The organism is Virgibacillus sp. JSM 102003 (assembly GCF_041949995.1).
Classification (GTDB): Bacteria; Bacillota; Bacilli; order Bacillales; family Amphibacillaceae; genus Lentibacillus.
This window is the reverse complement of sequence record NZ_JBHFQH010000008.1, coordinates 115,344-173,014: the sequence shown is the minus strand read 5'-3', so window position 1 is coordinate 173,014 and position 57,671 is coordinate 115,344. Positions and strand designations below refer to the sequence as shown.

Here is a 57,671-nt window from a genome sequence, read left to right as displayed (position 1 = left end):
AATAAGTATTTAAAAGGTCAGCATCTTATGACAGATGCTGCCCTTTTTCTATATCTTCATTTAAATACATCCTATATTGCACCCGTTTTTCTGCGCCGGATCCCGAAAAGTTTTCTAATATAACATCGCTATTCAACAAAGCACTCTTTTTCGTATACAAATAGTACCGATAACTGCTCCAGCGGTAGGATTCAGCAGTATGTACCATACCCGCTTTAACAGGGTTTAAATGAATGTACCTACTAATCTCAAGCATATCCTCGTTTGAATAAATAATCTTATCAAAATAACGTTTTTCAAATACGTGACCCGTTATACCATTCTTCGTATTATAATAATCGGCATAACGCTTGTTAAGAAGTGACATAACTTTGGAGACAGGCTGTTCTTGAGAGCGTAACTGAAGATGAAAATGATTAGTCATGAGGCAATATGCAGCAAGCTCAAATGGGGCTCGCTTATTGACTTCCCGGAGCATGTGAAGAAAATCTTTAAAATCACCTTTATCTTTAAAAAGTGCATCCCGCCGATTACCACGACAAACAACGTGATAAAAAGATTCGGGTACCCAAAGACGTGGTTTTCGCACTAAAAAACACCTCACTTTTCTATTCTTATTTAAGATAATTGATATAACTCGAAATAGCAAAATCGTAAAAAAGGCTGGGTTGTCCCTAAAAATAGGATTTCAACCAACAGAGTCGTAAAATAATACAATTCTCTCGTTGCATCCCGGCAAAATCGAGCTAATTACTACTTACAAATTTGAAAATCACCCAAATTTGCACTTCGTCATAAATTGACAAAAACCGGGGAGTGACAGGCACCTCCACTTCACCCTACAACTTTGACTTATCAATAGGTATAAGAATTTAATATCACTTTTCTAAGTTTAAATAATTTATTTTTATCAATAGGAAGCATACTATAGTAAGTGAAGAAGGGGAAAACATCTCTTGCTTCACGATCCACCCTTTGTGGCCACAGGGGTATTCATTTTCATCAATATATTTGGAGGTGACTCACATGTCAAAACAAGAAAGTACAATGGTTGAACAGCTTGCAGATTGGACACATGAAATTAAATGGGATGACCTTTCTGAAGAAGCAATTGCAGCTCTAAAAGGGCGCATGCTTGACTCGATCGGCTGTGCAATAGGGTCGCTTGAGGGTGAACCTGTTAAAGCGATCCGCAAAATGACAGAAGATCTGGGTGGAGAACCACTCGTCACATTAATCGGTGGTGGAAAAACGACCCCTGATTATGCAACATTCCATAACGGGGCTACTATTCGCTACCTGGATTTCAACGACTCTTATTTAGCTAATGATGAGACCGGTCATCCATCAGATAATATAGCACCAGTCCTCGCAGCTGCAGAATATGCTGATGCCCACGGTCGTGACTTTCTAACAGCACTGGCCATTGCCTACCAGGTTCAATGCCGTCTGTCGGATGTCGCACCAGTAAGAAATCAAGGGTTTGATCATACCGTTCAGGGTGAGTATGGCGCAGCTGCCGGAGCCGCGCGAGCTATGGGGCTTAATAGTAAACAGATTGCAAATGCGATTGCGATTGCAGGTACCGGCTACAATTCACTTCGTGTAACAAGAACTGGTGAACTTTCGAACTGGAAAGGTCTTGCTTACCCAAACACTGCGATGGGAGCAGTTCACGCAACATTGCTTGCAAACTATGGCATCACAGGTCCTCGAGAAGTTTTCGAAGGCAATAAAGGATTGATGGATTCAATTGCAGGCCAATTTGAAATAGATTGGGCAAAAGAGGATCTTGAACGCGTGACCGATACAATCATAAAGCGCTACAACGCAGAAATACATTCACAGTCATCCATTGAAGGAATTCTTGAATTGCGTGACCGTGAAAATATTGCACCCCATGATATAAAAGAAATTCGGCTCACCACCTTTGACGTTGCCTACAACATTATCGGTGGCGGAGAAGAAGGCAGCAAGAAAATGATCCGCTATAAGGAAGAAGCTGATCACTCGCTACCATATATGCTATCTGCAGCATATCTGGATGGTAACGTCATGCCCGAACAGTATGAAGCGGACCGCATAAATCAGGATGATATCCAGCAACTTCTGCAAAAAGTGCATGTTAAGCCAAGCAAAGAATTTAGTGAACGTTTCCCAGATGAAATGGCGTGCAGGATTGAAATCGAAACAAATGATGGTCGTAGTTTTGACATCGAAAAGCGTGACTATCAAGGTTTCAAAACGCAACCCGCCAGCTGGGAAGTGCTAATGGAAAAATATAATGTATTGACTCAAAAAATTGACAGTAATCTGGCTGCCGAAATCGCCAATACAATAAGAAATCTTGAAAACGTCAAAATTAGTGAACTAACTGTATTACTTGGTCAAGTTAAAATCAGGGAGGATGTATCATTATGAGTAATCAAAGAGCATTTCAAGGAATTCGCATGAACAGCCGTCAGGAAAAGCCACGCACACGAGGAATAACTGAAATCCGTGGACCATACTATTCCGTTATGGGCAAAAATTATCTCCAGGATATTTTAGAAACAATGGGTGACTATGTTGATTCATTAAAGTTTGCAGGCGGGGCTTTCACATTATATCCCGAAGATAAACTTCGTGAACTACTCGATTTGGCACATGATTATGGTGTGAAAGTATCAACTGGTGGATTTATGGAAACAGTCGTAACACAAGGTCCTGAAGCAATCGATCACTATATAAGTGAATGTAAACGTGTCGGCTTTGACATTATCGAAATTTCCACAGGTTTTATTACAATGCCAACGGATGATATTGTCCGACTTGTTGAAAAAGTACAAAACGCCGGATTACTCGCCAAACCGGAAATCGGTGTACAATTCGGTGCTGGTGGTACAAATACTGTTGAACAAAATGAGGCTGAAGGGATAACAGATCCAGCACAAGCTATTGAAGTAGGTAAAAGATGCTTAGAGGCCGGAGCTTATATGCTGATGATTGAATCAGAAGGTATTACAGAAAGTGTTCGCACATGGCGTACCGAAGTCGCAACTCAGTTCGCACGTGAACTCGGTACTGAGAAAGTTATGTTCGAAGCAGCAGATCCGGATGTATTTGAATGGTATATTAAAAACTACGGCCCGGAAATTAACGTCTTCGTTGACCACAGCCAGATTGTACAGCTTGAGACATTACGCCGTGGCACATGGGGAACAAAAGACTTATGGGGCCGCGTGGTTACCCTAGGTGAATAATAACTTAAAACGAAATCGGAAATAGCCGGGCATACTACCCCGGCTATATTTTTTTAGCAGATAAGTATAACTACTTTCTTACTCCAGAAGTGCAACTAAAGCCATTCGTCCAAAGGCTTGACGAAGTTTTCTAACAAAACTTGACCTGCGACAATTAATAAGTTTAGGAACTGCCATATAATTAACGTAAGTAATAAAAAATACAACGGGAAGTGGACAGTATGAAGATAACTGCATTTATCATCATCATTGTATTGACCGCATTGACTGCTTTTGCTATGCAGTTTGATGGAAGTACACAACGTCTTTCGGAAACGTTAAATGTGAACCCCGACGCTGTCACCAAAATATCACTATCCCCACCAACTGAAAGCAACTATAACAGTACTACTGATGACGACAAGATAGATGAATTTATCCATTACATCGAGCAGTTAAATTATAATAAAATTAGAGGAAATGAACCATCCTATTTGCCTATGACAGCTAGTATGATTTATTTATACGAAAATAATCAAGTGGACTTTATCGTTTCATTTGAGGACAAAGTCATGATAAGCCAGCAAGTTTTTGAGGTCAAAAATGGAGAAATTAGCCATACTTTTATAACAGACTATTATAAATCACTGGATTAAACTTTAAAAACCAGGTGAATTAATTGAAAGTAATTCTCATTAGGACGTATAATACAGTTAGCATCAGATAAAAAGGAGATGAACTCTATGGCTAGAATTTTAGTTATATATGCAAGTTTGACCGGCAGCACAGAAATAATGGCAGAAGGAATCGTGGAGCATATTAAAGATGACCATGATGTTGTCGTCAAAACGTTTGACTTCGACCCAATCGAAGCAAAGGAAATGGAGAATTTTGATGGAATATTGATTGGCTCTTATTCATGGGATGACGATATCCCATTTGAAGTAGAAGGATTTCATGATGATATGGATGAAGTTGATTTAACGGGGAAACTCGTGGGTGTATTTGGCTCATGTGATTCCTATTACGATATATATGGTCCCGCACTTGATACAATGGCTATGAAAGCAGAGAAACAAAATGCCACGGTCTTTGAGGAAAAATTAAAAATCGAGCTTGAACCCGATCCTGATGACATCAAGCATTGCCAACGTTTTGCCGATGAATTTTTAAAAGAAATAATGAAGTAAATACATAAGCCCTTAGTTATTATCTAAGGGCTTTGACTATATCCTATAAACTTAGTCAACCTGTACGCCTGTTTGATCAATTTGTAATGCGGCAATCGTGTAATCTGACAGTGTTGCTTCCATCTGTTCACGAATGTAAGCTCCCTTTCCTTTAGGTACAAAGGAAATCATCGTTGGCCCCGCTCCGCTTATCACTGTTCCATAGGCACCCATGGCTTTTGCTTCCCGCCTTATATTTTCGTAGTTCGGAATAAGTTCTGCACGATATGGCTCGTGAAACAGATCATTTTCCATCATCTTACCAGCAACATGATAATCCCCAGACAATAGCGCGGCAATCATTACGTTACTAACGGCACTTGCAGTAGTGGCTTTTTTTCTGGAAAAACTATCTGGAAGTATATTTCGCGCAGTTTCAGTCTTCAGTTCACTATCAGGTATACAGACAACAACATCTAAATCAAGTGAAGGTAGCCGGACATATTCAACTTGATTATTCCGCGTTGTAGCAGTAACGACAACCCCGCCAAATAAGGAAGCCGCAATATTGTCCGGGTGTCCTTCGATATCAGTCCCATATTGCAGCTTTTGTTCACCTGTCAATGACAGATCACATAGCTGATTGGCTAATTCAATTCCAGCAAGTACTGCAGATGCACTGCTTCCAAGTCCTCGTGCTAACGGAATTTCGCTAGCTACAATTACTTTACATCCTGGCAATGCTTTTTGATGGCGATCTGCTGTTTGCTTGGCAATTTGAAAGATGAAGTGATCCGTATAGTTTGTGAAATAAGGGAGAAAATGGGATTTGTGCTCAAACTCCCATTCCTCCTGTTCTATTACTTCCAATGTCAAAAAGCGGTTTAATGCAAGGCCTGCTGAATCAAATCCTGGTCCTAAATTTGCAGAACTTGCTGGAATAGAGACCTTAAACTGTTTCAAGGTCTGTCACCATATCAGTGATATAAGCCGTAACTTTTTCTGCATCATTTGGAAGTGACACGGGATCGACCGTTACCTGTTCAATTGCTGTTTGTGGATCCTTTAGACCGTTACCCGTTAGCACAGCCGCAACCTTGCTTCCTTGTTTGATATTCCCTTCCTTACACTGCTGAATCACTCCTGCAATCGATGCACAGGATCCAGGCTCTGCAAAAATACCTTCCTTTTTTGCCAGTAGTTGAAATGCTTTTTTTATTTCATTGTCAGTTACCATGCCAATTTTTCCATCAGATTCATCTCTTGCAGCAATCGCCATATCCCAGCTCGCCGGATTCCCAATGCGAATTGCTGTTGCCACTGTCTCTGGATTTGGGATGATTTTATTCTTTACTATAGCTGCGGCTCCCTCAGCTTCAAACCCAAACATTCTCGGAAGGCCTGTTTGCTTCTCTTCATTATATTCTTTAAAGCCTCTCCAGTAAGCACTAATATTCCCAGCATTACCAACTGGAATAGCCAGGATATCAGGTGCCTCGCCCAGCAGTTCACAGACCTCAAATGCAGCTGTCTTTTGCCCTTCAAGACGATAAGGGTTCACCGAATTCACAAGTGTAACAGGGGCGTTTTCACTTAGTTTACGCACCATTTTTAATGCATCATCAAAGTTACCATCAATTTCAACAATCTCAGCACCATACATTTTGGCCTGTGCAAGTTTTCCAAGTGCTACTTTTCCCTTTGGAATCACAATAATTGCGCGTATACCTGCTCTTGCAGCATAAGCTGCTGCTGAGGCTGATGTGTTTCCGGTTGAAGCACAGATGACGGATTTACTTCCTTCTTCAACTGCCTTTGCAACTGCCATCACCATACCACGGTCTTTAAAAGAACCAGTAGGATTCGCTCCTTCCACTTTGCCATACAGTTCCACTCCTAATAATTCTGATAGGTGTGGAAAATGGATTAACGGTGTATTGCCTTCATGAAGTGTCAAGGCTGGTGTTTTTTTGGTTACAGGTAAATAGCTTTGGTAATGGTCAATTATTCCTTGCCAGCTCATTGGTCATAGCCCCCTTCAATACGGAAGTAGCTTTTTACTTCCTCGACAACATCGACTTTCGCTAATTTTTCCAGCGCTTGATTGATTTTTTTCAACGTCGTTTGATGTGTTACAACGATAACCTCAGCAAGACCGTTCTCCTTATCATTTTTGACTGGATCCTGCAAAATCCGTTCAAAACTTATATCCAGTTCATTAAACAAGGATGAGATTTCCGTAAATGTTCCGCTCCGATCCTGCACATGTATTCTGAAATAATACTGTCCAAAGCGCTGTTCAGGTGATTTTAGCACCTTGTCATAACGAGGTGTCACTACCTGTTGTCCAGTTACACCGAGCAGCATATTTTTAATCACAGCAGTCACATCTGACATTACAGCTGTTGCGGTCGGTAAACTTCCTGCTCCCGGACCATAAAACATTGTCTCACCAACAGCTTTTCCGTTAACATAAACGGCATTGTACTCATTTTTCACTGCTGCCAGCGGATGACTCTCAGGCAAAAATGTTGGCTGTACACTTACTTCAACCTGTTTATCCTGAAAATCTGCAAAGCCGATCAGCTTCATCTTAAGGCCAAGCTGTCTCCCAAACTGAAGATCCTCTAAGTCCAGACCCTCTATCCCATCAACCTCCACATCCGCTAGATCGACTGATGTTGAAAAGGCAAGTCGGGCAAGGATAGCCATTTTTCGAGCAGCGTCGAGTCCACCTACATCACCCGTAGGATCAGCCTCAGCAAAGCCTAGCTCCTGGGCTTCTTTTAATGCATCTTCATAGGCTACTCCCTCGTCGTCCATTTTCGTTAAAATATAATTTGTAGTCCCGTTTACAATTCCCATCACTTTTTCAATTCGGTCTGATGCGAGTCCATCAACTATACCACCGATAATAGGAATTCCTCCTGCTACACTGGCTTCATAATACAGATCACATCCGTTTTGTTTTGCCGCATGCTGCAGCTCTGGACCATGTAATGCCATTAAATCTTTATTAGCAGTTACCACGTGCTTTTTAGCTTCAAACGCTCTTAAAATATGTTCACGCGCTTCATCTATACCACCCATCACCTCTATGATGATGTCAATTTCAGGGTCAGCCAGCACTGTTTCTGGATTTGTCGTTAGGTTTCCAGCGTTCACTTGGACATCACGATCTTTTGCCAAGTCACAAACCAAAATACTTTTGACAGTAACCCCGCGCCCCAACTGGTGAACAATTTCTTCCTGATGCCCTTCAATAATTTGCACCACACCAGAGCCAACTGTTCCTAATCCTAATAGTCCTACTGCTATATTCTTTTCCATACACTCACCTCATTTTTATTTTGTTACAACGGATTCTAACGGCTGACTTAATTGAAATGTATCATGCAGTAAATTTACTGTCTTAGCAAGATCCATATCGTGAATTAATATGCCAATCGTTGTATGACTAGCTGCTGATTGGATGATTTGAATACCCTTTTCAGCAAGTTTTTCTGCTATTTCAGAAGTAGCAGGTACTTTTGGAAGGCCATTTCCAACCACGCATACCTTCGCGCAATTTTCGATTATTTGCGGCTTGCAATCCAAGTTCTTCAGGAGACCTATTACCGCCTGTTTATTAACGTTTAAAATGGTAAACAGTATTTCAGTTTGGGATGTGTCTGAAAAGTCAACAGAAATCCCTGCTTCTGACATTTTCTTAAAAACATTAGCACGATGCTCTTCTTTTTCAACCGCTATCTTAAAATGGATTAACCCTGACTTATGCGCAATTCCGGTAATTGATTGATCTGGTCCTGAATTGGTAACCAATGTTCCACTCTCTATTGCATAAGTTGAACGTACATGTAATGAAATACTTGCCTCTTCAGCAATTTCTACAGCTCTTGGATGAATTACTTTTGCCCCTTGATTTGCTAAATTGAAGCAATCCGAATAGGTTACATTTTTTAAAGGTCTTGCGGATTCAGCTACTCTCGGATCTGCTGTCATGATTCCATTAACATCTGTGAAAATTTCAACACCTTCAGCATTTAACGCTACCCCTAGTACTGCTGCAGTCGTGTCACTGCCACCCCTGCCAATCGTCGTAATCTCTCCATCAGTTGTTTGCCCCTGAAAACCTGCAACGACTACAACATCAAAGTGATTTAGATCTTTTTCCAAGCGGGTCGTATCTACACTCTTAATCTGTGCTTGTGTAAATTCTGCTGTTGTCGTGATGCCAGCCTGGCCGCCAGTGAGTGCAGTAGAATTAATATGATTTTTTTGCAGTTCATTTGATAATACAATACTGGCAATTGTTTCCCCGCAGGACATTAACAAATCCATTTCACGTTCGCTTTGAAGAGGTACAGATTCACCTGCAAGACTAAGCAATGTATCTGTAGCATAAGGGTCAGGACTGCGCCCCAATGCTGACACAACCACCACCAGTTTATGCTGTCTTTCAACTGCATATTTAATATGTGAAATCACTTTAGAAATGCTCTCTTGTGATTGTAATGAGGTACCTCCAAACTTCTGAACTAAAACAGTCATCTCAACCCTCCCTAAATTACTTTACTTTTCAGATTGTCCTTCCCGCAATTGCACTGGATCCCCTCCAGGACAAAATTAAAAAAGACCCTTCTCTTCCCATAATCCTGCATAATTTCAGAATTAATGGGGAGAAAAGAGTCTACTTTTCACGGTTCCACCCAGGTTTATAGCAATCTCGCGACTACTACCTTGTGAAGCTGCCTAACAGCCCGTTTTGATAACAGGTGCATATGATTGCACCTGACCAAGTCTAATAGGAGAATCCGTTCAACTTAGCACTCGGAGATGGTATCAGAACACGTTGTACTTCCAGGCTTCCAGCAACCCCGGATCTCTGCGAATACAACTTACATGTTCCTTCGTTCTCGTCAATGAGTTAATTTTTATTCTTTTATAAGATGTGGATTTTACTTATTGAATATTTGATATTGCCGATAATCATATAACGTTTTACGCAGTTGGTCAACAGCTTTTTCTAAATTTTTAATATCTTTTCTAAAAAAAGTAATTGTATGCGCTTGCAGTAGCTGAGTTAAAAGGAAAGTCATTCAATATTACAATACTATTACATTGCTAATTGTGTACCAGCAAAGAACCCATTAATTTATATATTGACAAAAATCGGGCAATCCCAGACACCGAAAAGAATTCAATCACATTGTTGCGGGTTTGGTATATTTTAATGTAAGGATAATGATATACTGATTTAGAAAAATATCACACTAGGAGGTTCCCACATAATGAGCAGCTTCCCAATTTTCGATGGGCATAACGATACACTTTTGAGTCTTCATTTACCTGAAGAAGCGAAAGAACGATCATTTTTCAAAGAGAGTAACATTGGACATATCGATTTTCCCCGCGCTAAAAAAGGTAATTTCGGTGGCGGATTTTTTGCAGTCTGGACACCAAATGACGGCTATGAAGTTAACCCTGAAGACCATGTAACATCAGATGGATACGACATACCACTTCCACCACCAATTAAACATAAAAAAGCATTATCTAACACAAATACGTTTGCTGCTGGCTTATTTCGACTCGAGAACGAATCGGATGGAAAGTTCAAAGTAGTTCGCAATGCAACTGAACTGGCACATTGCCTTAAAAACGATATCATGGCGGCTGTGCTTCATATAGAAGGCGCTGCAGCCATTGATACAAATTTTGATACACTGCATGTGTTATATAATGCTGGACTGCGTTCACTTGGAATTGTATGGAGCAGACCAAATGTCTACGGTGAAGGTGTTCCTTTCCGCTACCCATCCTCCCCTGACATTGGGGATGGACTTACTGAAGCCGGCAAGCTGCTTGTTCGTGAATGTAACAAACTTGGCATCATGGTCGACACTACACACTTGAATGAAAAGGGGTTTTGGGATGTTGCTCAAATTTCAGATGCACCTATCGTAGCAACACATTCCAATGTACATGCACTCTGTCCAATATCACGTAATCTGACAGACAAGCAGTTAGAAGCTATTGCAAAATCAAATGGGGTTGTTGGCATCAATTATGCGGTGAACATGCTTCGTGAAGACGGAGGAACTGATACGAATATTTCGCTGGATTTGATTGTTCGTCATGTCAGCTATATAGCTGAAAAGTTCGGTATAGACCACGTCGCACTCGGATCTGACTTTGATGGCACAACCGTACCTGATGAACTAAAAGATGTTACTGGTTTACCGAAACTTGTCGAACGACTTAAAGCACATGGATTTAACGATAATGAATTACAAAAAATCACCCATGAAAACTGGGTCCGGGTACTAAGCGAAACGTGGAAGTAGGTAAGCGGGGGTGCCTGTCACTTCCCGGTTTTTGTCAAACTTTGTCGTACACACAAATATCTACCAAAACAAAGCAGCCATCATGTAATAACGGCTGCTTTCTACCTTACTTATTAAATATCCCTAATCTACCAATACGTTCTACCGCTTCCTCCAGTCGTGCTTCGGAATCAAGCAATCCTACACGCACGTACCCTTCTCCCTTTGACCCAAAACCATTTCCTGGAGCAACAACCACATGTGCTTTTTCCAGCAATAAATCAGCGAATTCTTCTGAGGTGTAACCAGACGGAACAGGTAGCCAGGCAAAAAAAGTACCTTTTGGCGCATCCGCTTCCCAGCCGATTCTATCCAATGCAGCAAGGAAGCGCTCACGACGATTTGCATATGTATCAACCAAGTATTGCGCTGCGGTCTGATCACCAGTCAATGCTTCTGCAGCAGCTTCCTGTACTGCTCCAAATAAACTGACGTACATGTGATCCTGCACAAGATTAATGCTCTTGATAACAGACGGATTCCCTACAGCAAAAGCAACTCGCCATCCAGCCATGCTATAGGCTTTTGATAACGTATATATCTCAACCCCAACATCTTTTGCACCAGCTGATTGCAGAAAACTAACTGGCTTCTGCTCTTCAAATCCAATTGTCGCATAGGCAAAATCATGCACAACACAAAAATCATGCTCATTTGCAAGTTCAATCGTTTCATCAAAAAATTCTTTACTTGCAGTTGCTGCAGTCGGATTGTTCGGGTAGTTTAAAAACATCAGCTTCGCCCGTTCAAGATCAACCTGACTAATCTCGCTGTAATCTGGCAAAAACCCATTCTCCCTGAGCAGTGGCATGAATGCTGTGTCAGCATCAGCCATTGCCGTTCCTGACATGTAATCCGGATACCCTGGGTCAGGAAGCAATGCCAAGTCACCCGGATTTAAGAGACACTGACTCAATTCCACAAGCCCTGTTTTTGCCCCAAACAAAATAGCTACTTCTGTTTTAGGATCTACCGTTACACCATACTCATTTTGGTAAAAGGCTGCTACAGAGTCTTTTAAATACTGGAATCCTTGAAACGGTGTGTACTTATGATTTCTCGGTTTTTCTGCAGCCTCCTGCAATGCTGCCACTATATGTTCAGGCGTCGGCAAGTCCGGGTTTCCCTGTCCCATGACAATAACATCATGACCTTGTTCCTTGATGGATTGCGTCTTTTTCACCAGCTTCGCAAAAAACTGTTCAGGCAACCGCTTCAGCATATCTGATTGTTCAAATTCCCTCACATGAACCACTCCCCCAATCCCAGTTTAAGTTTTATCGTAACGATGTTTCCCGGGATTGTAAAGGGAGCCCACAATAAATCTAGGAAGCAAATATCCTTTGTTCTCCCGCTAATTTTTGAATCATCGGAAGCATTCCAATATCCAAATTACCACCACTAACGACTACACCTAAATTTCTGGAACGAATTTTGTCATGATATTTAAACAGTGCTGCCAGTGACGCAGCCCCTGCCCCTTCCATTAACGTTTTATTACGTTCCAGCATATAAACAATCGCTGAGGCAATTTCTTCGTCACACACTGTTACAATATCATCAACATATTTTCGGATAACTGGTAATGTTTGTGTTCCCGGTTGTTTCACTGCAATACCCTCTGCAATGGTTTGAACAGATGTAAGTTTTTCAGTCACATTACGATAAAAACTTTTATGCATCGCAGCTGCTCCACTTGCCTGCACTCCGATTACTTTGATATTGCGATTGATATGTTTTGCAGCTGTCGCGATACCGCTGATTAATCCGCCACCACCGATTGGCACCAAAATCGTGTCAATCCTATCTTCCTGACGCAGCATTTCCATCGCAATAGTCCCTTGCCCTGCCATAACGTCATAATCATCAAATGGATGTATATATGCTGCTCCAGTTTCTGCTTTTCTTTCTAATGAAGCTTCGAATGCCTCTTGGAATGACTCACCAACAAGAACAACCTCTGCTCCATATGCTTTTGTGGCATTGATTTTTGCAAGTGGTGTTCCTTCCGCCATAAAAATTGTCGTATCCACTCCCAGTTTAGCTCCTGCATAAGCTACACCTTGTGCATGATTTCCTGCCGATGCAGTAACCACGCCATTTTGTAATTGTTCCTTTGGAAGCTGCATTAGTTTAAAGGTTGCCCCTCTAAATTTGAACGCACCTGTTTTCTGCTGATTTTCCATTTTAAAATATACGTTTTTCCCGACCATTTGATTGGTGGTAGACGAGGTTAGTAACGGTGTGCGATGGACAAATGGCTCAAGCCTCTTCCATGCATTGTAAACCGTTTCGCCAGTTAAGAAATTCCCAAGATTTACACTCCTTTTTATTATAAAACTATTTTTATTATTTAATGCCGCGAAGGAAATATATTCGCTTTCACCACTTCGAGTACCAAGTGACATATACGGTATCTCGCATATTCCAACTGCTGGTTTAAATGGTCAAATTCTTGTTTTTATTTATCACTATATACGTTAAATAATTTTAAGGCTAAAGTAAACAAAATCCAGCGTAGGAAATACACGGAGACTCCTGCGGGTCACCGGCTAAAACCGGTCACGTCCTGTGACCAACGCCGGTATTAGAACGTCCTGTTCGTCAAAGCAACAGCTGAAGATCCCGCAGGAAGCGGTTTTTACTTCCGAGGAAGCTGAAGCGTTGCCCTAGGTGCGCGAAGTGTATTTCCGAAGCGGTATATTATGTCACAGTCTACAGATTTTTGTAAAATAGCAACATTCTTTTAGAAAACAACCAAGGATATAATCACACTATCTGCCCTCAAACGCAGTAATTTTAGCTTCATGATGCAACGTAAGAGCAATATCGTCCCAGCCATTTAACAGCTTTTCTTTATTGTAATTATCAATTGAAAATGGAACAGTTCGTTTATCATCAACAATCTGCTGATTCACTAAATCCACTTGCAAATAAAGTGCTGATTCTTCCGCTTGTTTCATCCATTCACTTACCTGTTCTTCATCCATTTGTACTGGAATAATCCCATTCTTTAAGGCATTATTATAAAAAATATCGGCAAAACTGGGGGCGATAATTACCCGAAACCCATAATCCAACAACGCCCACGGAGCATGCTCTCGTGATGATCCGCACCCAAAGTTTTCACCGCCCAGCAAGATAGAGGCATCCGCATATGCATTCTGATTCAGAATAAAATCGGACCGTTGCTTACCATCATCATCAAACCGCCAGTGATAAAATAAAAATTGCCCGAAGCCGGTTCGTTCGACACGTTTCAGAAATTGTTTTGGGATAATCTGATCTGTATCAACATTTGTACGATTTAATGGAAATACCTTCCCAGTATGCTTTTGAATTGCTTCCATAATTGCTCACCCCCTATTGCAGTGCCCCTGCATATTGTCGTACATCCACAAAATGTCCTTCAATCGCAGCAACAGTCGCCATTTCCGGACTGACCAAATGAGTCCTGGCTCCATTTCCTTGCCTACCCTCAAAATTACGGTTTGACGTTGATGCACATCTTCCACCAGGAGGAACAATATCATCATTCATTGCGAGACACATACTGCAGCCAGCCTCTCGCCATTCAAACCCGGCTTCCTTGAAAATAAGATCAAGTCCCTCTTCTTCCGCTTGCCATTTAACTTTAAATGACCCTGGAACAACAATCGCTCTAACTTTTGGATTCACTTTCCTGCCTTGAATAACGGATGCAGCTTTTTTCAAATCACCCAATCGTGAATTGGTACAGGAACCGATGAACACATGATCAATCTCTATTGAAGTGATTGGCTGATTTTCCTGCAATCCCATATACGCTAATGCCCGTTCCAAATCCTCTTTATGCTCAGCATCGTCTACTGACGGAGTTGAACCATTAACAGGTACACACATACCAGGATTTGTTCCCCAGGTTACTTGCGGTTCAACTTCAGCCGCCTTAATTGTTACGGTCTGATCATAAGCAGCACCTTCATCAGTAGCGATATCTAACCACTCATCAGCAAACTGATCAAATTCCTTTCCTTCAGGCACATGAGCTCTCCCACGCAGGAATTCAACAGTTTTTTCATCCGGACTAATCAACCCAGCTCTTGCTCCTGCCTCAATCGACATATTACAAACAGTCATCCGGCCTTCCATAGACAGGTTTCGAACGGCCTCTCCGGTATACTCGATTACATATCCTGTGCCAAACCGAACGCCATATTTTCCGATAATCGCTAAAATTAAATCCTTCGCTGTCACACCTGGACCTAGATCACCATCCACATGGACATTTAGCGTCTTTGGTTTTTCCTGCCATATTGTTTGTGTTGCCAAAACATGCTCGACTTCACTTGTTCCAATCCCAAACGCTAATGAACCAAAAGCACCATGTGTAGAGGTATGGCTATCCCCACAAACAATCGTTTTCCCCGGCTGTGTCAATCCAAGTTCCGGACCAATTACATGGACAATCCCCTGATCTGGATGGTACATATCTGCAAGGGTAATACCAAAGTCCATGCAGTTCTTTTTTAACGTTTCCATCTGTTTCACCGAAATTTCATCTTTCATGACATCACGGTTTTTCGTTGGCACATTATGATCCATCGTTGCATAAGTCAGATCCGGACGACGTACTTTGCGGTCAGCCAGCCTTAATCCTTCAAACGCTTGTGGCGAAGTAACTTCATGAACAAGATGCAGATCAATATACATAAGACTTGGTTTACCTTTTTCATCATGTACAACATGTTTATTCCAAATTTTTTCTACAATTGTTTCAGGTTTCCCCATTCGGAATACCTCCTCTCCCTTTAAAAATATGAACTGCAAATACTGTCTGAAACACTTTTAGTCGTGATATTTTCAATAACCGCCTCAGTCATCTCAGCGGTACCAACAAGCTTTCCGCCTTCTCTGTTCAAATCAGCTGTATGATAGCCTTCGTTCAATGTATCATTCACTGCTGATTCAATCTCGGCAGCCTCCTCTTCCATGTTAAAAGAATGGCGAAGCATCATAGCTGCTGACAAAATCATTCCTATTGGATTGGCCATCCCGCGTCCTGCAATATCAGGTGCAGAACCATGAACTGGCTCGTAAAGACCTACACCATCTGAACGTACACTTGCTGATGGAAGCATCCCTAGCGAACCGGTTAATACGGACGCCTCATCACTTAAAATATCGCCAAATAAATTCTCTGTAACCATGACGTCAAACTGATCAGGACTTGTAACAAGCTTCATTGCTGCTGCGTCTACAAGCAGATGATTCACTGTTACATCCGGGTACTGCTCTCGCTTTTCCTCAACAATTTCCCGCCATAGACGGCTTGATTCCAATACATTTGCTTTATCCACTGAAGTTAAATGCTTTCGTCGCTTTCGTGCACTTTGGAATGCTTTATCAACAATCCGTTCGATTTCATAACGCTGGTAATATAGTGTATCAACAGCCGCCTGCCCATTTTCCCGCCGTTCACTAGGCTGCCCAAAATATAGACCACCTGTTAACTCACGAATGATTAAAATATCACTTCCACTGATAACTTCCTGTTTCAGTGGAGAAACATGTTCTAGTGCCGGAAAACTCTTGATTGGCCGCAAATTTGCAAACAATCCCAATTGCTTTCTGATTCCAAGTAATCCTTTTTCAGGCCGCTTAGTTGCCGGGAGATTATCCCACTTCTTTCCCCCAACAGAACCTAGTAATACAGCTTCAGCCTGCTGGCAAGCCTTCACCGTATCATCAGGTAGCGGGTTGCCATAGCGGTCAATCGCATCTCCACCTATGGCATGTTCATGAAAAGCAAAACGGTGGCCGTATTCGGTCGCAACCGTATTCAGGACTAACTTCGCTGACTCCATCACTTCTTTACCAATACCATCTCCTGGCAGCAAAACAACCTGTTTATTCATTTAATATCCTCCTTTTACAGCCTCTTCTTTCGGCTTTGATATATGATATTGAATCATGTAGCGGTTCACCGCATTTAAAAATGCATTTGCTGACGCCTCAACAACATCCTGTGCTGTTCCACGTCCATTCATTGATTCTCCATTTACCAAAAGCTGCACATGTGATTCAGCAAGCGCATCTTTTCCACGTCCGACTGAGTTCAGTTGATAGTCAACTAATTGTAATTCCTGTTCAATTAAGCTATCCAATGTGTTATAAAGTGCTTCAACGCTTCCCTGACCTGTACGAGCTTCCTGAACCTTATTCCCTTCAGGTGTCGTCAATGATACTGTTGCTGTAGGGATATTTGCTGTACCATATTGCACCTGGAACATTTCCATTTGATACTTAGCTGCGCCGGATTGATCTGTTTGAATTTCCATTAAAATGGTAAAAATGTCATCTTCGGTAACTTCTTTTTTGCGATCAGTCAGTTGTTTAAACTGGTAGAATGCCTTTTTCAAGTTCTCCTCAGCAAGCTCAAATCCTAGTGACTTAACTTTATCCTGAAACGCGTGACGTCCGGAATGTTTTCCAAGGAAAAGTGTATTTGACTGCACTCCGACCATTTCCGGTGTAATAATTTCGTAGGTTTCCTTGTTTTTTAAGACGCCGTCCTGGTGGATACCTGCTTCATGTGAAAATGCGTTGCGACCGACAACCGCTTTATTTGCCTGGACGAACATCCCCGATAACTTCGCGATAAGATCACTCGTACGCTTTATCTCGTTCAGTTTCAGTCCTGTTGTATATGGATAATGATCCGAGCGTATTTCGAATGCTACAGCCAATTCCTCTAATGATGCATTACCAGCGCGTTCACCTATACCGTTTATCGTTCCTTCTACCTGGGTAGCACCATTTTCTACAGCAGAGATTGAATTGGCAACCGCCATGCCCAAATCATTATGGCAGTGACAGGACAAATCAACCTGATCAATATTAGGAACTGTTTCTTTAATAAATTGGAATAGCTCCCCATATTCCTTTGGCGTCGTGTACCCGACAGTATCCGGCAAATTAATTACTGTAGCACCAGCATCAATCACTTGCTCAATTATCTGTGAAAGGAAATTCCAGTCTGACCGAGAAGCATCTTCAGCTGACCACTCCACTTGCGGAAACTTTTCCCTTGCATATGTGACGATGTCCACCGCAGTTTCAATCACTTGCTCAGGTGTTTGTTTCAGCTTGTAAGTCATGTGAATTGGTGATGTTGCCAAAAAGATATGAAGGCACGGTTCCTCTGCATATTTCAGCGCCTCCCATGCCGTGTCGACATCTGATTTTACTGCTCTTGCAAGTCCTGTAACCGATGTTCCTTTGATAGTTTCAGCAATTGCTTTTACCGCTTCAAAGTCACCCTGAGAAGAAGCAGGAAAACCTGCCTCCATCCGATCAACACCCAATTTTTCAAGCTGTCTGGCAATTTCCAGCTTCTCAAGTTTATTCAAATTTACTCCCGGTGATTGTTCGCCGTCTCTCAAAGTCGTATCAAAAATTTTAATTTGTGACATGCACATTCACATCCTTTTGTTTTTCTTTTGTTGCTTGTAATGGCTGTTTTACAAAAGGCATTAAATCACGGAGCTCCTTTCCAACTTTTTCAATCGGATGCTGGTTTTCCAACGCATTGATTGCATAGAATTGAGGGCGGTTTGCCTTATTTTCCAATATCCATCCTTTAGCAAACTCACCTGATTGAACTTCAGAAAGTACTTCCTTCATGCGGGCTTTTGTTTCATCGTTGATGACTTTTGGCCCTGAAACAAAATCACCCCATTGTGCTGTATCAGATACCGAGTAACGCATGTTTTCAAGTCCGCCTTCATACAACAGATCCACAATCAGTTTCACTTCATGCATACATTCAAAATAGGCAACTTCAGGCTGATACCCTGATTCCGTCAACGTTTCAAACCCTGATTTGATTAAGTTTGTAAGCCCGCCGCAAAGTACTGCCTGCTCACCAAACAAATCCGTCTCAGTCTCTTCCTGAAATGACGTTTCAAGAACCCCTGCTCTTGCTGCACCAATTCCTTGAGAATAGGCTAGTGAAAGCTCCTTGGCATTACCTGTAACATCCTGGAAAACACCATACAATGCTGGTACTCCAGCACCACCCTCATACGTCCGGCGAACCAGATGTCCCGGCCCTTTTGGAGCAACAAGGAAAACATCTACATCTGATGGTGGGACAATTTGATTAAAGTGAATATTAAATCCGTGTGCGAATGCCATTGCATTTCCTGCCTGCAAGTTTGGCTTAATACTTTCTTCGTAAACCTCCGGCTGATGCTCATCTGGCAGCAGCACCATTACAACGTCTGCAGCCTTAACCGCATCAGCAACTGAATAAACTTTAAACCCGTCTGCTTCCGCTTTTTGCTGTGATTTCCCTGGTCTAAGTCCAACCACAACGTCATACCCGCTCTCGCTAAGGTTTAATGCATGTGCATGCCCTTGTGATCCGTAACCTACCACTGCGATTTTCTTTTCCTGCAATACCTGCTTATCGATTTCTTTTTCATAATATACTTTTGCCATTTGAAACATCCTCCTTAAAATTTATAGTTTTACTACACTGGAAACGAATTGATTTCGGTTACCTGCTGCGGCTGCTGTCCTCTTAAGAATGCAGTTACACCAGTTTTAGAAAGCTCTTTAATTCCATATGGCCGTAACAATGAAATTAACGCTTCAACCTTATCAGGCTTACCTGTCACCTGAATCGTCAGGCTTTCCCGGGAAACATCAATGATGGATGCCCGAAACGGTGTAATTACTCCTTGGATTTCAGCACGTAATTGGCCGCTTCCTTTCACCTTTATCAATGCTAACTCCCTTGCAACAATTGCCTTTTCTGTAATATCCGATACCTTCAAAACATCAATTTGTTTGTTGAGCTGTTTGGTCAGCTGCTCCAGTTTCTGGTGATCACCAACCTCGACAACAAAAGTCATTTTCGATATGCCTTCTGTTTCGGATGCACCAACGGAAATACTTTCGATGTTAAATTGCCGCTTATGCATCATCCCGGTTACCCGATTTAGCACGCCTCCACGATTCTGAACCGTCGCACTTATGATTCGTCTCATTTTGTCACCCCTACCATTTCATGAATCCCTTTACCTGGGGCAATCATCGGATACACATTCGATAATTGTACAACCCGGCAATCAACAACAACCGGACCTTCATATTCAAAAACTTCCTGCAATACTTCTTCTACATTCGCTTCCTTGTCGACCTTCATTCCGCGAATTCCATAGCTTTCTGCTAGTTTTACAAAGTCAGGATTTGATGAAAAAACTGATTCAGAATAGCGCTCCTCATAAAAGCTTTCCTGCCACTGTCTTACCATTCCAAGCGCCTCATTATTTACAATGATCACTTTAACAGGCAAGTGTTGTTCTTTTATCACCGACAGTTCCTGGAAGGTCATTTGAAATCCGCCATCACCTACTAACGCAACAACAAGGTCCTTTGGTGCGCCAAGCTGTGCACCAATTGCAGCCGGAAATCCAAATCCCATTGTTCCAAGACCTCCGGATGTCACCCAACGATTCGGTTTTTCCATTTTATAAAACTGAGCTGCCCACATTTGATGCTGTCCAACGTCAGTCGTAACAATTGCTTTTCCTGAGGATTGTGTATATACCTGCTCTATCAGCCATTGTGGCGATATTTCTTTATCTGACTGTTCATACCACAAAGGATAATCTGATTTATTTTCCTGCAGCTTTTTCAGCCAGGGTTCATGATTCATTGATGATACCGCCTTTTCCAGCAACATTTTCAGCGCTTCATCCGCATCAGCTACAACAGGAATATCCGTCTTAATATTCTTGCCGATCTCAGCAGGGTCAATATCAATATGAGCAACCTTGGCACTCGGTGCAAAATGCTTCAAATTTCCAGTTAAGCGGTCATCAAACCTTGCACCAATGTTAATTAATAAGTCACTTTCGTAAATTGCCATATTCGCAGCGTACGTTCCGTGCATTCCGCCCATACCCAGCGATAGCGTCTCTGATCCTGGGTATGTTCCTAGACCTAGTAATGTTGTTACTACCGGAAGCTGATGTTTTTCTGCAAATTGCTTTAAATTCTCCGACGCATTTGCAAATTGAACACCTGCCCCGGCGAGAATAACCGGTTTTTCCGCCCGACTAAGCGCATCAGCTAATTTAACAATTTGTAACGGGTTAGGCTGTTTGGTTGGCTGGTATCCAGGTAAATGGAAATCACTGGAAAACGTCTCCGTCGTTACAGCCGCAGATACATCTTTTGGAATATCAATTACAACAGGCCCCGGTCTTCCTGAAGCAGCAATATAAAAAGCTTCTTTTACGACCCTGGGTATCTCAGATACATGTTTTACCTGATAATTGTATTTGGTAATTGGAGTCGTAATTCCCAACACATCCGACTCCTGAAAAGCATCCGTTCCAATCACACTGCTTGCCACTTGCCCGGTAAATACGACCAATGGTAATGAATCCATCATTGCATCCGTAATACCAGTTATCAGATTTGTTGCTCCCGGTCCTGAAGTTGCCATCACAATGCCTGGTTTACCCGTAACCCTTGCATACCCTTCAGCCGCATGAACCGATCCCTGCTCATGCCGTGACAGCACATGCTGAAAAGGTGCTTGACTACGGTACAACGCATCATAAATTGGCAGTACCGCCCCGCCAGGATAGCCGAAAATTGTATCGGCACCTGCCTCTACAAGAGCATTCATCAACACATCAGCCCCGGTCATCTTTTCTGTTGCACTGACCATTTCAGGTTTCGCCTCCACTTTCACTATTGCATGCCTCCTTAAATTATTTAATATTAGACTTATCGCCAGATTTTTTTGGCGAAAGTCTTTATTGCACTTGCTTAACTACTAAAAAAAGACCCTTCTTTCCCCACACACCTGCCTATAAGCAGAATGAATGGGGAGAAAAGAGTCTCTTTTCACGGTACCACCCAAGTTTACAGCATCCTCACGAATCCTGCCTCACTAAGCTGTCAACCAGCCTTTTTTGATAACAGGTATACCCGTGTATACCTGACAGAATCTAATGGGGAGCTTCATTTGCTACCCTTTCAATTCTGCACTCAGGGACGATGTCAGAACAACATGTAATTCCGGGCTTACAGCAACCCCGGCTCTCTGTAAAAACATGGGCCATGTTCCTTTATTCCCATCATCGAGTTGATGATATTATTTGTATCTGAAAATTTTATATTGTCGATAATCTTATACCGTTTCACAGTAAAGGTCAACCACTTTTTTAAAATTTTTTGATACTTTTGATTAATCAAATAAGTTGAATGCGTTTACATTATGATTGCGACAAGAAAATCGTGAATATATTACATTTGCATTACAGTAAAAAAAGGGTGGATTGTCCAATAGGGAAGCTGAAGATTTTTCGATATTAAGTTGAAGTTCCCGATATCTGGCTGAAGATTGCCATATCTAGTCCAAGTTCTTTAGACTCTTAAAAATTCTAAAAAAATAACCCCGGTTATCCGGGGCGTCTGACAACTATTTAAAATCAGTTACTGCTCCCTTTGAGGAACAGGAAACCGTGTGAGCATATTTACCTAATACACCTTTTTTGTACATAGGTGGAGCCGTCCATTCATCCTTGCGACGCTGCAACTCATCTTCAGAAATCTCAAATGAAATCTCCTTTTTCTCAGAATCAATTGTAACAAGATCATTTTCCTGTAAAAGTGCTACTGGACCACCATCTTGTGCTTCTGGCGCAATATGACCTACCACAAGGCCATGGGTACCACCGGAGAATCTGCCGTCGGTTAACAATGCCACCTTTTCACCAAGTCCCTTCCCAACAAGCAAACTTGAAATCGACAGCATCTCAGGCATACCAGGACCACCTTTAGGACCGACATAGCGGATGACTACAACATCACCTTCAGCAATCTTATTCTCACTAATTGCTGCCGAAGCCTCGTTCTCCGTATTAAACACACGTGCCGGGCCGGTATGACGACTGACTTTTACACCAGATACTTTCGCCACTGCACCGCGTGGGGCTAAATTACCTTTTAGAACAATCAAGGGACCATCCGCACGCTTAGGATTATCAAATGGCATAATTACTTTCTGATCATCGTGCAATGGAGGTGCCACAGCTAAATTTTCAGCAACTGTTTTTCCAGTTACTGTAAGACAATCCCCATGCAAGTACCCTTCCTCATGAAGAAGCTTCATGACAGCCTGCACACCACCAGCATTGTGCAGGTCCTGCATGACATATTTGCCACTCGGCTTCATATCAGCAAGATGCGGAACTTTTTCCTGCATTCTGTTAAAGTCATCAATGCTTAAATCAACATCAATCGCATGAGCCATCGCCAACAGATGAAGAATAGCATTCGTTGATCCGCCCAGTGCCATAACAACCGTTATTGCATTCTCAAATGCTTCTTTTGTCATAATATCTTTTGGATAAATACTTTTTTCCAGTAATTGATAGACAGCTTCACCCGCAGCAGCACAATCATCTGCTTTTTCCTTTGATTCAGCAGGATTCGACGAACTTCCAGGCAAGCTCATGCCCATTGCTTCCACAGCTGACGCCATTGTGTTTGCAGTATACATACCGCCACAGGCACCAGCACCAGGACATGCATTACACTCAATCGCTTTTAATTCCTGATCATCAATATCCCCGTTGTTATGTTTGCCTACTCCTTCAAATACCGACACGATGTCAATATCTTTTCCACCGTGGGAACCAGGAGAAATTGTTCCACCATATACGAAAACAGACGGTACCTCACTATTAGCAATCCCAATCATACAACCTGGAATATTCTTATCACAGGCACCAATGGCCACCAGTCCATCCAAACTTTCCGCACCAGTAACTGTCTCGATAGAATCAGCAATAAGATCCCGGCTTGGAAGTGAATAACGCATACCACTCGTACCCATGGAAATACCGTCAGAAACTGTTATCGTGTTAAACATGAGTGGAACACCGCCAGCTTCTTTTGCACCTTTCTTGGAACTAACCGCCAAATCATTCAGGTGGATGTTACAGGGCGTTACCTCGCTCCACGTACTTGCAACACCAATCATTGGCTTTTTAAAATCCTCATCTGTAACACCAACTGCACGAAGCATCGCACGGTTCGGTGCTCTCAAAAAGCTATCACTGAAAACATTACTCTTGATCCGTAAGTCTTTTCCCATAACCAGCCCCACCTTTCTTTTGTAAAACAATTCTAATAATTTAATATAAAATTCTACCACTAACAGTTGAAATTGAAAAGGTATTTTTTTAGGATGGTAATTTACGAATAGAGTCAATTCCTATTCAGAAGCTAGTGAGCCTTAACTTAACTTTTCATAGATTTCCTTCGCCGTGATCAAATCGAAAATACCTATACCAACTGACTTAAACAATAGCGTTTTGTCCGAAATCTTTTCCGGATGATGCTGTTCCTCAATCATTTTTTTCAGTGACAACGTATTGTTTTCATTCGCCCCAAAGTGTTTCGCCCGAATCATATCCCCTGATTCGTGGAATGCACTATATGCATCGACATAAAATTCATCTACAGCAGATAGGAAAGAATCAGGAAGCTCCTGCATAGAAGGCTTGAAAGACCCTACCGCCACAACTAGTTTCCCCCTCCAAACCGATGGGTCCAAATCAGGTAATACGGGCGTTTGCGATGTTGTCGTTGTGATAACAATATCTGAATTTATGATTAGTTGGGGTAATTTTGCCTCGCGTACAGTTTGGTCAGGAAACTCTTTTTCTGCTTTTGAAATAAAGTCATGTAACTTTTTATTGCTGCGATTATAGACATATACTGTATCAATTTTACGCACTGCACATGCAGATTGCAGGTGGCTCCACCCTTGAGTACCCGTTCCAATAATTCCAATCGAGGAGGCATGCTGATCTGATAAATATTTCATCCCCAGTCCACCAAGTGCCCCAGTACGTAATGCAGTTATTGGCATTGCATCAAACGTCATCAGGGGTTCAAGAGTTTTACGATTATAAAGCACCATTAACCCATGTATCGTCGGCTTCTCTAAGTTCGTATTGTTGGGTGCAACACCTACTAGTTTTGTTGCATAGTAATCCCCATAAAACGCCGGCATCAATAACGCAGTGTTTTCTTCATCATCAATATGCATCCGATCAGGGATTATTTCATCGCTAGATTTATCCTGCAAATAATAGTTTTCGATGGAGTCTATTACATCTCTCATCGATATTGCATTGTTAATTTCCTTACTTGATAGGATTTTTATATAGATACCTCCCTTTATACAGTACATTTTCCGTTTATTTTATCACAAAATTCAAATTAATATAGATAATTATTAATTGAGAATAGTACTTCAGGGTTTCTCCTTTTACTTTGAAGTGCTTTCTCTCACTATCACAATCGTACCTCACATCAAAAAAGTGGCATGAAAAAAATTATTTTTTCTAGAAGATGACACTTTTTTCGTTTCGGATTCGATTGTAGTGGTAATAGAACTACTTGTTTAATTTAGATATTCCAATCAGGCAAAATCCGCTTAAATCTGGAAAATAACAGGTGCCACCCATTTTAATCTGAAGCCATGTATTCGGTCTACTTCCTAATGGTAACATATGCATCGGTACTACTAGTTCTTGCTGCAATTCTTCCAGTAAAATAACAGCCTGATTACCATCTTCAATTCGGTCCAATACTCCAGTTGTAATCAATTCTGAATTGAAGTTAGAGTTCAGGTCAGATGTAAACAATGACAACAAAAACAGTACCATCAGATAATGCTTCCAGACAATATTCATGAGCTGGCTCCTTGTTTCATTTTTTAACTATTATGACAAGATAGATCGTAATTTGCACATTACGAAAATTGAAAAACTGAAGCAGCTATCTAAGATAAAATTTAAATTTGGACTTAGAAAGATTTAATTTTTCACATACAAAACTCAGTTCAAAATTCAATTATGGTCATTTTGTATATAGATTTTCCCCAATAGCTCTGATACGCTTAAGAGAAAGCAACAGTTAGGCAATTGGGGGGGAACTGAAGTGGCCAAAAAATTCTTAATTATAATGATTTTAGCTGTTCTGGTAGCATGCGGACAAAATCCTGACCAAGGTTCAACTGATCAGCAAACAGTCACAAACCATTCGGAATCAGTAAAAGAATCATTACAGGATAAGGATAAGAAGAAACCGAAAGAGCAGGATTCAAACCAAAACGAAACCGATGAAACTACCAACTCAAAATCAGATGAAAAACCTGCATTAACCGATTTAAAAGTTCACTACATCGATGTTGGACAAGCTGACGCCACCCTTTTTCAATATAAGAGTAATGGTGAACAATACACTATATTGTTTGATACAGGAGATTGGCAAGGTAATGAAGTGCCTAATTACCTGTCAGCACAAGGAGTCTCTGCTATCGACGTACTCATTGTCAGTCACGCTGATGCTGATCACTCCGGGCAACTGGCAGAAGTCATGAATACATTTGATGTTGGTGAGGTTTGGATGTCTGGAAATGAAAGCTCATCACAAACATTCCAACAAGGCATGAAGGCTGTTCTGGCAAGTGACGCGGATTACGATGAGCCAAGAACCGGAGACACATTCGAAATTGGCTCGATGGACATTACCGTTCTCCATCCAGGCAGCATTACGGGTAACACAAACGAAGAATCTATTTCCGCAAAATTCACATATGGTGACATGAGTTTTCTGTTCACTGGCGATGCTGATCGTGATGGCGAGATGAAAATGATAAACAGCGGGAATAGTGTGAATGCTGACTTTTTACAATTAGGACATCACGGGTCTAATACATCCAGCGATCCAGCTTTTATTGATGCGGTAAGTCCGGAAGTAGCCATTTATAGCGCAGGCGCTGATAATCAATACGGCCACCCGCATGCTGAGGTGGTTTCACTTATCCAAAATGCTGGAATCAAGTTATATGGTACGGATGTTCATGGGACGATTGTTGTAACAACGGACGGAAGCGACTATACCGTTCAGACAAAAGATGACGGAACAATCAGCCCAAGCAGCAGTGGTTCCTCAGATAACTCATCCAATAATGATACAAGTGATCAATCAACTAACACAGAAAAATCGCCAGCAACTGGTGATTGTATCAATATCAACAAAGCATCGTCTGAAAAATTACAGGAAATTATCCATATCGGCCCGGCACGTTCAGAGGACTTAATTAAATTGAGACCATTTCAATCAGTAAGGGATTTAACAGATGTTAATGGAATCGGACCATCGCGGATCAGCGATATCAAAAGCCAAGGCTTGGCCTGTACAGGGGGATAAATATGAAAGGGATACTTGATCGATTTGAAGACTCTAATAAAGCCGTTATTCTCATGGAGGAAACCAAGGAAGAAGTAGTCATTCCTGTTGAGCAATTACCAGAAGGCAGCAGTAAAAACACCTATTTCAACATGAAAAAAGTGGATGATAAGTACCAGATTGTTTCGATTGATGAAGCAACAACCCAAAAGGAAGCTGAAACATCATCTGATTTAATGGCTAAGTTACGTGCCAAAAGCAAGGGAAGCAAGTTTAAGAAGAAGTAAAATTTTAAAAGCCGAAATCCAATTAGGTGGGATTTCGGCCTTTAGTTTATATAACCGAGAAGTGGTGCAGGTACCACTCTACAATTCCCCCGTAATTTCATAATTAGGCAATATCAGTACTTCTACGCGTCTGTTTTTTGCCCGATTTTGATCATTAGTATTAGGTACAAGAGGTTTATGTTCACCAAACCCTTTTGCACTAAATGTTTTGGGATCAAGTCTATCATTCTCTAATATTAGGCGCATAAAGTTAACTGCCCGCATGACACTTAAATCCCAATTCGATGAATACTCACTAGTACGAATTGGCCGGTCGTCTGTATGACCACTGACTATTATTTGGTGTGGCGGATCTGTATACAGAAATGTTGAAATGGCACTTGCAATTCCCCTGCCTTCTTCCCTCACCACAGCGCTTCCTGAATCAAATGTTACATCATTGATGATCGTTATTAATAACCCTTCACCATTCAGCTTGGTTCCTAATTTTTCGGAAAGGTTATTTTCGTTTATATATTTATTAATTCTCTTTTGGAGTAATTTCAATTTATTTAACTCTTGTTCACTGTTACTTAATTTTTTCTCTTCCTCAGGTTTTTCAGTCTCCTCTTCATCTTCTTCCACATCTTGAGGCATCTCTATTGTACTATTGCTTTCTTTTAGTATCCCTTCCCCACCTGAAAACTCACTTTTAAACACGCGGGATAGCTCTTCATATTTCTTTGCATCCAGTTCACTCATCGCAAACAATACTATAAATAATGCCAGGAGCAGTGTTAATAAATCCGCATAAGGAAGTAACCAGGATTCACTCATATGATTTTCATCATTCTTCTTCTTTCTCTTCATCTGATCCCTCCTGGTCTAATTTCAACAACTCTTTTGGAGATAAATAGGAACTAAGTTTATCCCGAATCAATTGCGGAGATTCACCATTTGTTATGGATAATACACCTTCAATCATTATTTGTTTCATTAGCACCTCTTTTTTTGATTTCTCTTTAAGTTTGTTTGCGAAAGGGTGCCACAATACATAACCAGAAAAAATACCAAACAAAGTAGCTATAAAAGCGGATGATATAGCATGTCCCAGAGCTTCCATGTCATTCATATCCCCTAAAGCAGCAATTAATCCGACAACGGCCCCTAATACACCAAGCGTTGGTGCATATGTACCAGCTTGTGAAAATACGGAGACTCCTTTTTCATGTCTTTCTTCCATTGCATCAATCTTTTCTAACATAAGTTCTCTAATAAACTCTGTTGATTGTCCATCAACAGCTAACTGGATGCCTGATGATAAGAAGCTGTCATTCAGTTGATCTATTTTGGCCTCAAGTGTAAGTATTCCTTCTTTTCTGGTAAGCTCTGCCCATTCAGTAAATGTATCAACCGTTTGTTTTATATCATTCTGTTTATCTTCCCTAAAAAGGATGACAAAAAGTCTCGGTACTTTTTTAATTGTTTCCATTGGAAAAGCGATACAAACAGAAGCCATTGTTCCAAAAAATATAATAATAAACGCTGCGGGGTTAATTAATGCTGCTGGACTAACACCTTTTAGTGTCATGCCTACCCCAATAGCTAAAAATCCGATAATAATACCAATAATTGACGTCTTATCCATCGATATGTACCTCCTTAAAGACAGGGAGTAACTAGTAGTTCCCTGCTTTTCATATAATTAAAAATAGCCTACCAAAAATGATAGACTTAATTAGTTTAACTACTAATTTTTTTCATCCTTTTTCGGTAACCCGGCGATCATAGTACATAAGACCTTAGACCCGTGGCTCTGCGTCCTTACCTTTCAATAAGTTTGCCATTCTCGCAAGTTATTCAACTTTTAATGTATTCTTTTAGAAGTTTCATACTAATTATATCGTTCAAAAACCCGGAAAGTTGAATATGTAGATGGAAGAAAAAATATTTCGAAAATGTAATCTGCATGTGAGGAAAATTTGACTTGGGGCTGAATCGGTGCTGCTATGTGAGTCAAGTCCTTTTTATTGTGTAAAATTCCATAATACAAGTTTACAGCCACTTTATAGTATTTAGTTGAATTTGTTTTGGTAGGAAGGGGTACCCCTTCCTACCAAAACAAATTTTCGCGCGCGGATTCGGCCATGCTAATCCCTCTTGAAGATGGGTCTTTTCTTTTGCTCTTCCTCTTCGTAGTCCATTAATACAGCTCCGATTAATCGAAAAGCTGATTGCGTATTAGGAAATATGCGTATTACTCTTTCTCTTCGTCTTACCTCTTGGTTTAGCCGTTCAAGGGAATTTGTACTACGAATATACTTTTGGTATTCCGGTGGTTCATTTAGATACTGGACGGCGTCATCAAAACCATCCTCCAGGTTGTTAATTATCTTTACCAGTTTAGAATTATCCTGGTAACGATCAATAAACTCATCTTTGAATTTCCTTGCTTCCACAGGTGTTTCCACATCAAAAATTTGCTTTATTTCTTCTTTAACATCGTCCATACCTTTCTTTGGCAGTTCATCAAAGAGATTCTTCTTAAAATGAACTGTACAGCGCTGCCAAGAAGTTCCGATAAACACTTTTTGAACAGCCTTTTTAAGCCCGGAATGAGCATCTGAAATGATAAGGCTTGGTGATTGTAAACCACGTGCTATGAGTTCATTTAAAAATTCTTGCCAAGCTTCAAAGCTTTCCTCATGACTCACTTTCAAACCAAGAACCTCTCTTTTATTACCTTCGTTAAGTCCAGTAGCTATATAAACTGCTTTAGACACAACTTTATGATGTTCGCGAACTTTGATATACATGGCGTCTACATATACATATTGATAGTATTCTGTGTTTAATGCACGGTTTGCCCATTCATTTACGATTGGATCAAGTTTTTCAGAGAGCGAAGATACAAAGGACTTTGAAACATATTCCCCGCACAGCTGTTCAACAACGTTTTTTATCTTTCGAGTAGACACACCATTTACTACCATCTCAAGCATGGATAACGCAAATGCCTGATCACACCGTCTATATTTTTCAAAAACAGTTGGTGAAAATTCGCCACTACGAGTACGGGGAACGCGCAAGTTAATTTTTCCAATACTCATCATATATTCCCGATCGTAGTAGCCATTACGATAATCATGACGCTCTTCTGAACGCTCATAAGCCTTCGTATTTAAATACTCATCACGCTCTTTTTCCATGTACTCATTCAAAACTAAAATGATAGTAGATTTAACAACATTATCGATATTTGAGTTCATTAATGAGTCTTTTAAAAAGTCCATATCTAGGTTAAACTGTAATTGGGTCACAATTAATTCCTCCTTGTTTTTCGTGGTTGTTAAACATTGTATCATAGGGAATTAATTTGGCCCTTTTTTAATTTATTTTCTTTTTACACAATTATATGGACTTAATCGCTATGTGAATCCTCATTCCGTTATTTGCTTCAAATAATGACCTTTGGCATCGGTTTCGGATCCTCATTCCGCTATTCGCCCATTTCACCATCATTTCTCCTTCATTTTGGACTAATAACGGAACGAGGATTCACTTCATTCACTTTTGAGCTGCTTTACTAGCAGTTAACGGAACGAGGATCCGCCATGACTAGTTACCTGGAACTTATCGGATCCTCGGCTATTTAGCCAAAAAAGTTATAAATCTTGTATAAACAAAAAAATCCACCTCTCAATAAGATGAGAAGTGGGTTGTTTTTACGATGGAGCATATCGGGCTCGAACCGATGACCTCTTCGCTGCCAGCGAAGCGCTCTCCCAGCTGAGCTAATGCCCCAGTTAGACAGCTTTTATTATAAGCATTTTTTTAATTTTTTTCAAGAGTGTTTATTAGAAATGTTAGCTACTATTTTTTAGCCCGGAAAATGCTCCAGGCTCATTTCTTAAAACCTTACTTTATAATTCTACACCCTCAGGCCAATGTAAATCATGTTCCTCAACACTGGTAATCTCGTTATTTTCATCAACAAATACTACTTTAGGCTTTAAATGTTCTATTTCCTCATCAGTCATGAGTCCTTGGCTCAATATAATAACCAGATCATCTGGAGAAAACAAGTTTGCTGGCGGACCGTTGAGACAAATGCGGTTTGAACCCTCTGGAGCTGGAATGGCATAAGTCTTCCATCTTGCGGCATTTCGTATGTTTGCAATCTGTACCATTTCATAAGGCTTAATATTTGCTTCCTTCATTAACTTACAATCAATCGTTATACTGCCAACATAATCAAGCTCAGCCTCCGTGACCCTAGCTCTATGTATCTTTCCTTTACACATTAAGCGTTGCATAAAAGTTCCTCCTCTAAAAATGAACATCTCAAGTATAGTATGACTTAAAACCAAAGATAATTACAAGTGGGCTTTTTCAAACATTGCAAGCTTTCCCATAAAAAAAGAAGTGGAACGCAACTAGAACGTCCCACAAATTATATAATACTCATACATTCAACTGTTCGTTAACCTGTTCACCTAATGCTCTTTTCAAGAATTTGCCGACAGATGTTTTGGGGATTTCCTCAATGAACATAATAATGTATAGCCGTTTTATGTGGTGTTCTTCTAGTATTTCTCACTAATGTAGTACCTATATCCCTTCAAAAACCTCCTGAATTTATTATTTAACAAAGGCCAACCATTTCAGCTCATGCTATCATTCACCTTATCGCAGCACCCCCATTTCCTTCATAACTTCATCCGTATGTTCGCCGATTCTTGGCGCAGGGGAACGAATAGCACCAGGGGTTTCAGATAATTTAATCGGAACATCGATCTGCCTCACCTGACACGATGCGGAATCATTTATTTGTTGAATCATCCCACGTGATATAATTTGCGGATCTTTAATCATTTCCTGAAAAGTTAGAACTGGTGATACACATGCGTCAATATCTGAAAATACTTCCATCCATTCTGATAATGTTTTTGTAAAAATAATGCGTTGTATCTCTTGTTTTAACTGAAGCTGCTTATCTAAGGGGGCATCTTGCAGGGGAATAAAATTGCTCTTACCAATAGATTTGCAAAACGCAGTCCAAAATTTTGGTTCCAGTGCTCCTACTGATATATAACGTCCATCGATTGTTTCATAAACTGCATAGCATGCTTTCCCGCCATCCAGCATTTGCTCCCCTCTATTTGGATTATTATTTGTAGCTAAATAATCAGGCAGCAACGTCTGCATCCAGGAAATGACGTTATCCAGCATGGAAATATCAACAAATTGTCCCTTCCCTGTTTTTTCTTTATTCAAAAGTGCCATTAAAATACCTGTAACAGCTGGGTAGGCACCACCGCCTATATCAGCAATTGTTGTTGCAGGAATAATTGGCTTTCCACCTTTTTCGCCCATCAAATTCAGTAACCCGGCGTAGCTGAGATAATTCAGGTCGTGACCAGGACGGTTTGCGTACGGACCTGTTTGGCCGTACCCTGTAATCGCACAATATACAAGTGCGGGATTGACTGCTTTCAATTGTTCATAGCTCAAACCAAGGCGTTCCATCACCCCTGGACGAAATGATTCAATAACAACGTCTGCATTTTTAACCATTTCCAGAAACACCTGTTTATCTTCTGGTAATTTTAAATTTAGACAGACACTCTTCTTATTCCGATTCAATGAATGGAACATCGCACTGATACCAGCAATCTTCGGATAAAATGCTCTTGCATAATCTCCACTGTCCGGATCCTCTACTTTTATAACTTCCGCACCAAAATCTGCTAATAACATTGTACAGTACGGACCAGGCAGTAACCGGGTCAAATCAAGTACGCGTGTAGACCTCAGTGGCAATATGAACCCCTCCTCACTGCTTCAAATTCAATGAAAACCCTTATATTTATCCAAACTAAAATAAAATAAATTCATTTGTTTGGGCAGACAATACGTCCTCTTCTTTTTGATTATGAATTGCGACTTCAATCGTTAACATCCCTCTTTTTTCATCAGAAAGCATCCGTTTATTCGCAACCTTAAATTGGCCCTTGAGTTGATCATTTGGGATCACCGGTGCCTTAAACTGCATATCAGCACCAGCCCCGCCTATACAGTCACGCCCCAGGATGTCCATTTTTATCCACTCAGCCAGACTACCGCTAACGTTTGGAAACCTGAGGCAATCAGTGACCCATATGGACTTTCCCTGGCAGCTCCTTCATCTGTGTGAAAATATTGCGGATCATATTTCTGTCCAAATTCCAGAATGCTTTCTTTCGTAACCTTTACAGGATTGGTTGAATATACATCACCAATCGATATGTCCCCAAATTTCAATATGCTTCACCTCTTTAATCAGAAGGGTATTCATAACTCCATCTTTTTCGCAATAATCATTTTCATAATCTCATTGGTTCCGGCATAAATAGAGGACACGGCAACATCCCGATACCTTCTCGCAATCTCATACTCTTCCATATATCCGTACCCACCATGTAGTTGAAGGCATTCTGCTGCAACCTTTTTTGATAAATCCGTTGTCCACCACTTTGCCATCGATACTTCTGTTACAATATCCTTTCCTTCTATATGGTCATCTATCAATCTATCTACAAACGTTCTGCCTATCTCAATCTCTGTCTGCATTTCAGCAAGTTTAAATTGCGTGTTTTGAAACTGGCTGATACTTTGCCCAAATGCTTTCCGCTGTTTTACGTAATTAATTGTTTGAGAAAGCATCGTTTCTGCAGAAGCCATACTTTGGATGGAAACCAATAATCGTTCCTGTTGAAGCTTTTCCATCAAATAATAAAATCCTTTGCCTTCCTGCCCAAGCAGATTATCACCTGGAACACGAACATCCTCAAAAATTAATTCACTTGTATCATTTGCATGCTGTCCAATCTTTTGAAGCTTTTTACCTTTCGAAAATCCTGGTGTTCCATCTTCTACTACAAACAGGCTTATTCCCTTATGCGGCGGATTTGCTTTTGGATCTGTTTTACAAACCACCACTGCTATATCAGCAGAATGACCATTGGAGATAAACGTTTTTTCACCATTAATAATGTAGTCATCACCATCTTTTATGGCTATCGTTTGAATAGCCGCAAGATCTGACCCTGCTCCTGGTTCTGTCATGGCGATAGCAGAAACTAAATCACCACTAATTGCACCAGGCAGCCAGAGCTGTTTCTGCTTTTCTGTACCAAATGCTTCGATATATGGAATCACGATATCATTATGAAGTCCAAAGCCAACCATACCAACACTAACCCGATCAAACTCTTCAGATATAACAACAGCATAACCAAAATCAGCGCCTAATCCCCCATATGCTTCATCAACCTGTGGACAAAGATACCCCTGTTCTCCCGCCTTTTTCCAGAATGACCTAGGTATTTGTTTTTCTTTTTCCCATTGTTCAATAAACGGTACTGCTTCTTTCTCCAAAAATTTTCGTAAGGAACTTCGAAAAATTTCATGTTCTTCTTTTAAATAACTTCTGCTCATGATTGCACCTCTTTTTCTATGTGAATTAATTACCGTGGCTGCATCCTGATCGCACCATCCAAGCGAATTGTTTCACCATTTAACATCGGGTTCGTAATAATACTCTGAACTAATTGCGCATACTCATCAGGGCGTCCCAATCTTGATGGAAATGGTGTCTGTTTTTCCAATGCTTCACGTGCCTTATCAGGTAGTCCGGCAAATAATGGTGTTTCAAATAGTCCTGGAGCAATAGACATTACTCTGATTCCAAGCTTGGATAAATCTCTTGCAATTGGCAGCGTCATCCCCACAATTCCGCCTTTTGATGCACTATATGCTGCCTGTCCCATTTGACCTTCATATGCAGCAACAGACGCCGTATTAATAATTACGCCTCTTTCTCCAGTAGGACCAGGTTCATTGGCTGCCATCTTTTCTGAGGCTAACCGAATCATATTAAATGTACCGATTAAATTAATGCCAATCACTTTTGAAAAAGAATCTAAATCATGGGCTTCATTATTCTTGCTTAACGTTCTTTTGGCTTCACCAATCCCAGCGCAATTAACGAGAATATTAACATGTCCAAATGTTTCGATAGCGTTATTTAAAGCTGAGACCACACTGGATTCATCCGTCACATCTGTTTTAACGAACATCGCCATTTCACCTAATTCCGCTGCAAGGTCATTGCCTTTTTCTGTCTGTAAATCCAGGATTACAGCTTTACCGCCTTGTGAAACTATATTCCGAACGGTGGCTTCTCCTAAACCTGATGCTCCACCGGTAACTACTGCAACACTATTATTAACTTCCATAATGAGTCCCTCCTCTAAAAATTAACCTTTATTCTTTATTACGATTTGCATCACATAATCTGCAATCAATTCGGCCATTTCGGTCTCATCTTTTTTCCCGTTGTCAGAATAACATTGTGTAACCCAGTTTATTGCTCCTAAAATAATGTTCCTGACTATCTTTACATCCATTGATCTAAAAACATCAGATTCAATTCCTTCTTTTATCAACCGATCAAAGCCTTTTCCGTATTCATCTCTTAATTGAAAAATCCGCTCTAACTGTGAAGGTGAAAAAATTTGCTCCGGATTAAACATCATCACAAATACGGATCTTTCCCTGATTGCGTACTCAATATGGGCAATTATGGCCTTTCTTAATTTCATGATAACGCTTACATTTTGCGTATTAATGAATTCCAGGTTTTGGATACTTCGATTTAATATCATGATCTGACTTTCAAATAGCAGATTCTGTTTATCCTTAAAATAATAATAAACAGAGCCTTTAGTCATTAATAGCTTAGCTGCAATCTCCTCCATAGTTGTCCCACGATAACCTTTCTCGGACAAAATGCGTACTGCAGATTGCAAAATCTCTTCTTTTTTCTTTGCTGTTTTCTCCTCACGTAAAGACAAAAGACAGTCACTTCCTCTATGTAAATGTTACTTGTTATTTATATTCTATTGATTCATTTTTTAAATGTCAAGTCACTTTTCAGATAATTTCGAATTATTTATGGGGTGCCTGTCACTTCCCGTTTTTTGTCATAATATATCGAATGCAATATCTGTTTTCGTCCCCTATAACAACACTTCCTTACTAAATTCACCATTTTTCATTCCATAACAAAACACCGCTCTCCGTATAGAGAACAGTGTCCAAAACAAGCAGTATTTGTAAACGAAAAACTTTTACAAAGACCGGGAAGTGACAGGCACCAATTCATTTGCGACTGCTGTGGTGAGCTCTTTTGTAGTTTTTGGTACGAATGACTTTAGCACTGAGTTAATCATCGGTCCGGTAAATCCTTTTGCAGTTATATTTAGAGAGCCGGTCATTCTTGTCACATATTCGTTTATCTCCTCAGCTTCAAAAAAACCATTTCCATCAAAATTCTCATTCACTCCAGTTAATTGGAAAGAAACCATAGTTGGCTCTTTCCATTCCGTAATGTCCACCTGCAAACAAACTGTTTTTTGTATAATACCGACGTCACCTTTAAATGTCCAAGTCGATTGCTTGGTGTTAAGAATTTCATGCGTCACATAGCCAGGAACTAATGGGGCCCACTTATTCATATCACTAACAAAATCCCAGATATATTCAATCGGAATATCAAGATCCACTTGGTGCTTCCCACATGGCATTATACTACCTCCCTGTTTAAAAGTACGTTAAATTGCACATTTATTATTATATGTCAGCTTTGTATATCTAGAAGCAGATTCGAAAACTATTATTCTGAGACTAATCCAATCTACTACAACGATTATATCCGCCAGATATTCGCTCCACTATCTTTCCTAACTTGAATATCGCGTCCTCATTACCATCCATACTAACAACCTGAATACCGATCGGCATGTTATTCTCATCAGTGCCAGCTGGAATGGTTAATGACGGAAGTCCCCAAACATTAGCATATGCAATATATGGCATATAGTGCAAAAATGTTTTACGGATGGAGAAGATCTCCTGAAATACCTTTCCATGTTCAGGTGCTCCAGTATGATAAACCGGTAAAATTAATAATCGATTGTTCAAATATGCAGCTATCTCCCTGTCCCCCTGCTCAATAATACCTTCAATTTCCTTTATTCTGACTGCAGATGGTTTGAATAGTTTGGCACCAATTAATGCCCATGACAAATACGGATGAATTTTAGTCTTCCTGGTTAGTTTTTCTTTAGCGTATGCACCCAATACATTTGAACGGTCTGTATTAAAGGCTAGTTTTTCCATACGTTCCCCACCGTCAATTGACATAATTTCCTGCCATAGCTGTGCACTATTTTCAAAGTAAGGCGGGAAGGACCTATTTACAGAAACTAATTTTTGTAAATAGCTTTCAATTCCACCCACGACATCCTTTGTTTTTTGTGATAACGGAATATTTAGGTCATCCGATAAAATATCAATCTTGAAATCATCAAGAGACTGCTCGGTAGCGGATTTATTTGCAATAATATCGTATAGTAGTTCCATATCACGCACCGATTTTCCCATCGGCCCAATTCCTGACATCCTTTTTTGCAAAGGAATAGTGTCAGCTGGAAAATGTCCGTTGGATGATACTTGAAATTTCCCCGGTTTAAAGCCAACTACCCCATTGAAGTGACTCGGAAAGCGAATGGAACCGCCAATATCGGAACCAATTCCTGCTGCAGCTCCACCTGTACCAAGCAATGCACCTTCCCCACCACTTGACCCGCCTGATGATCTTGTAACATCCCATGGGTTGTTGGTTCTGCCATACAATTTATTATCCGTTTCCTGACAAAAACATAATGCAGGTGTATTTGTCTTACCTAAAATAATCGCACCAGCCTCTTTTAGCTTTGCCACAACATCTGCATCTTCTCTAGCTATCAGGTGCTTTCTACTTAGCAGTCCGCCTGTTGTTTTCATATTCACAACATTAAATGCTTCCTTCACGCTAATCGGAACCCCAAATAGCGACCCTTTCGTGACGTTTGCATCCTGGTTATCTTTTTCTTGAGCCTCTCTTAAAGCTTCTGCATAGCGTTCCTCCACAACAGCATTAATGACAGGATTCACTTTCTTTAAATGTTCGATATAGGTGTTTACCACTTCATAACTGGTTATTTCTCCATCTTTAATTTCACTTGCAATAGAGGAAGCGTCCATGTTTAAAATGGATTGTGCAGATAGTACTGAGCTTTGATCTCTTCCCATTTCATCCCACCTTTAAATAATTATTAGAAAACCATTATAATTGATTATCTATAAAAACCGACAGTACCTTCGCCCCTTCGTTATCTACCGGGATAAATAAGTGCGGTTTTTCCCCATTAAAATATGCACTATCCTCAGCTTCCATATAGTGTTTATTACCATCATAATAAAGGTAAATGGAGCCCTTTAAAATATAAATAAATTCATCTTGTGAGTGTGTGTACGAATCCTGACGTAAATTTGAATCCTTTGGTGTAACGTTAACAATCGTTGGTTCAATACCGGAATATGAGGATCTGTTTGCAAGTAATTCATATGAATACCCCATATTCTCGTCTGTTACATTAGACTCCCTATTTGTTTTTGGGAGCAATACGAGATTCTGTTCTGCCTGATCGTCCAGCATCCAAGCTAGGGGGACCTCCAATGCTTCACTAATTTTCGATAACGTAGCAATCGCAGAAGAGGTTTGTCCGTTTTCAATTTTTGACAATAAGCTTTTTGAAATCCCGCATTCATCAGCTATTTGTTGTTGTGTTTTCTTTTTCCGCAAACGAATTTGATTTATTTTTTGTCCTAAACTATCAAGATTTATGAGAAACCTCTCCTTTTGTTCTGTAATCGATTTAACTCATTACACTTAAAAGCCATGGTGCAGCATATAAAATCATAAACAGTACACCGTAGTTCACGCCATTTTTATGAAGCAAACCTGATACAAGTGCTATTAGCATAGTGCCAAAGATATTGATCCATCCAGCATCCATAAATGCTAACATAACAACCAGACCTGCAAAAAGCCCGATTAGTGCTTCATGTGGAATATACTTGAATACAAAAGCACAAATCTGGCTCGCATATTTAATAGTTACATAAAAAGTAATAATTATAGCGATTATCGCGCCAATTATTGTTGCTGTCATGATTTCACCCATAGAAAGCAAATGATGAATATTGTGTTCTGGTGTAAAAACTGGAGGAGCATTGAATAATCCAGCTGCAGGGCCGATAGCCATTGGTGACAAAGGTAAGCCAATCGCAATTAACGGGACTAATGTTCCTGAAATGTAAGCTGCGTTTGTTAAACCATCCATTGTAGATATAGCTCTGGAAGCCCGTTGAACAGGATCTTTAATATGTCTGGTTAAAAACTCCCCTAAAAATACTGTCATACCAACCGGGGAAAGAAAAAAAGTAATTGCCCCTATAAAACTGCCAAACGCAGAAGATGCTGTTTCCTTTTTGGTTAGGATTTTAAAAGGGTTTGGAAATCCTTTCACTTTCCTGGGGCTTTTAAGACTAATTTCTTTATTCCCCAGTCCAGGCAAATTTTTGCGATAATCATTATTTAATAGCTCAAATAATTTAAATACAATGGGACCAATCGTAATTCCTAAAAAGAAAGAAACAAAAACAGTAACATCTGAGGGTACAATTTCAAGTCCCCAGTATAAATGACGCAGCCCTTGTATAAGCAGGGCAAAAGGAATTATGATTGCTAAAGATAAAATTTTATTTTTGGTCATTAATGCGAGAAATATAGCACCTAAGAAAAAGATTAAACCTGCATACTCACTGATTTCATCTGCGTAGGGGATAATTAAATTTGCGATTAAGAAACTTACAGGTATGGAAACCAGCGTTCCAATCACAGACCCTGAAGACATTTTTTTAATACTTTGATCTGGCAGCCCATGCGTTTTCAATACCATGGCATGCTCGACCATTGGTGCCGACATAACGCCACCAGGAATACCTGCTATTGCAACAGGAATTGAATCTGTTAATTTTTTCGCTACGATGGCCGCAATGAAAAATGATAGAATTACATAAGGGGAAACCCCAACAAGCACAAGTGCAATCGTCACCGGAGCTAGCACAGCTGTCTCGTCTGTTCCTGGTGCGATTCCAATGAGCGTATATAAAGCAGCACCTCCTACACTAGCAAGTACCATTTGTAAAATAATCATCATGTCCAACGTTTAATCATCCTCTCTCATTTTGGAAATAGTCCTTTTTGGTTTAATAATAATACTGCTGACTATAAAACCGATAACACCACCGACAAGACCTGTAATTAAAGGTTGAGGTGCATCACCTGGAGCGATTATATAACCACCAAGAGCAAATGCGATACAAAGCACCATAGAGATTCCAAGATCTTCAATTTTCACATTATCTCCCCAAACATCCACATAATTCTTCTCTTCTTCGTTCAAAATTTCACCCCCCTAGTATACAAATTATTCAAATTACATTAACATTTTTCTCCACTAACAGCATAGGCAAGTGACTTACTTGGCAGTTCTTTTTGCAGTTTGTCCTGGATAAAAAGTGCTGCTTCCTGTATCTTTTCTTCCTGAATTCCTGTATCTATTCCTAAACCATGTAACAAATATAGCACATCATTTGTTGCCACATTACCTGCTGCCCCCGGTGCATATGGGCAACCACCTAATCCACCAACAGAGCTGTCAAATCGGGAAATGCCATATTGAAGTGATCTCATAATGTTGGCTATAGCCATCCCCCTCGTATTATGAAAATGCATGATCATCTTATCTTCGGGAAAACGGGAAAGAACGGCTTCAAGCAGCTGTTCCACTTGGGATGGTACTGCTGAACCAATCGTATCACCCAAAGAAATCTCGTCTGCTCCATATTCAAATAATCTCTCACAAACACGGACAACCTGTTCAGGCGTAACTTTTCCCTCAAAAGGACAATCAAACACAGTAGATACATAGCCTGTAACACGCTTGTCTGCTTGTTTTGCCTCAGAAACCACTTCACCCAGCACCGGATATGTATCAGCAATAGATTTGTTAATATTCTTTTGATTATGTGTTTCACTTGCCGACATAAATACCGAAGCACCGTCAATTCCGGTCTCAAGTGCATGCTGCAGTCCCTTCATATTTGGAACAAGTGTCGAATAAAAGACATCCGGATTCCGCTTAATTTGCCTTCCGACTTCACGAGCATCAGACAAGGCTGGAATCCACTTTGGGTGGACAAATGATGAATACTCAATCTCTTTCACCCCCGAATCGGAGAGTTTATTGATCCAAGCTACCTTATCTGCGGTCGGAATCCAAGTCTTTTCGTTCTGCAGACCATCGCGAGGTCCGACTTCTTTCATTTGAACATATTTTGGCCATTGCATGTTTACCCCTCCTAGTCTTTTAATAAAATTATTTCTGTAGTGCCTGCACAATTCGTTTAATATCATCAAAACTAAAACTTTCCTGTTCTGTTGCTAGTCTGACAACTTGATCGATTTGGTCATCTCTTGCCCCAGCCATCGATGCCATGTTTCTGGCATGCAGCTTCATATGGCCCTTTTGAATACCTTCGCTTGCCAATGCTTTTAATCCGGCAAAATTCTGTGCCAATCCTGTTGCTGCAATAATTCCTGCAAGTTGTTCAGCAGTTTTTACCTGCAAAATTTTTGTTGCAAGCTTAGCTACAGGATGCGATTGGGTTGCGCCACCTATTAATCCAGCAGCTAACGGCAGCTCAATCGTACCGATAATCGAACTATCATCTCCAAGCTCCCATTGTGTTAGCGAACGATATCTTCCCGTAATCGAAGCATATGCATGAGCACCCGCTTCAACAGCCCTTGTATCATTTCCTGTTGCAAGAACAACAGCAGAAATGCCATTCATGATTCCTTTATTATGTGTCGCAGCACGATATGGATCAGCAACGGCTAACTGATGTGCCTTCATAAATTTACTGAGTGCCTCCTGATCTCCCCCAAATGGATCTTCAAATACAGCTCTTGCCCGCACGATCCGCTGATCAGCAAGGTTGGATAAAATGCGTAAGACTACCTGACCACCAGTAATATTCTCAACAAACGGTGAGACAGCTTCAGCCATTGTATTAACAGCATTAGCACCCATAGCATCTTTTGTATCAACCAGTAAATGAACAACAACCATTTTCTCGTCTTCACCTTGAATTATGTGAACATCCAAATCCTTCGCTCCACCACCAAAAGCCACAAGCGTTTGATCCTGTTCATTACAGAGTCGTAAAATCGAATCTTTATTTTCATAGATTCGTGCTAATGCACCATAAGGATCTTTCAAGTTCGTTATTTGTACCTGCCCCCGCATAATTGAACCAGAATAGGAAGTCGTAAAGCCTCCAGTGTTGTATGCTAATTTTGCAGCATGACTAGCTGCCGCCACCACAGATGGTTCTTCGGTAGCCATTGGCACAAAAACATCCTCTCCATCTACTTTAAAGTTAGCCGCAACTCCTAATGGAATAGGTAAGTATCCAATTACATTTTCGATCATTCGATCAGCTTGTTCAGTTGTAAAGCCTTGTTCCCCTTTTATAATCTTCTTTTCGTCATCTGATAGCTCAATATGTTGTGTTACCTTATCCAGTCTTTGTTCCGGCGATAACTTATAAAAACCCGAGATATATGATGTCATTATGATCCCTCCTAAAAATTTGTCGAGATAAAAGAATGCGCTTACAAAAATATATTTATCATTGTTTCCTTATATTCAATTTTGTTGAATACAGTGTATAATGAATTTTCTAAAAATGTCAACTACTTGGACAAAAAAAAGGAGCACTTTCCATAGAAAGTGCTCTTTAATAGTTGGGTATCTCTTACTGCTGGTTACCATTGGATTGCTGGTTTTTCCGTTTAACCTCTTCTGCATTGGTATCACTGTATATATTGGTACCACGACCACCAGATGTCTTAGCAATCCATTCTTTTGCTTCATTGTAAGACAAACCTGAACGACGACTCTGTTCTTTAACCGCATCAATATCTGTCCCTGCAACCGTATATCTGCCATTACGTTGATTATTTTCCTCCATACAAAAACCTCCATTCCGTTTCCTGTTATTTTGCGCAATAGCTGGTTTTTAATTAAGGAAAATATTCAATGGCTAATAACTAATGCACTTCAGAAGATTTCCGGTCTACATATAATCTAAATATTTTTTACCCCGACACGGTTCACACCTTTTAGGGTGAACGAAACCTTTTTGTTTATAAAATTGCTGCTCACCTATTGTAAACGTAAAACGATCACCGCATTCCCAGCATTTTAAAAGAAGATCCTGCGGGGCTAAACCCTTCAATGCTTCTTGGATTGACTTCTTTCTTTCACTTACGGATTGCTGATCAATAGGCTCATTCGATTCCAACGACTTAATGGTTGATTGAATCTCAGCTCTCACCTTTTTGTAATCAACTTTTGCCCATTCTTTTAAATATGGAATGTACTTTCTGTTTCCTGTTTCCTTTATCTTATCAAGGAGTAAAAATATCATTTTCCGGTTTCGATCTTTTAAATAACTCATATCAGGACTTTCTTTGTCATCTGCCAGCCACTGGTTCCATTCCTCTAAAATTTCATCTGCTAACTGATCACGCTCGATTTCCCAGCCTCGTTCTGTAAAAATAATCATCGGTAACTTCCCGCTGTATTGAATGTCCAGGAAGTCAAAATCTATCATCCAATCAATTTTAAGTTTGATTTCATCCAGTTTATCAGAACGAAACCACCCATAAGTCGGACAACCATCCAACCCTATTTCAAGTATCTTCTTCTCACGTGAACCCTTTAAAATTTTAGCAAGAAGCGTTCGTCCGCCTTGTGCAATGATTTCATCCGCTGCTCGCAAAATCGCTCTAATTTCAGCTTCTGACAATTGTTTTATAGTCGATGTCATTAGAAAGGCAACTCCTCATCCGAAAATTCATACTCTTTTTTGGGTGATTTATCTTTTTTATCAATAGTAAGTATCCTGCCAAATTTTTTCTCATATAACTCACGAATCCATACCTTTACAGGCGCTTTCCATTTCTGATCAGACGAAGGGATATTTTTCAGCAAGCTTTTTGGCTGCATACCAAGTTCCTTCGCCATTTTAATATCAGCTTGATTCAATCGACAGCGTTTCTTAGCTTCTGCCCAAGTGACATCCTTCTTGCTTTTCCCCAACGATATCAATCCCTTTCTATTATTTATTAATATATATATTATAAAGTGACAATAAGCTATCATCAATCATGGGACAAAAGGGGACAGGAACCTTATCTCGCTTTCCTCCATTTATGTTAGTATAATAGGTAATGGAAAACGATGGGAGGAATACACAGTATGTCAAAGGATGTAAAACTACGCACATTAGAAAAAGATGACCTGGAATTTTTACACAAGCTGAACAATGATCCAGAAGTGATGGATTATTGGTTTGAAGAAGCCTATATGTCTATGGAAAAGCTGAAGGACGAATTTGATAAAAGTCAGGACAGCACACGGGAGAGACAATTTATATTAACTTATAAAGAGGAAAAGCTGGGATTTGTAGGCTTGTATGGTATTGATCAGAGACACCGATATGCGGAATTTGCGATTATGATCGATACCGCACATCAGGGGAATGGTTATGCTAGTACAGCAACTCACTTGGCAATGAATTATGCTTTTTCCACGCTTAACCTGCACAAGCTTTATTTAGTTGTGGACAAGGTGAACAAAAAGGCTATTCATATTTATGAAAAAGCAGGTTTTCATGCTGAAGGGGAATTAACTGAACACTATTTCGTAAACGGTGAGTATCATGATGCGATGTTGATGAGTATTTTTCAAAGAGATTTTTGGGAATTGAAGAAGTAGCAATTATAGATAACTTAACCATCATTCAGGAAGTGGTATCCCGCTTCCTGAATTCTACTCCTTAATACATTCCAGGAACCGAAACAACAAGCTCCATTCCTCCCTCGACATGATAGTCTTCTATAGTAGATGGCAGAACAAAATGATCACCAGCTTGAACAGGAAAAGTTCGCTCCTCAACCATAACTTTCCCTTTTCCGTTAATCACACTAACTAAAAGAAAAGACTTCAATTTACGTGAAACTTCACCATCGAGTTTCCAGTGATAGACACTGAAATACTTATCGTCAACTAGTTGTGTGCTAGCCAAATCATTAATTACTTTTTCAACATGCTGAGAGTTCACTTCCTTATGCGGGTAAGTGGTTACATCAATAGCAGAATCAATATGTAATTCACGCTTATTCCCTATTGCATCGGTTCGGTCATAATCGTAAACCCGGTAGGTAATATCCGAACTTTGCTGCGTTTCCAAGATGACTATTCCTTTACCAATTGCATGGATTGTACCACTTGGAACGTATATAAAATCACCTTTTTGAACTTTTACACGTCTAAGTAATTTATCCCAACGCCCGGAATCAACCATTCGCCTAAACTCTTCAGCTGATTGTGCATGGTGTCCGAAAACAATTTCCGCACCTTCTTCGCAGTCCAGGACATACCAGCACTCTGTTTTTCCGTAACTTTCACCCTCAACTTCTCTAGCATATGTATCATTAGGATGAACCTGGACAGATAAATCTTTGTTAGCATCCAAAATTTTAACTAGTAGCGGAAAATCTCCCTCACTAGATGTCTCCCCAAATATTTCCGGATGTTCCTTCCACGCCTGAGCTAAGTCCTTTCCCTGTAACGGACCATTTACTATTTCAGACGGGCCGTTCGGATGGGCTGATATAACCCATGCCTCACCTGTTTTGTTGTTAGGGATGTCGTATCCAAAAAGTGTTTGTAATTTGTCGCCGCCCCATATACGTTCCTGAAATACAGGTTTTAAAAAGATTGGTTCGTTATACATTTTTATTCCTCCATACCTATATTCGATTGAAACACAAAGCTGCCGCTCCTATAACTCCAGATTTTTGCTCTAATTTTGCCGGAACTATTTCTGTTTGCCTTCCGGTTTCGTTTAACGCATATTCACTCACATATGCTTGAATCGATTGAAATAGCGGCGCGCCAACTTTTGAAACTCCTCCTCCAATCACTATCTTTTCGGTATCAAAAGTATTAATAACTGATACACATGCAACACCAAGTACGCGGAAAATCCTTTCTATTAAATGCGTAATTTCCTCATTTCCACTTAAGTAAAGATTGAATACATCTTTGGTTGATATGGCTTTGCCCATAATTGCCGAACCCTGTCTGGCAATTGCCGTTCCTGAGGCAATCCACTCTAGGCAGCCGTATTGTCCGCACGTACATTTTCCGAACGACGGGTCAACCACTGTATGTCCAATGTCACCGGCATTCCCCTTCAATCCTCGCAGCAGCTTCCCTTCTGCCACAATGCCAGCACCAATGCCTGTACTCACTGTTATATAGACAAAGTTATCATTCTCTTGTGCTGCACCTGTCAATCTTTCGGCTAGTGCTGCAGCGTTTGCATCGTTTTCCAAAAAAACCGGCATCGAAAAATGTTGCTCAACTAATCTAGTTACTGGTACATCAATCCATTTTTTTAAATTCGGCGGTGATGTGATTACGCCATTTTTACTATCTAATGGTCCAGGTGCCCCAATACCAATTCCTATTAGTTGATCCGTAGGGATTCCCGTTCCAATGATAACCTGTTCTATTTCATTATTAATTTTCTCCACCATTTTAATTGCAGGAATCGATAGATCGGTTGGAATAATTGATTCTGTTAAACTATTACCAGCTTGATCAACTACCGCTATTGCGACCTTTGTTCCACCAATATCAACACCAATCGCATATTTCATCATGTATTCACCCTTTTATTATATCTTATCATATTTAGGCTAAGGTGCCTGTCTCTTCCTACTAAATAAAAAGTAGGAGTTTAACCCGAGGAACAGAGGGACAGGTTCCTGCCCCCTTTCCCATGAAAAGGCTGCCTCAAATTAACCTTTGAAACAGCCTTTTTTATCAAGCTACTAACTTAGTCTAATAGTAGTAATCTCAGTGAATCTGCAGTTAAAGAGGCACTGTCAATTTGCGCAACATCGTTCAAATCAATCAGTCATTAACTTAGGGGCAGCCCACGCACCGTGACCATGTCCGTTCGACCCACCCTCAACCGTTCTCATAACCAATTTCAGTTCTTTTTTATTTTGTATATTTACACTTATAAACTGTTGCGGTGTACTTTTTCTCATTGGTTTTGTTTGATATGCCAATTCTCCGTCCAACCATACTTCGAATATGAAGAGGTTTCCGTCTTTGTCTGCATGTTGTTCAACGCCTGCATAAGTTTCGAATCGGTCAAAATCCCAGTTTGTTAGATCATAAATAACTTCTGAATTAGCATGGATCCCTAATCCCTTATTGTAAATAACTTGATCTTCTTCACCTTGTAGCGTGATTGGCGGACCCGCAAGTGATGCGTCTTTTTGTATCGTTCCCCAACCAACTGTGGCGCTTTCCCATAGTATGTCACTCAAGTATAAGTCAGAGACAGGATTGAACTTTACGGTATACGTTTGTTTTAAAAATCCATCCTTTGTCCGAGCGTGGATAAGGGTTTCACCAGATATTTCTTCTGCCTCATCTATTTCAAACTCGATGTCATCATTAGCTGGAGTGACTTGTATGTCAGGTATATCTGCATTTAATGCACTGGAGAATGTATACGTATAATTTGTCATATCAGTATGGAACCCTTCTAATGACTTGCCATCAACTTTGATATCCTCTATTAAATTTAAGTCAATTTGACGTTTACTAAGATCCGTAGCTGATTGTCCGTCAATAAATGGACGGAGAACATAATTATAGGAATAGGACTGATCTGTATACAACATGTATTGTGGAAGTGCCGTACCACCCCAACTATTCCATACTCCCATTTGTGCTTGGTTAATCGTTAAAGCAACACTATCAAGTTTAGTTAATTCAAATGGATGGTTGGCTTGTTCTAAATCACTTTCCGCGTAATGAAGTGCAGAAAATTCAAACTGTGGTAAACCACCAACCATTAAACCATTTCCATCATCATTTGTTAATGTTAACCAACGAACATCTGTTTTATTACCTGTCTCCTGGGGTCGAGGATAAGAAAAGAATTGCTCGGTAACGGTACTAGTGTATACATCAACCTCAGCACCATCTTTACGATCCGAGTAATTATCGAAAGGACCGCGACCATAATATTCAATGTTCTCAAATTCACCAGGAAGTGTTAATTCCATGCCAACTGCTGGGATCTCAGAAAGTGTCGTACTTGGTTTAACGGTGCTTCGTACTACTACTTCTCCGCTTCCATAAATAAAGTAACCCACTCGATAAAGTGTCTCACCAGTAGTCGGTAAAGTAGCATCTACTTGAATGTGTACAACCTTTTCACTAATTTCTCTTACTTTTAAATTAGTGATATCCATTTGCTCCCCGGCTTGTTGCCAAGAGCTATTTCGGCTTAACATTCCATTCATTAAATCATTGTCATTACGAGCACGCCAGAAATTTGGTATAGGTCCTGATTCGAATAACTCTATTCCATTCTGTCTAAAAGAGGTAATTGTCCCTTTTGCCTTACTGAATTCTAAGTTAAATTCTTTACCAGATACACTTACTACAGATTCCTCATTATTTACAGAAAGAGCTGGCATAGAAGTGGTATCAAATCCTGGAGATGCAGGCGCTTTGTAAGGCATTTTAAATTGGTTGCTCGCTACCTCATACCCCTTTTTTGCCCACGATTCATTTTTTGCTAGAGAAAAGCTGACCTCTAGCCAATACTCCGCCCCTTCTTCTAACTGTTTAGGTTTGTTTATTGGTAGGGTAATTTCTTTTGTTTCTCCTCCAGCAATGTCTTTATTTAATTGACCTTCCTGAATTGCTTTACCACCTTGTTTTAGTACCCATTTACCGGCAAATTTATTTAAGTTGGTAAATAAGTGTTCATTATGAATCTTAATCGTGTTATTTTTAAGATCTACACCATTAATATCAACATTTTGGTAGACAGACTTGACTGCGTACATTTCCGGTTGCGGTGTACGGTCAGGGCTTAGAAGACCATTCATCATAAATATCCCATCGGATGGATAACTACCCCAGTCGCCTCCGTAAGAAAAGTACGTCTCACCATCATAATCCTTAGGTATTGGTAGTCCCTCTACCCCACCATCAACAGGAAGGCGTACAGATTGATCAGCAAAGTCCCAAATAAACCCACCTTGTAAATTTTCATATTGATCAATTATTTCCCAGTATTCTTTTATGTTTCCTACACTGTTACCCATCGCATGTGAGTATTCACACATAATAAGTGGTCGGTTATTCCGCTTTCCGTAGGTTTCAAGTGTACTTAAACTTGGATACATAAAACTATCAAAATCAGCCAAGCTATTATCCTGTTGGAAATGAACAAGTCTAGTAGAATCAAACTCCTTAACCCATTCTGCGGCTTCTTTAAATACATCACCTGATCCAACTTCATTCCCCATGGACCAGAAAATTACGGAAGGATGATTTTTATCACGTTCTACCATTGTTTTAATTCGATCTAACACTGCCCCGCTCCAATTTGGACTGTCGCCAGGAAATGGCCTCATATTATGCGTTTCGTTATTTGCTTCATCTAAAATATATATTCCGTACTCATCAGCCAATTCATAAAATGTGGAACTAAAAGGATAGTGTCCTGTTCTAACAGCGTTTATGTTAAATTTTTTCATTAACTCAATATCTTTCCTTATTTGTTCTTCAGACATTGCATAACCAGTATCCGGGTGAACTACGTGACGATTAACACCTTTAATGGTTATTGGCTTCCCATTGATCCTAACTTGTGTTCCTTTTATGTCGATTTCTCTAAAACCCACATTAGAACTTAGCACCTCAACTGTTTTCCCTTTTGGATCCTTTAATTTCAATACCAGCGTATACAGGTTTGGTTTTTCAGCAGACCACTTTAGAGGGTTTACTACGGGAATTTCTGAATAAAATCCACCTTCATTATCACCAGTTGAAGAGGCAGCTATTTTGGTTGGTTCGTTCCACAAAGCTTTGTCACTTTCATTATATAACTGTGCTTCAATTGAATAATCATCTAAATTAGCATTATCTTTATTTGAAAGCTGTCCATCAATTTTCAATGTTGCATCTTTGTAGCCTTCATCTAAAGGAGTTTCAACTTTATAATCATCCATGTGGACATCTGGTGTTGAATAAACGTAAACGTCCCTAAAAATGCCACTTAAATCAACCATATCCTGATTCTCTAACCATGCTCCATCTGACCATCGAAATACTTCAACAGCAAGTGTATTTTTGCCTTTTTTAACATAATCAGTAATATTAAACTCTGCAGGAGTAAAACTGTCCTCACTATACCCGACCTTCTCACCGTTAACCCAAACATTAAATGCCGATTTAACACCCTGGAACGAAAGCATCACCTGTCGTTTATCCCAGTTCCCCGGTAATTGGAATTCATGTCGGTAGGATCCCACTTCGTTATGTTTAACAGGAACCTCTGGAGGAGAAATCTTCCCATACCCCTGCCAAGGATGATCTTGGTTTAGATAGATAATATCCCCATACCCATGTAGCTGCCAGTTACTAGGTACTGGAATCGTGTTCCAATCTGAATCATCGTAGTCGTCTAAGTAAAAATTCTTAGGTCTCTCATTTGGATTTTCCGACCAAAGAAATTTCCAATCCCCGTTGAGAGAACGATAGAATCGTGAACTATCTAGATCTCTCTTTACAGCCGCTCTTTCATTATTGAACGGAATTGTTTTAACACTTGCAGGCTCTCTGTTAACTTGGAAAGTCTCAGGTGAACCGTTCCATGCAGTTTCTTCGCCTTTAGCTAAGACATGTGATGAAAACCCAACAAGATTTAATGAGAAGAAAATAATGATAATTGAATACGTACGTATTAATTGTTTCATATAATAATAAAACCTCCTTAAATAAAATAGTTACCGCTGTAGTCAAAAGGCACCCTGAAATTGCGGATAACTTTTAAACTATCACCCACAGTAGCCTCAAACAATATATACCCTTAGTAAGATTCCTCCTTTTCAAGAAAAATTATAGGAAATAAAGAAACTAACAACAATCAGTGGTCAGGACTTTGATTAAGTGACTTTCTCTAGTGTACTTTTTTGAGAACTCTATCTAAGATGGAATATTAGAAGTATTGCGAAGTATATGGAAGCGCTTACATTGAATTATAAGTGATCATTCTGAATATGTTGGATTAAAAACTGGATAATATCAAGAATTTATTCACTATTTTAAGACTACCGGGAATGAGATTTGGTTTCGTTAGGTCTAAGTAATTAGTCAATGATGAAAAAGAACTATAAGGGACAGCCACTTGAAGATTATGGGATGAGGTCCTGTCCGAGACACTGAAAAACTGATAATATTTCCGAACAATCTTAAAAGTGTTTAATATACAGAAGAAAAAATATGAAGCCACTTATATATGATGGTAGTGAACTTCTTCCTTTTTAGGTAGGTTACTTTTTTTCAGTAACTTCTTCCTATTCCCTTCTCCCAATCGTCCAGTTTCATTTAATAAGCTCCCCGTATATGTTCATATACCTCATTACGATAAAAGGTTGCCAGCCTATCTAGTTCTTCGGATGAATACCCTTTTACATATAAGGACTGTAGGTTATCCTCTACCTGCTTCACATTTTTAAACCCAGGAATAACACTGGTGATTTCCTTATGTTCAAGGATCCACTTAAGCGCAGCACGAGTCATACTCCCTCTATCATCTGCTATCCACCCCAGCTTACGGCTCAGCTCGACTCCTTTGTTAAACTCAAGTCCAGCAAACGTTTCACCTACATTAAAAGCTTCCCCGTCCCGATTAAAGTTACGATGGTCATCTGCTTCAAATTTAGCATTTTCGCTAAACTTTCCAGTAAGTAATCCACTTGCCAATGGTACACGAGCAAGGATACCTACCCCTTTATTATATGCTTCGGGGAACAGCTTCTCTAACGGCTTCTGGCGGAAAATATTAAATATAACCTGTAGCGAACTTGCATTTGTATGTTCCAGGCAATATAAGCCTTCTTCAACAGTCTCGACGCTCACGCCATAGTACCGTATTTTTCCTTGTTCCTTTAACTTTTCCAATGCCTCAAACACTCTGCCGTCTTGCAGTATTTCCATTGGCGGACAATGAATTTGATACAAGTCAATCTGGTTACGATTCAAGCGTCTTAAGCTGTTCTCACAATACTCCGTCACACGTTCTAACGAGTACGTTTCAGGATTATGAATATCACCAGCACGGCAAAATTTCGTCGCAATGTGAATAGAATCCTCTTTTCCTTTTGTTGCCTTGGCCAATAGTTCCTCACTATGACCATCTCCATAAACATCGGCAGTATCAAAAAAATTGACACCGTCATCCATGGCACGGTCTAAAGTACGTAATGCCTCTTTATCATTTAACTTACCCCATGCACCACCAATAGCCCATGTGCCAAAGCTTAATTCACTTATTTTCAAGTCTGTCTTTCCAAGTTGACGATAGTTCATGATATCTCTTCTCCTCTACTTTATAATATATTTGAATCGAAAGGATTACTTCTTGTATGTCAAAAAGCTAATTACTTACACTTAAGGACCAGAGAATACCCCGGTCCTCAGAGATTCGCTACCAGTGAATGTTTTCTGTAACTTAAAAAGGATAGTCCACTTGTAAGCAATGCTTGGTGCCATAAGCCTTCTATCCTTTCACAGATCCAGCCAGAAGGCCTCGAACAAAGTATTTTCCCAATATGATATAAACAAGCAGCGTCGGTAATGCTGCAATGAGTGCTCCGGCCATTTGAACATTCCACTCGACAATCTGACTCCCAGAAAGATTTTGCAATGCAACCATAATTGGTTGGTTTTCATTTGTTGTAATAGTTACTGCAAACAAAAACTCGTTCCAAATATTCGTAAACTGCCAGATTGCTACTACTACAAACCCTGTGATTGATAACGGCACCATAATATGCCTGAAAACACCAAGAAAACTTGCTCCATCGATTTTTGCTGCTTCAATCATTTCATCCGGAATACTTGCATAGAAGTTTCGGAACATTAAGGTTGTAATAGGCAAACCATATACAACATGTACCAGAACCAGCCCTGCAATAGTGTCGTACAATCCAATATTACGAATAAATTGAATCAGTGGTATCAGGATACTTTGATACGGGATAAACATTCCAAATAAAATAATCATGAATAATGTTTCCGAACCTTTAAATTTCCATTTGGATAAAACATATCCATTCATTGCCCCCAACAGAGCAGATAAGAGAGTTGCAGGAACCACTAAGTAAACACTGTTCATGAAGTTGGGAGCGAGTTCCTTGATTGCCTGTACATAGGAACTGAAGTCAATTGAAGTTGGCAACGCCCACATTTGTTCCAATGACACTTCGTCCAATGGTTTTAAACTCGTTACAATGATTACATAAATAGGCATTAAAAATAATATAGCTAAAAAGACTAATATCAAATATTTTATAGTTTTTCCAATCGGAAATGCCGCCATTAATTATCACCCTTTCTACTGTTCCATAGATACGGAACAATGAATATCGCTACCAAAAGTAACATGATAATTGCAATAGCAGCACCATTTGCATAGTAATGTCCTTTAAACGTTGTTTCGAACATATAAACAGCAGGAACATCGGTAACATAGTTTGCCCCTGACCCTGTCATGGCATAAATTAGATCAAATATCTTCAATGAAATATGGGCCATGATGATAATAACACTTACCGTTATCGGCATTAACATCGGTATAACTACCTTCCGATATATCTGGAACTCACTTGCACCGTCCATTCTGGCTGCTTCTCGCAGTTCATCAGGGATTCCACGCAGACCTGCCAAATACATTGCTAATGAAAATCCGGTCATCTGCCAAACCGCTGCAATAACTACTGCTATAATCGCCACAGGCACCCCGAACTCGATCTTTCCCCACTCAAAACCAGCAATAATATTTGTATCCGTATACCATTTAGGGGTTATTCCAAATACATTAAGAAACTGATTAAATCCTGTTGATGGATTCAGCAACCATTGCCATACTACACCCGTTACAATAAATGACAACGCCATTGGGAATAAAAAGATATTACGGAAAATGGACTCACCTTTTAATTTTTGGTCAATTAGAACACCTAATCCCAACCCAGTTACAATGACCGACCCTATGAAAAAGATGGTAAAAAATACTGTATTTCGTAAATCAGCCTGAAAACGATAATCCTGGAATAAATAAATATAGTTTTCAAGTCCAGCAAAGGAAAAATCAGGTGCAAGTGTGTTCCAATTACTTACTGATACAAACCCTGTCCATCCGATAAACCCGTAAACGAAAACTAAAATCAGGATAATAGACGGAACGAGAAATGCCACTGCTGTCCAATGGTCTTTGGTAAATTTGCGCTTATGCTTTTTCTTAATCGCTGTATCCTCCAAATTATTTCCTCCTTACTTAGAGGCTTTTCTCTGTTAATAACTTAGTTGCACTTAGTAGGTAAGCAGTGTGTTTATTTTCTCTGGTCTACCAAAAAAATTAATAAGAGACTGCCCCCGCTTTCAGGCAGCCTCAAGATTCAAATTACTAAAGTTCAGATGATGCGGATTTCAATGCTTGAATAAAGTTATCAACATCACGTTGTGTTACAAAAATATTCACAGCCTGATTAGCTTTTGTCAGAAAACCTGCAGCCGCTGCAGATCCGTGCGCAAGACTTGGCACTAACCGTGAGTCTTTAAAGTCCTGCATCGCTTCTTTTCCATATGCATCATATTTTGACTCATCAGCATCAGTACGTGCAGGGATAGATCCTTTTAACGGATTAAATACATCCTGTGCCTCAGTAGATCCAAGGAATGTTAAGAATTCCTTAACATCTTTCGGGTTTTCAATTCCTTTAGGCAATCCAAATGTATCAGTGATAACTTGAAACTCACCTTTTGTTCCAGGGAATTCAAAAAATCCGAAGTCTTTGTTTGTTTCCATATCCAAATCGTTTACAAAGTAACCTTTTGCCCAGTCACCCATATTAATCATAGCTGCTTCTCCATTAGCAACGAGCTGTGCAGAATCCTGCCAGTTTCGTGCAGCATGATCTTCATTAATGTTATCAAGAACTTTACCGAACTGCTCGGCAGCTTCAACTACCCGCTCATCATCAAACGGAATTTCGCCCGCGAATAATTTTTTATAATCGTCAGGACCAAGTACACCTAACAAAACGTTTTCGAAGATTTGTGTTGCTGGCCAGGAATTTTTATCACCCAGTGCTACCGGTGTAACACCTGCTTCTTTTAATTTCTCTGATGCTGCGAAGAACTCCTCGAATGTTTCCGGCTCTTCAATGCCGTTTTCTTCAAATACTTTTTTATTATAAAATATTACATTTCCTCTATGAATATTTACTGGTACGGAGTAAATATCTCCATCTTTACTGACCAAATCAATCAGTTCCTTAGGAAATTTGTCCTTCCATCCGTTCTTCTCGTAAAGTTCGTTAAGCGGCTCCATTTTTCCAGCTGCCACCCAGCCTTCATTCAATTCGTCACCACCGTGAACCTGGAATGTTGATGGCGGATCATCACCTTGCATACGTGTAGCAAGTACCGCTTTTGCATTAGTACCGGCTCCACCGGCAACTGCTGCATTTTCCACCTTGATTTCCGGATGCTCTTTCTCAAATAAGTCAATTAATGCAAGTAAGCCATCTTCTTCACCAGCACCAGTCCACCAACTAAAAATTTCAACTGTGTTTGCACTCTTTTCTCCCTCTTTGTCTGAACTGCCTTCTGCATCATCTGAACCACTACACGCAGAAAGCATAATAGCTAGTGCAAGCAATAGAATAATACCAGATATTTTTTTCATATTTTTCCCCCTCCATTATGATAACGCTTACAGATACCATTATAAATATTCAGAATAGTAGTTGGGTTTTTGATTACTGTATTATTTTATGATTACCTTCACTTTTTAAAGATTTGCTGCTGAAACTTCTTCGGTGACATTTGATAAGATCTTTTAAATACCCGGCTGAAATAATTTGGGTCATTATAACCGACCATATAACTGATTTCCTTTAGAGAATACTGATTTTCCATTATCAAATGCTTTGCTTCATTCATTCTTCGTCCAGTAATAAATTCTACAAATGTATTTCCGAACTCTTTTTTAAATACATTTGAAAAATAATTTGGACTTAAACCGACATGTGCAGCCATCTCCTCCAGAGTGATTCCCTGCCTGTAATGTTCATCAATATATTCCTTCACTTTTTCCATGAGCTTCTTCGAACGATAATGTTCCTGAAATTTCACACAGCACAGAATAATAAATTGCTGCCACTCTATATCGGAATCCAATTCAGAGATGGTGTTTTCGGGAAAAGCAATATTTTGTTCTTCCATCATTCGCTTCACATTAAAATAAATATCCTCATGATCATCTATAGTAAAGAAGTCACGTTTATCTTTATAAATCTGAAGAGACTCATGTTCATTACCTTTTTCGACTTCAGCCAGCAACTGAACAATGACATCCGGAATAGTATCCTTGTCTTCATTTTCCTCCAGGAATCCGTATTTTCTGTTATTTTTCTTTGTCAGTTGATAAGCTGCTGTAAGTGCTTCATGATACGACTTTGGAAAATTACCAAGAACTGAATACGGAGTTCCAATGCCAATATAACAGTAGGTACCGAACTCCAATTGAATCTTTCTAACTTGCATTAATATGTCAGACTTATTTAATTCTGAATTTGCTAAAATACAACATGCAACCCGACCATCTGTACTGTCCACAATAAATGGGTGCTCCAGATGTTTTGTGAGTCTTTCCCGAATCGGTTCTATATCAGCAGGATGCGTAAGTTGAATCACCAGAAAATAACCGCTTTTAAACGAAGGGAAATACTCTTTCAGAATTGAATAAGCTTCTTTGTCTAAAGGCTGATGCATTAATTTTGTAATAAAACTTTCTTCGATTAGGTTTCTTTTTTCTATCTGCTGTTGCACCTCATAGTCAATTTCCTTTTTTACACGCAAAATCGATTTAACAATTTCTTCTTTTTTGCCAGGTTTTAAAATATATTCCTTTACACCGTGATTCATTGCTTGCTTCGCAAAATCAAATGAATCGTATGCAGATACCAAAATAAACTTGCTTGAAGGGCTAAAATTCTGTACCTCCTCAATCGCCTCTAGTCCATTAATCCCAGGCATTTTAATATCCATAAAGATAATATCAGGGGGATTTAGCCGTGCAAGTTCAATTGCTTCTCTTCCGTTTGTCGCT

53 protein-coding genes, 1 tRNA gene and 1 riboswitch (1 of these 55 only partly in view) are annotated in these 57,671 nt (G+C 40.0%); of the genes, 8 read left to right on the top strand and 46 right to left on the bottom strand.

All coding sequences use genetic code 11. From position 1 onward, the window contains the following. Window positions 1-25: 25 nt before the first annotated feature. On the bottom strand, window positions 26-589 hold the full coding sequence (locus ACE1TG_RS11035; protein WP_375052440.1) for an REP-associated tyrosine transposase: 564 nt from the start codon (window positions 587-589) through the stop codon (window positions 26-28). Window positions 590-1,026: 437 nt separating this feature from the next. Here ACE1TG_RS11035 and ACE1TG_RS11030 point away from each other — a divergent pair, with 437 nt between their 5' ends. The 4 genes from ACE1TG_RS11030 (at window position 1,027) to ACE1TG_RS11015 (ending at window position 4,411) form a co-directional block, all read left to right on the top strand. Beyond that, the gene (locus ACE1TG_RS11030; RefSeq protein ID WP_375052439.1) at window positions 1,027-2,421 is read left to right on the top strand and encodes an MmgE/PrpD family protein; all 1,395 of its coding nucleotides are present in this window, start codon (window positions 1,027-1,029) and stop codon (window positions 2,419-2,421) included. Then, entirely contained in the window at window positions 2,418-3,242 is an 825-nt protein-coding gene (locus tag ACE1TG_RS11025; RefSeq protein WP_375052438.1) for a phosphosulfolactate synthase, read from the top strand. Before ACE1TG_RS11030 ends, ACE1TG_RS11025 begins: the two co-directional genes overlap by 4 nt. 221 nt (window positions 3,243-3,463) lie before the next feature. After that, complete coding sequence (locus ACE1TG_RS11020) at window positions 3,464-3,877, top strand: hypothetical protein (protein ID WP_375052437.1); 414 nt, start codon at window positions 3,464-3,466, stop codon at window positions 3,875-3,877. 87 nt (window positions 3,878-3,964) lie between these two features. Then, window positions 3,965-4,411 (top strand): flavodoxin domain-containing protein, encoded by a 447-nt coding sequence (locus ACE1TG_RS11015; protein WP_375052436.1) that lies wholly within the window; start codon window positions 3,965-3,967, stop codon window positions 4,409-4,411. Between the two features lie 51 nt (window positions 4,412-4,462). On the opposite strand, the gene thrB is transcribed toward ACE1TG_RS11015, so the two are convergent. The 4 genes from thrB to dapG are packed head-to-tail and all read right to left on the bottom strand — an operon-like array spanning window position 4,463 to window position 8,941. Continuing rightward, window positions 4,463-5,353: a homoserine kinase gene (gene thrB / locus ACE1TG_RS11010; RefSeq protein ID WP_375052435.1), complete on the bottom strand. Its 891-nt coding sequence runs from the start codon at window positions 5,351-5,353 to the stop codon at window positions 4,463-4,465. Continuing rightward, complete coding sequence (thrC, locus tag ACE1TG_RS11005; RefSeq protein ID WP_375052434.1) at window positions 5,340-6,413, bottom strand: threonine synthase; 1,074 nt, start codon at window positions 6,411-6,413, stop codon at window positions 5,340-5,342. The genes thrB and thrC overlap by 14 nt, the downstream gene beginning before the upstream one ends. Further along, window positions 6,410-7,720 (bottom strand): homoserine dehydrogenase, encoded by a 1,311-nt coding sequence (locus ACE1TG_RS11000; RefSeq protein WP_375052433.1) that lies wholly within the window; start codon window positions 7,718-7,720, stop codon window positions 6,410-6,412. The genes thrC and ACE1TG_RS11000 overlap by 4 nt, the downstream gene beginning before the upstream one ends. A gap of 15 nt (window positions 7,721-7,735) precedes the next feature. Beyond that, window positions 7,736-8,941, bottom strand: a complete 1,206-nt coding sequence (dapG, locus tag ACE1TG_RS10995) for an aspartate kinase (protein ID WP_375052432.1) — start codon at window positions 8,939-8,941, stop codon at window positions 7,736-7,738. A gap of 740 nt (window positions 8,942-9,681) precedes the next feature. Between dapG and ACE1TG_RS10990 the strand changes: the two genes are divergently transcribed. Beyond that, complete coding sequence (locus ACE1TG_RS10990; RefSeq protein WP_375052431.1) at window positions 9,682-10,737, top strand: dipeptidase; 1,056 nt, start codon at window positions 9,682-9,684, stop codon at window positions 10,735-10,737. 106 nt (window positions 10,738-10,843) lie between these two features. Here ACE1TG_RS10990 and ACE1TG_RS10985 read toward each other — a convergent pair whose 3' ends face one another. The 12 genes from ACE1TG_RS10985 to ACE1TG_RS10930 form a co-directional block, all read right to left on the bottom strand. Then, window positions 10,844-12,022 carry a pyridoxal phosphate-dependent aminotransferase gene (locus tag ACE1TG_RS10985; RefSeq protein ID WP_375052430.1) on the bottom strand — a complete coding sequence of 393 codons (1,179 nt, stop codon included), beginning with the start codon at window positions 12,020-12,022 and terminating at the stop codon, window positions 10,844-10,846. Window positions 12,023-12,101: 79 nt separating this feature from the next. Next, window positions 12,102-13,184: a threonine ammonia-lyase gene (ilvA, locus tag ACE1TG_RS10980; RefSeq protein ID WP_375052429.1), complete on the bottom strand. Its 1,083-nt coding sequence runs from the start codon at window positions 13,182-13,184 to the stop codon at window positions 12,102-12,104. 366 nt (window positions 13,185-13,550) lie between these two features. Then, the gene (leuD, locus tag ACE1TG_RS10975) at window positions 13,551-14,126 is read right to left on the bottom strand and encodes a 3-isopropylmalate dehydratase small subunit (RefSeq protein WP_375052428.1); all 576 of its coding nucleotides are present in this window, start codon (window positions 14,124-14,126) and stop codon (window positions 13,551-13,553) included. 13 nt (window positions 14,127-14,139) lie between these two features. After that, the gene (gene leuC, locus ACE1TG_RS10970) at window positions 14,140-15,546 is read right to left on the bottom strand and encodes a 3-isopropylmalate dehydratase large subunit (protein ID WP_375052427.1); all 1,407 of its coding nucleotides are present in this window, start codon (window positions 15,544-15,546) and stop codon (window positions 14,140-14,142) included. Window positions 15,547-15,566: 20 nt separating this feature from the next. Continuing rightward, complete coding sequence (gene leuB, locus ACE1TG_RS10965) at window positions 15,567-16,673, bottom strand: 3-isopropylmalate dehydrogenase (RefSeq protein WP_375052426.1); 1,107 nt, start codon at window positions 16,671-16,673, stop codon at window positions 15,567-15,569. Beyond that, window positions 16,674-18,230 (bottom strand): 2-isopropylmalate synthase, encoded by a 1,557-nt coding sequence (locus tag ACE1TG_RS10960; protein ID WP_375052425.1) that lies wholly within the window; start codon window positions 18,228-18,230, stop codon window positions 16,674-16,676. Then, the gene (ilvC, locus tag ACE1TG_RS10955) at window positions 18,217-19,260 is read right to left on the bottom strand and encodes a ketol-acid reductoisomerase (protein WP_375052424.1); all 1,044 of its coding nucleotides are present in this window, start codon (window positions 19,258-19,260) and stop codon (window positions 18,217-18,219) included. Before ilvC ends, ACE1TG_RS10960 begins: the two co-directional genes overlap by 14 nt. Before the next feature lie 32 nt (window positions 19,261-19,292). Next, entirely contained in the window at window positions 19,293-19,811 is a 519-nt protein-coding gene (gene ilvN, locus ACE1TG_RS10950) for an acetolactate synthase small subunit (RefSeq protein ID WP_092491749.1), read from the bottom strand. Next, window positions 19,808-21,529: a biosynthetic-type acetolactate synthase large subunit gene (gene ilvB / locus ACE1TG_RS10945; protein WP_375052423.1), complete on the bottom strand. Its 1,722-nt coding sequence runs from the start codon at window positions 21,527-21,529 to the stop codon at window positions 19,808-19,810. The genes ilvN and ilvB overlap by 4 nt, the downstream gene beginning before the upstream one ends. 732 nt (window positions 21,530-22,261) lie before the next feature. Further along, window positions 22,262-23,941, bottom strand: a complete 1,680-nt coding sequence (gene ilvD / locus ACE1TG_RS10940; protein WP_375052422.1) for a dihydroxy-acid dehydratase — start codon at window positions 23,939-23,941, stop codon at window positions 22,262-22,264. A gap of 141 nt (window positions 23,942-24,082) precedes the next feature. Beyond that, entirely contained in the window at window positions 24,083-25,045 is a 963-nt protein-coding gene (locus ACE1TG_RS10935) for an ornithine cyclodeaminase family protein (protein ID WP_375052421.1), read from the bottom strand. Window positions 25,046-25,250: 205 nt separating this feature from the next. Then, entirely contained in the window at window positions 25,251-25,550 is a 300-nt protein-coding gene (locus tag ACE1TG_RS10930) for a DUF3006 domain-containing protein (protein ID WP_375052420.1), read from the bottom strand. 247 nt (window positions 25,551-25,797) lie between these two features. Here ACE1TG_RS10930 and ACE1TG_RS10925 point away from each other — a divergent pair, with 247 nt between their 5' ends. Both ACE1TG_RS10925 and ACE1TG_RS10920 read left to right on the top strand, forming a co-directional pair. Beyond that, window positions 25,798-27,072 carry an MBL fold metallo-hydrolase gene (locus tag ACE1TG_RS10925; RefSeq protein ID WP_375052419.1) on the top strand — a complete coding sequence of 425 codons (1,275 nt, stop codon included), beginning with the start codon at window positions 25,798-25,800 and terminating at the stop codon, window positions 27,070-27,072. 2 nt (window positions 27,073-27,074) lie between these two features. Next, complete coding sequence (locus tag ACE1TG_RS10920) at window positions 27,075-27,338, top strand: DUF3006 family protein (protein ID WP_375052418.1); 264 nt, start codon at window positions 27,075-27,077, stop codon at window positions 27,336-27,338. Window positions 27,339-27,416: 78 nt separating this feature from the next. Here the strand turns inward: ACE1TG_RS10920 and motB are convergent, their stop codons facing one another. The 21 genes from motB to ACE1TG_RS10815 form a co-directional block, all read right to left on the bottom strand. Further along, entirely contained in the window at window positions 27,417-28,187 is a 771-nt protein-coding gene (motB, locus tag ACE1TG_RS10915; protein WP_375052417.1) for a flagellar motor protein MotB, read from the bottom strand. Then, window positions 28,165-28,965: a flagellar motor stator protein MotA gene (gene motA, locus ACE1TG_RS10910; RefSeq protein WP_375052415.1), complete on the bottom strand. Its 801-nt coding sequence runs from the start codon at window positions 28,963-28,965 to the stop codon at window positions 28,165-28,167. Before motA ends, motB begins: the two co-directional genes overlap by 23 nt. A 121-nt stretch (window positions 28,966-29,086) precedes the next feature. Beyond that, window positions 29,087-29,172, bottom strand: a riboswitch (cyclic di-GMP riboswitch). A gap of 295 nt (window positions 29,173-29,467) precedes the next feature. Then, window positions 29,468-30,637 (bottom strand): IS256 family transposase, encoded by a 1,170-nt coding sequence (locus ACE1TG_RS10905; RefSeq protein WP_375052414.1) that lies wholly within the window; start codon window positions 30,635-30,637, stop codon window positions 29,468-29,470. 411 nt (window positions 30,638-31,048) lie between these two features. Next, window positions 31,049-31,121: transfer RNA gene (locus ACE1TG_RS10900), tRNA-Ala, on the bottom strand. 119 nt (window positions 31,122-31,240) lie between these two features. After that, entirely contained in the window at window positions 31,241-31,633 is a 393-nt protein-coding gene (gene panD, locus ACE1TG_RS10895; protein WP_375052413.1) for an aspartate 1-decarboxylase, read from the bottom strand. Window positions 31,634-32,003: 370 nt separating this feature from the next. Further along, window positions 32,004-33,140, bottom strand: a complete 1,137-nt coding sequence (locus ACE1TG_RS10890; protein WP_375052412.1) for a CaiB/BaiF CoA transferase family protein — start codon at window positions 33,138-33,140, stop codon at window positions 32,004-32,006. A 55-nt stretch (window positions 33,141-33,195) separates the two neighbouring features. Beyond that, on the bottom strand, window positions 33,196-33,417 hold the full coding sequence (locus tag ACE1TG_RS10885; RefSeq protein WP_375052411.1) for a hypothetical protein: 222 nt from the start codon (window positions 33,415-33,417) through the stop codon (window positions 33,196-33,198). A 2-nt stretch (window positions 33,418-33,419) separates the two neighbouring features. Then, on the bottom strand, window positions 33,420-33,620 hold the full coding sequence (locus tag ACE1TG_RS10880; protein ID WP_375052410.1) for a MaoC/PaaZ C-terminal domain-containing protein: 201 nt from the start codon (window positions 33,618-33,620) through the stop codon (window positions 33,420-33,422). 30 nt (window positions 33,621-33,650) lie between these two features. After that, the gene (locus ACE1TG_RS10875) at window positions 33,651-34,796 is read right to left on the bottom strand and encodes an acyl-CoA dehydrogenase family protein (RefSeq protein WP_375052409.1); all 1,146 of its coding nucleotides are present in this window, start codon (window positions 34,794-34,796) and stop codon (window positions 33,651-33,653) included. 29 nt (window positions 34,797-34,825) lie between these two features. Then, the gene (locus tag ACE1TG_RS10870) at window positions 34,826-35,596 is read right to left on the bottom strand and encodes a 3-hydroxyacyl-CoA dehydrogenase (protein ID WP_375052408.1); all 771 of its coding nucleotides are present in this window, start codon (window positions 35,594-35,596) and stop codon (window positions 34,826-34,828) included. Between the two features lie 21 nt (window positions 35,597-35,617). Further along, a complete protein-coding gene (locus ACE1TG_RS10865) occupies window positions 35,618-36,214 on the bottom strand; it encodes a TetR/AcrR family transcriptional regulator (protein ID WP_375052407.1) in 597 nt (198 codons plus the stop codon). Window positions 36,215-36,490: 276 nt separating this feature from the next. Further along, window positions 36,491-36,946, bottom strand: coding sequence for an SRPBCC family protein (locus tag ACE1TG_RS10860; RefSeq protein ID WP_375052406.1), 456 nt, complete (start codon window positions 36,944-36,946; stop codon window positions 36,491-36,493). 100 nt (window positions 36,947-37,046) lie between these two features. Further along, complete coding sequence (locus ACE1TG_RS10855; protein WP_375052405.1) at window positions 37,047-38,495, bottom strand: amidase; 1,449 nt, start codon at window positions 38,493-38,495, stop codon at window positions 37,047-37,049. Between the two features lie 34 nt (window positions 38,496-38,529). Further along, a complete protein-coding gene (locus tag ACE1TG_RS10850; RefSeq protein WP_375052456.1) occupies window positions 38,530-39,063 on the bottom strand; it encodes a helix-turn-helix domain-containing protein in 534 nt (177 codons plus the stop codon). A gap of 58 nt (window positions 39,064-39,121) precedes the next feature. Next, window positions 39,122-40,474: a tripartite tricarboxylate transporter permease gene (locus ACE1TG_RS10845; RefSeq protein ID WP_375052404.1), complete on the bottom strand. Its 1,353-nt coding sequence runs from the start codon at window positions 40,472-40,474 to the stop codon at window positions 39,122-39,124. A 3-nt stretch (window positions 40,475-40,477) separates the two neighbouring features. Continuing rightward, window positions 40,478-40,714, bottom strand: coding sequence for a hypothetical protein (locus tag ACE1TG_RS10840; protein ID WP_375052403.1), 237 nt, complete (start codon window positions 40,712-40,714; stop codon window positions 40,478-40,480). Between the two features lie 38 nt (window positions 40,715-40,752). Then, window positions 40,753-41,661 (bottom strand): hydroxymethylglutaryl-CoA lyase, encoded by a 909-nt coding sequence (locus ACE1TG_RS10835; protein WP_375052402.1) that lies wholly within the window; start codon window positions 41,659-41,661, stop codon window positions 40,753-40,755. Window positions 41,662-41,689: 28 nt separating this feature from the next. Beyond that, window positions 41,690-42,949, bottom strand: a complete 1,260-nt coding sequence (locus ACE1TG_RS10830; RefSeq protein WP_375052401.1) for a hydroxymethylglutaryl-CoA reductase, degradative — start codon at window positions 42,947-42,949, stop codon at window positions 41,690-41,692. A gap of 184 nt (window positions 42,950-43,133) precedes the next feature. Continuing rightward, window positions 43,134-43,349, bottom strand: coding sequence for a hypothetical protein (locus ACE1TG_RS10825; RefSeq protein WP_375052400.1), 216 nt, complete (start codon window positions 43,347-43,349; stop codon window positions 43,134-43,136). A 105-nt stretch (window positions 43,350-43,454) separates the two neighbouring features. Then, on the bottom strand, window positions 43,455-44,210 hold the full coding sequence (locus tag ACE1TG_RS10820; protein WP_375052399.1) for an RQC-minor-1 family DNA-binding protein: 756 nt from the start codon (window positions 44,208-44,210) through the stop codon (window positions 43,455-43,457). Beyond that, window positions 44,210-44,482, bottom strand: coding sequence for a hypothetical protein (locus tag ACE1TG_RS10815; RefSeq protein ID WP_375052398.1), 273 nt, complete (start codon window positions 44,480-44,482; stop codon window positions 44,210-44,212). Before ACE1TG_RS10815 ends, ACE1TG_RS10820 begins: the two co-directional genes overlap by 1 nt. Before the next feature lie 159 nt (window positions 44,483-44,641). On the opposite strand from ACE1TG_RS10815, the gene ACE1TG_RS10810 reads away from it, so the two are divergent. Continuing rightward, window positions 44,642-45,160, top strand: coding sequence for a GNAT family N-acetyltransferase (locus tag ACE1TG_RS10810; protein ID WP_375052397.1), 519 nt, complete (start codon window positions 44,642-44,644; stop codon window positions 45,158-45,160). A 61-nt stretch (window positions 45,161-45,221) separates the two neighbouring features. Here ACE1TG_RS10810 and manA read toward each other — a convergent pair whose 3' ends face one another. The 8 genes from manA to ACE1TG_RS10770 all read right to left on the bottom strand — a co-directional run. Next, window positions 45,222-46,181, bottom strand: a complete 960-nt coding sequence (gene manA / locus ACE1TG_RS10805) for a mannose-6-phosphate isomerase, class I (protein WP_375052396.1) — start codon at window positions 46,179-46,181, stop codon at window positions 45,222-45,224. A 16-nt stretch (window positions 46,182-46,197) separates the two neighbouring features. Continuing rightward, window positions 46,198-47,115 carry an ROK family protein gene (locus tag ACE1TG_RS10800; protein ID WP_375052395.1) on the bottom strand — a complete coding sequence of 306 codons (918 nt, stop codon included), beginning with the start codon at window positions 47,113-47,115 and terminating at the stop codon, window positions 46,198-46,200. A 249-nt stretch (window positions 47,116-47,364) separates the two neighbouring features. After that, the gene (gene lacZ, locus ACE1TG_RS10795) at window positions 47,365-51,249 is read right to left on the bottom strand and encodes a beta-galactosidase, LacZ type (RefSeq protein WP_375052394.1); all 3,885 of its coding nucleotides are present in this window, start codon (window positions 51,247-51,249) and stop codon (window positions 47,365-47,367) included. Between the two features lie 631 nt (window positions 51,250-51,880). Further along, window positions 51,881-52,864 (bottom strand): aldo/keto reductase, encoded by a 984-nt coding sequence (locus ACE1TG_RS10790; protein ID WP_375052393.1) that lies wholly within the window; start codon window positions 52,862-52,864, stop codon window positions 51,881-51,883. Between the two features lie 190 nt (window positions 52,865-53,054). After that, the gene (locus tag ACE1TG_RS10785) at window positions 53,055-53,876 is read right to left on the bottom strand and encodes a carbohydrate ABC transporter permease (RefSeq protein WP_375052392.1); all 822 of its coding nucleotides are present in this window, start codon (window positions 53,874-53,876) and stop codon (window positions 53,055-53,057) included. After that, window positions 53,876-54,817, bottom strand: coding sequence for a carbohydrate ABC transporter permease (locus ACE1TG_RS10780; protein WP_375052391.1), 942 nt, complete (start codon window positions 54,815-54,817; stop codon window positions 53,876-53,878). The genes ACE1TG_RS10785 and ACE1TG_RS10780 overlap by 1 nt, the downstream gene beginning before the upstream one ends. Window positions 54,818-54,962: 145 nt before the next feature. Continuing rightward, window positions 54,963-56,246 carry an ABC transporter substrate-binding protein gene (locus ACE1TG_RS10775; RefSeq protein WP_375052390.1) on the bottom strand — a complete coding sequence of 428 codons (1,284 nt, stop codon included), beginning with the start codon at window positions 56,244-56,246 and terminating at the stop codon, window positions 54,963-54,965. Window positions 56,247-56,344: 98 nt separating this feature from the next. Then, on the bottom strand, window positions 56,345-57,671 hold the 3' portion of the coding sequence (locus tag ACE1TG_RS10770) for a response regulator (protein ID WP_375052389.1). It continues 95 nt past the right edge of the window; the window shows 1,327 of its 1,422 coding nt (coding positions 96-1,422); its start codon lies beyond the right edge, outside the window; its stop codon occupies window positions 56,345-56,347.

What these genes read in the sequence shown, in the direction of transcription:
- ACE1TG_RS10860 (WP_375052406.1), bottom strand. Translation starts at nt 36,946, where the DNA reads ATGCCATGTGGGAAGCACCAAGTGGATCTTGATATTCCGATTGAATAT.
- motA (WP_375052415.1), bottom strand. Translation starts at nt 28,965, where the DNA reads ATGGATAAGACGTCAATTATTGGTATTATTATCGGATTTTTAGCTATT.
- panD (WP_375052413.1), bottom strand. Translation starts at nt 31,633, where the DNA reads ATGCAACGCTTAATGTGTAAAGGAAAGATACATAGAGCTAGGGTCACG.
- thrC (WP_375052434.1), bottom strand. Translation starts at nt 6,413, where the DNA reads ATGAGCTGGCAAGGAATAATTGACCATTACCAAAGCTATTTACCTGTA.
- leuB (WP_375052426.1), bottom strand. Translation starts at nt 16,673, where the DNA reads ATGAATAAACAGGTTGTTTTGCTGCCAGGAGATGGTATTGGTAAAGAA.
- ACE1TG_RS10800 (WP_375052395.1), bottom strand. Translation starts at nt 47,115, where the DNA reads ATGATGAAATATGCGATTGGTGTTGATATTGGTGGAACAAAGGTCGCA.
- ilvN (WP_092491749.1), bottom strand. Translation starts at nt 19,811, where the DNA reads ATGAGACGAATCATAAGTGCGACGGTTCAGAATCGTGGAGGCGTGCTA.
- ACE1TG_RS10885 (WP_375052411.1), bottom strand. Translation starts at nt 33,417, where the DNA reads ATGGACATCCTGGGGCGTGACTGTATAGGCGGGGCTGGTGCTGATATG.
- ACE1TG_RS11025 (WP_375052438.1), top strand. Translation starts at nt 2,418, where the DNA reads ATGAGTAATCAAAGAGCATTTCAAGGAATTCGCATGAACAGCCGTCAG.
- ACE1TG_RS10960 (WP_375052425.1), bottom strand. Translation starts at nt 18,230, where the DNA reads ATGTCACAAATTAAAATTTTTGATACGACTTTGAGAGACGGCGAACAA.
- ACE1TG_RS10935 (WP_375052421.1), bottom strand. Translation starts at nt 25,045, where the DNA reads ATGTACTGTATAAAGGGAGGTATCTATATAAAAATCCTATCAAGTAAG.
- ACE1TG_RS10835 (WP_375052402.1), bottom strand. Translation starts at nt 41,661, where the DNA reads ATGCAATGGCCAAAATATGTTCAAATGAAAGAAGTCGGACCTCGCGAT.
- ACE1TG_RS10855 (WP_375052405.1), bottom strand. Translation starts at nt 38,495, where the DNA reads ATGGGAAGAGATCAAAGCTCAGTACTATCTGCACAATCCATTTTAAAC.
- ACE1TG_RS10775 (WP_375052390.1), bottom strand. Translation starts at nt 56,246, where the DNA reads ATGAAAAAAATATCTGGTATTATTCTATTGCTTGCACTAGCTATTATG.
- ACE1TG_RS10875 (WP_375052409.1), bottom strand. Translation starts at nt 34,796, where the DNA reads ATGAGCAGAAGTTATTTAAAAGAAGAACATGAAATTTTTCGAAGTTCC.
- ACE1TG_RS11030 (WP_375052439.1), top strand. Translation starts at nt 1,027, where the DNA reads ATGTCAAAACAAGAAAGTACAATGGTTGAACAGCTTGCAGATTGGACA.
- ACE1TG_RS11020 (WP_375052437.1), top strand. Translation starts at nt 3,464, where the DNA reads ATGAAGATAACTGCATTTATCATCATCATTGTATTGACCGCATTGACT.
- ACE1TG_RS10810 (WP_375052397.1), top strand. Translation starts at nt 44,642, where the DNA reads ATGTCAAAGGATGTAAAACTACGCACATTAGAAAAAGATGACCTGGAA.
- ACE1TG_RS10870 (WP_375052408.1), bottom strand. Translation starts at nt 35,596, where the DNA reads ATGGAAGTTAATAATAGTGTTGCAGTAGTTACCGGTGGAGCATCAGGT.
- ACE1TG_RS11000 (WP_375052433.1), bottom strand. Translation starts at nt 7,720, where the DNA reads ATGGAAAAGAATATAGCAGTAGGACTATTAGGATTAGGAACAGTTGGC.
- ACE1TG_RS10830 (WP_375052401.1), bottom strand. Translation starts at nt 42,949, where the DNA reads ATGACATCATATATCTCGGGTTTTTATAAGTTATCGCCGGAACAAAGA.
- ACE1TG_RS10825 (WP_375052400.1), bottom strand. Translation starts at nt 43,349, where the DNA reads ATGGAGGAAAATAATCAACGTAATGGCAGATATACGGTTGCAGGGACA.
- ACE1TG_RS10790 (WP_375052393.1), bottom strand. Translation starts at nt 52,864, where the DNA reads ATGAACTATCGTCAACTTGGAAAGACAGACTTGAAAATAAGTGAATTA.
- ACE1TG_RS10820 (WP_375052399.1), bottom strand. Translation starts at nt 44,210, where the DNA reads ATGACATCGACTATAAAACAATTGTCAGAAGCTGAAATTAGAGCGATT.
- ilvD (WP_375052422.1), bottom strand. Translation starts at nt 23,941, where the DNA reads ATGGGAAAAGACTTACGGATCAAGAGTAATGTTTTCAGTGATAGCTTT.
- leuD (WP_375052428.1), bottom strand. Translation starts at nt 14,126, where the DNA reads ATGGAAGCAATTCAAAAGCATACTGGGAAGGTATTTCCATTAAATCGT.
- ilvA (WP_375052429.1), bottom strand. Translation starts at nt 13,184, where the DNA reads ATGTCACTTGGTACTCGAAGTGGTGAAAGCGAATATATTTCCTTCGCG.
- ACE1TG_RS10930 (WP_375052420.1), bottom strand. Translation starts at nt 25,550, where the DNA reads ATGAATATTGTCTGGAAGCATTATCTGATGGTACTGTTTTTGTTGTCA.
- dapG (WP_375052432.1), bottom strand. Translation starts at nt 8,941, where the DNA reads ATGACTGTTTTAGTTCAGAAGTTTGGAGGTACCTCATTACAATCACAA.
- manA (WP_375052396.1), bottom strand. Translation starts at nt 46,181, where the DNA reads ATGTATAACGAACCAATCTTTTTAAAACCTGTATTTCAGGAACGTATA.
- leuC (WP_375052427.1), bottom strand. Translation starts at nt 15,546, where the DNA reads ATGGGGAAACCTGAAACAATTGTAGAAAAAATTTGGAATAAACATGTT.
- ilvC (WP_375052424.1), bottom strand. Translation starts at nt 19,260, where the DNA reads ATGGCAAAAGTATATTATGAAAAAGAAATCGATAAGCAGGTATTGCAG.
- ACE1TG_RS10920 (WP_375052418.1), top strand. Translation starts at nt 27,075, where the DNA reads ATGAAAGGGATACTTGATCGATTTGAAGACTCTAATAAAGCCGTTATT.
- ACE1TG_RS10990 (WP_375052431.1), top strand. Translation starts at nt 9,682, where the DNA reads ATGAGCAGCTTCCCAATTTTCGATGGGCATAACGATACACTTTTGAGT.
- ACE1TG_RS11015 (WP_375052436.1), top strand. Translation starts at nt 3,965, where the DNA reads ATGGCTAGAATTTTAGTTATATATGCAAGTTTGACCGGCAGCACAGAA.
- ACE1TG_RS10785 (WP_375052392.1), bottom strand. Translation starts at nt 53,876, where the DNA reads ATGGCGGCATTTCCGATTGGAAAAACTATAAAATATTTGATATTAGTC.
- motB (WP_375052417.1), bottom strand. Translation starts at nt 28,187, where the DNA reads ATGAAGAGAAAGAAGAAGAATGATGAAAATCATATGAGTGAATCCTGG.
- lacZ (WP_375052394.1), bottom strand. Translation starts at nt 51,249, where the DNA reads ATGAAACAATTAATACGTACGTATTCAATTATCATTATTTTCTTCTCA.